Genomic DNA, 57671 nt, shown 5'->3' with positions numbered 1-57671 from the left:
TTTGTTTATTTGATTTCAGATTTTGTACCATTACCAGGAGCAAGTGGGGGTAGTGAAGGTTCGTTTTATATTTTACTTCGTTACTTTTTAAAAGGAGCTACATCAGCAACTTTACTTGTTTGGAGATTTGCTACTTATTATGCTGGTCTTATTCTTGGAGGTCTTACAATGTCATTTAGTAGAGAACTTAATTTTGCAACAAAAAATGATAAAAAAGAAATTACAGAAAATAATCAAACAATTGTTATAGAAGATATAGAAGAAATTGAATTTGATGATTTTAAAAAATAGGAGGTCTTTATGAAAATAGCACTTTTTTCAGATACATACATACCTGATATTAATGGTGTTGCTACATCAACGAATATTTTACGAAATAAACTTGTAAATTTAGGACATGATGTTTTAGTTGTAACAAGTGAACTTCCAAGTGATACAACTTATGATGAAAGCCTAGATGATCAAGTTTTAAGAGTGCCAGGATTAGAAATACAAGCTCTTTATGGCTACAGGGCATGTAATATTTTTTCTTTTAAGGGTATGAAAGAAATTAAAAGATTTAATCCAGAGGTCATTCATGTTCAAACAGAATTTGGTATTGGTATTTTTGGAAGAATTGCTGCAGAATATTTAGATATTCCTGTTGTTTATACGTATCATACTATGTGGACAGATTATTCACATTATATTAATCCAATCAATTCTGAAACAGTAGATACTGTCGTCAAAAAAGTAATTACAAAAATTAGTAAATTTTATGGAAATAGTTGTCAAGGATTAATTGTTCCTTCAAATAAAACAAAAGATGCTTTAATCCATTATGGTTTAAAACAAAAAAATATTTATACGATTCCTACGGGATTAGAACTTGAACGTTTTTCAGTTAATAATAAAAACAACGAATTATGTCAAAGTTTAATAGAAAAATATCATTTACAAAATCATTTTGTTCTTACATTTTTGGGAAGAATTGCTCCTGAAAAAAGCATTACGGTTATCATAGATGCTTTAAAAAAAGTTGTCGCTATTAATGATAATATTCGTTTTTTAATTGTTGGGGGTGGACCACAATTAGAAGAGTTAAAAGAATATGTAAAAAATGATCATATTGAATCATATGTTATTTTTACAGGGCCTCAAAGTGGTGAAATGGTTCCAGCACATTACCATATTTCTAATATGTTTATTTCAGCATCTTTATCTGAAACACAGGGATTGACTTATATTGAAGCAATGGCGTCTTCTATTCCTGTTATTGCTCGTTATGATGATCAACTTGAAGATGTTATTGATGATGGGAAAAATGGCTTTTTCTTTAAAAATGAAGATGAATTACCAAAACTTATATTAGATGCTATGGAAATGGATTTAGATGTTTTAAAAGAAAATGCATTAAAAAAAGCAAATGAGTATAGTGGAGAAACATTTGCTAAGAAAGTATTAGAAGTTTATAAGCAAGCCATTCTTATTAAAGAATATACTTATACAATTGTTTCGATATTTCCCATAAAGAATAATAAAAATGAGGTTTCATTTACTTATGATGAAAATGAAAGTGCTGTAACATTAGAATTATCAGATAAAGTAATAGATCAATATAAACTGTATCGAGGGAAAACAATTGATAGAAACCAGTTTAATACACTTAAAGATCACGAACAAATCAGTAGGGCATATAACAAAGCCTTGAAGTATTTATCTATTAAAGATTATACTGAACAACAAATGAGAAAGAAATTAATGGATTCTGGAGATTATGATGATGCTCAACTTGATACTACTATTCAACTTTTATCAGAAAAAAATTTAATTAATGATAAAATGTACGCAATGAATTATTTTAAAAGATGTACACGTTTGGGAATAGGACATAACAAAGCAATTTATAATTTAAGAAATTATGGTGTTGATACTGAGATAATAGATACATGTTTAGAAGAACTTGATGATGATGAAGAATATCAAGCAGCGATGCTTTTAATCAATAATTATTACCAAAGGAACAACACGATTTCTTATCGTAACATTCAAAGAAAAATTAAAGAAAAATTATTTTTAAAGGGATTTACGAATGATGTTATTGATAAAGCAATGGCAGAGTATGATTTTGAATATGATTTAGAGAAAGAAAAATTAGCTTTGGAAAAAGACTATTTAAAAGCATCTCATCGCTATGAAAAAAAATTAGAAGGAAAAGATTTAAGAAACAAAATAATTGATACATTGTTAAAAAAAGGATATAATTACGAAGATATTAAGAATATTCTAGAAGTTAAGGAGAATAATGATGAATAAAATAGCAAGTTTAAAACCTGGTGATGATGGTGTTTTAATTGAAGCATTAATTAATCATGTTGTATCAGGAAAAACCAATGGAGCACATCGCTCAACGTATTTATCTATGACATTACAAGATGATACAGGATCTATTGATGCTAAGTTATGGAATGCTAGTGAAGAACAAGTACAAACTTTAGTAAAAGGTTCAGTTGTTCAAATAAAAGGTGATGTTATAAAATATAATGAAGATAGACAGATGAAGATTGTAAAGATTCATTTAGCGTCACAAGATGATAAAGAACGTATTAAATTTTTAAAACAAGCACCATTGGATAGTCAATTTATGATCAATGAAATTAAAAAGTTTATTGATCAAATAGATAATTTAAAATTACATCAATTAGTAAAAACATTATTTGAAGATAATATTGAAAAATTATCTTATTATCCAGCAGCTAGCAAAAATCATCATGAATATGTTTCAGGATTGGCTTATCATACGTATGGAATGTTAAAAGTTGCAGAATCATTTTGCACTTTATATCCAACGCTTAATAAAGATCTATTATATTCTGGAATCACATTACATGATTTAGGAAAAACAATTGAATTAAGTGGTCCTGTTGTTCCAGAATATACGTTAGAAGGAAAACTATTAGGTCATATTTCTATTTCAAATGCAATGATTAAAGAAACTGCTGATAAACTTCATATTGAAGGAGAAGAAGTAACTTTATTACAACATATGATTTTAGCACATCATGGAAAAAATGAATATGGTTCACCTGTTCTTCCGCAAATCAAAGAAGCAGAGATTTTATATTTAATTGATAATATAGATGCTCGTATGGCGATGATGGATAAAGCTTTAGAAACCGTTGAATATGGAAAATTTACAAAACGTGTATTCTCATTAGAAAATAGAGCGTTATATAAACCAAAGATGTATGAAAAGTAGCAAATGCTACTTTTTACATTTTTTCAAAATTTGAAAAAAGAAATTTGTATTTTTATAGAAAAAAAATTAAAAAAGAATATAATTATGTCAGTAATTTATTATTAAAAAGTGAGGTAGTATAATATGTATAAGATTTTATTATGTTGTGTATCAGGGGTTACAACAAACAAATTAGTAAATGCAGTGAAAGAATCTGCTAAACAAAAAGATATTAAAGTAATGTGTTGGGCAGTTGGATCTAAATCTGTAGGTTTATCATGGGCAGATGCTGATTGTGTTTTATTAGCGCCACAATCTGCTTCAGAATTATCTAAAATTGAAGAAATGGTTCACGGGGTTATTCCATGCGCTTTAATTAATGATGGTGATTTTGCAAGTATGAACGGAGATGCTGTTTTAAATCAAGCATTAGATTTAATTAAAAAATAAACATCCTAAGCGATGTTTTTTTTTGCTATAATAAAATTTAGGAGGAATCGAAATGGCTGAAATTATGATCAAGGCAGCAGGTTTTGTTTTTGTAATTATAATAGCGTTTATTTTAAAACAAGTGCATGTTTTAGAAAAAAGAGATGGTTTAACAATTGCAACAATTATTATGAATGTGACATTACCTTGTGCTTTACTTACAAATGCAAGTGGCATAACAATTGATCAATCAATGATCATTTTATTATTAATAGGATTAGCATCAAATATTATCATGCTTTTCATTTCTTTTATACTTTCAAGAAAAGAGGAAAACATTTTAAAAGGATATTATATGATCAATTGTTCTGGATATAATATAGGAAACTTTGTTATGCCGTTTGTACAAAGCTTTTTCCCAGGCATGGGAGTTGCTTATTTATGCATGTTTGATGTAGGAAATTCAATTATGTGTTTAGGAGGAAGTTATGCGTTAGCAGGAAGCGTAGCAAGCAGTAATCAAAAATTGACTCCTAAAACAGTAATCAAAAAATTATTTTCATCAATTCCATTTGATGTATATCTTTTAATTTTTGTTTTAGCACTTTTTAAAATTTCAATACCTCAACCAATTTTATCAATGGCTTCTTTTATAGGAGCAGGAAATGGATTTTTAGCGATGTTTATGATTGGACTTTTATTAGAAGTTAAAATAAATCCTTCGGAAATGAAAATAGTTTTAAAAACACTTTTGATTCGTGTGCTTTTTGGTGCTATCTTAATGAGTATTGTTTATTTTATTGTTCCAATTCCAATGCTTGCTAAAAAAATTGTTGTTTTAGCAATGGCTGCGCCTATTACAACTGTTTCAGCTGTTTTTTCAAAAAATATTGGTTATCATCGTGATGCACCAGCTATTTCGAGCTCACTTTCAATTATTATCAGTATTGCTGTTTTGGTCGTTTTAATTATCATGTTTGCGTAGGTGAGTGTATGGAGTATGATTTAAAAGTTTTAAAAATAAATAAAAATAAAATAGAACAGTTAAATGAATTATCTATTTATACTGTAAAAGATTTAGTACAACATTATCCTTATCGCTTTGAAGAAATGTTAGAAACACCATTACATGATGAATCGAAGGTCATTATTGAAGCACAGCTTATTGATGAACCTAAAATCTTTTATAAAGGAAGATTTTCAAGATTGACTTTTCATGTTAATTATCATGAAGAACCATTAACAATTACGATTTTTAATCGTCATTTTTTGAAAAAGAATATGCAAGTAGGAATGATGCTTACTATTATTGGTAAATACAGTGCTTCTAAAAAAGCAATTACAGCTAGTGACTTAAAACTAAAGAACTTAAAAGAAATTTCTGGAATAACACCAGTATATTCTTTAAAAGAAGGACTCACTCAAAAAAGTTTTCAGGGTTATGTCAATAAAGCACTTAATTTTTATAAAGGACATATTGCTAATATTATTCCTTTATATTTATGTCAAAAATATCATTTGATAGATAAAGAAGATGCTTTGTTTAAAATACATCAACCGCAAACACGCAGTGATGTTATTAGTGCACTTAGATACTTAAAATATGAAGAATTTTTTAAATTTCAAATGACAATGCAATATATAAAACAAAATCGCACACAAAATATAGGTATCTCAAAATTAATAGACAAAGAAAAAGTGACTCACTTTATTGAAAAGCTCCCTTTTCAATTAACAGATGACCAAAAAAAAGTCATTGATGATATATTAATAGATTTAACAAGTCAAAAATTAATGTATCGCTTTGTTCAAGGTGATGTTGGTAGTGGAAAGACAGTTGTTGCAGCAATTAGTTTATATGCTAATTATTTAGCAGGTTATCAAGGAGCTATGATGGCACCAACAGAAATACTAGCGCTTCAGCATTATCAGTCTTTAAAAAAAATGTTTAAAAAATATAAAATAAATATCGCATTACTTACAGGTCATCTTTCACAAAAAGAAAAAAATGATATCTATCAGCAATTAGAAAATGGACAAATTGATATTATTATTGGAACACATGCTTTATTTCAAGAAAAAGTACAATATAATCAATTAGGTCTGGTTATTACTGATGAACAGCATCGCTTTGGTGTTGAACAAAGAAAAGCGTTAAAAGACAAAGGAAATAAAGTTGACTTTTTAGTAATGACAGCAACACCGATTCCTAGAACACTTGCTATTTCTTTATATGGAGATATGGATGTTTCAACGATTAAAACACTTCCTAACGGGAGAAAAAAAGTTATTACAAAGTTTATTAAAGGAACATCGATGAGGCCTATATTAAAAGATTTGAAAGATTATCTTTTAAAGGGAGGACAATGCTATGTTGTCTGCCCTCTTGTAAATGAAAGTGAAGCAATCACTGGAAGAAATGCAAGTGATATTTCAAAAGCAATGGCACAATATTTCAAAGGACAATACGAAGTTGGATTAGTTCATGGACAAATGAGTGATGAAGAAAAAAATAAAATCATGAATGCATTTAAAGAAAATAAAATACAGATTCTTGTTTCAACAACAGTAATCGAAGTGGGAGTTGATGTAAGTAATGCAAATATGATGGTTATTTATAATGCAGAAAGATTCGGTTTATCTCAACTTCATCAATTGAGAGGAAGAGTAGGAAGATCAAAGGAACAAGGATATTGTTATCTTTTATCAGAGGCAACACATTCTGAACAAAAGGAAAGATTAGAATTTTTAGAAAATCATCATGATGGATTTGAGGTCTCTGAATATGATTTAAAAATAAGAGGACCTGGAGATTTGTTGGGTCAAAAGCAAAGTGGTTTACCAACTTTTATGATAGGAGATATTTTTAAAGATTATCATATTTTAGAAATTACAAGAAAAGATGCTTTTGAAGCGATGAATCAACATCAAGATGATGAAAAAATTATAAAATTGTTATCAGAAATAAAAAACAATTTAATAAAGAATAATGAATATATTGATTAATGTGTTATAATGCTAAAAGAGGTGAGAACATGAAATTAGCGATAGACGCCATGAGTGGTGATTTAGGTAGCTCTATTGTTGTAGAAGCCTGCCAATCATTTTTAAATAAAAATAAAACAGATGAGCTTTATGTTGTAGGAAAAATTGAAGAATTAGAAGCATTGAAAGATCATCCTCAAGTAACTTTAATAGATGCTAGAGAAATCTTTGAAATGACAGAAAATATTTTAGCAATCCGTAGAAAAAAAGAATCGAGCTTAGTAAAAGCTATGATGTTAGCAAGAAATAACGAAGTTGATGCTGTATTATCTTGTGGAAATACAGGAGCCTATTATGCATGTGCAATGTTGTTTTTAAAACGTATTAAAGGAATTGAAAAATCATGTTTAATGGCAACAATTCCCACTTTAAATGATAAAGGTGTTTGCATGTTAGATGTAGGGGCAAATGCTGAAAATACAGTAGATCAACTCGTTCAGTTTGCAATTATGGGAAATGTTTATGCTAAAAATGTTAGACATATTCAAAAACCTAAAGTTGCCCTGTTAAATATTGGAAGTGAAGAACATAAAGGTGATGAGATCCATAAAGAAACATATCAATCTTTGAGTACACTTGAACAAATTGATTTTGTTGGAAACATTGAAGGAAAAGAAATCTTAAGAGGTGATGTGGATGTCATTGTAACGGATGGATTTACAGGAAATGTCACATTAAAAACAATTGAAGGTGTTGCATTATCTATGATGTCTGCATTAAAAGATGGTTTTATGGCATCAACACGTAATAAATTAGGGGCAGTTATTTCTAAACCAGTTTTAAAAGGATTAAAAACAAAATTTGATCCTGCAGGTGTAGGTGGTGCCCTGATGATGGGATTTGTAAAACCAGTTGTTAAAGCACATGGTGCAAGTGATGCGAAAGCTTTTGAAAGTGCAATGAATTTAGCTTTTGAAATGGTTGAAGTAAATGTAGTAGAAAAAATGAAAGTAGGTCTAGATGAAAGTGGAATTAGGTAAGTTTTTAGAAGTAATGGGCATTCCTTATAAAGATATTCATTTATTTAAAGAAGCTTTTACACATCCTTCTTATACAAATGAAAACAAAGGAAAAAATTACGAACGATTAGAATTTTTAGGTGATTCAGTTTTACAATATTATGTATCAAAGTTTATTTATGAAAAATATCCTGAAAAGCCAGAAGGAGAATTGACACTTTTACGTTCTAAACTAGTAAGAGAAGAATCACTTGCTCGTTTTTCTCGTGAATTAGGATTAGGTGCGCAAATTTTCTTAGGTGCAGGTGAAGAACATAATGGTGGTAGAGATCGTAATAGTGTTTTAGCTGATATTTTTGAAGCCTTTATTGGGGCAATAAGCGAAGATTGTGGTATCGAATATGTTTTAAAAATATTAGATATGACAATCTATAAACATGTTGAAGATGTCAACTATGATGATATCACAGATTTTAAAACAAAATTACAAGAATTGATTCAAGCGGATCAAAGAAAGACAGTCACATATTCATTACTTTCAACAACAGGTCCAGCGAATGCACCTGAATTTGAAGTGGCAGTCATGATGGATGATATGACCCTAGGAACTGGAAAAGGTTCTAGTAAAAAAAGAGCAGAACAAAAGGCTGCAAAGGATGCGTTGAAAAAATTAGCCAGATAGATAGCAAATGCTATCTATTTTTTTGCCTAAACATTTTTTATTTTAAAACATATTTTAAAATGAAGGAGGCAAAATATGTTTGATGAAGAATATGAAAGAGTCATTCATCCCCGTAGAGTAGGTGATATCTATCTCTATACAGTAAGACCGGGAGATAATGTTTATCGGATAGCAAGAAATTTTAATACTAAAATAGAATGGATCGCTTGTATGAATAAACTTGATCAACAAATGATGATTTACCCAGATCAACAATTATATATTCCTTTTATTCCTCAAGGACCAATGCCAATGGTACAATCAAGAGATTCTTATGAATTATATTTTTAATGGACTAGATTTTTCTTAAAAAAAAGCTTATTATATTCGTAAAAATAACAATGAAGGAGAATTTTATGAATAGACATGCAGGAAGTGAAAGAAATCTAACTCTTGTAATGGATTTATATGAGTTGACAATGGCATATAATTATTTTAAACAAGGAAATAAAGATCAACTTGTTTATTTTGATATGTTTTATAGAAAAAACCCAGATAATGGAGGGTTCGCGGTTTTTGCAGGATTACAACAATTAATTGAATGTATAAAGAATTTACATTTTAGTGAAGGAGATATTGAATATCTCCGTTCACTTCAAAAATTTGATGAAGATTTTTTAGATTATTTATCAGATTTTAAATTTACAGGTTCTATTTATGCAATGAAAGAAGGTACACCAGTCTTTCCTAATGAACCATTGATTACTGTAAAAGCTAAATTTATCGAAGCACAAATTATCGAAACGATGTTATTAGTAACAGTTAATCATCAATCTTTAATTGCTACTAAAGCACATCGTGTTGTTCAAGAAGCCAAAGGAAGACCTGTTATGGAATTTGGAGCAAGACGTGCTCAAGGATATGATAGTGCAACTTATGGAGCTCGTGCAGCTTATATTGGAGGGGTAGCAGGAACAGCTACAGTTTCAGCAGGTGAGATGTTTGATATTCCTGTAGTAGGAACAATGGCACATTCTTTTGTGCAATCATTTGATAGTGAATATGAAGCTTTTAAAGCTTATGCACTTACATATCCAGATGATTGTGTTTTATTGGTTGATACGTATGATACTTTAAAAAGTGGAGTACCTCATGCCATTGAAATAGCCAAAGAAGTTTTAGAACCAATGGGTAAAAAATTAAAAGGAATTCGTTTGGATAGTGGAGATATTTCATATTTATCAAAACGTGCAAGAGCAATGCTTGATGTTGCGGGTCTTACATATGTAAGTATTTCGGCTTCAAACTCCTTAGATGAATATTTGATTCGCTCTTTATTAAATCAAGGAGCGCAACTTGATTCATTTGGAGTTGGAGAAAATTTAATTGTATCAAAATCATCTCCAGTATTTGGAGGAGTTTATAAATTAGTAGCTATTGAAAAAAATGGACAAATTATTCCTAAAATTAAAATTTCAGAAAATACTGAAAAGATTACCAATCCAGGTTATAAACGTGTATATCGTTTGTTTGAAAATGAAACTGGAAAAGCAATGGCGGATTTAATTGCTTTTTATGATGAAGAAATTGATTGTACAAAAGATTTAACGATTTATCATCAATCTGATATTTGGAAATTTAAAACAATTGAAGCTAATACGTATACAGTAGAAGAATTACAAGTTCCTATATTTGAAGATGGAAAATTTGTTTATCAAGAATTGTCTGTAAAAGAAATTAGAGATTATTCAATGAAAGAAAAAGCACGCTTATGGGATGAAATATTTAGATTAGAGTTCCCACATAACTATTATGTAGATCTTACTAAGAGTTTATTAGATTTTAAAATTAAAATGTTAGAAGAAAAGAGAAAATAAAAGTGGCAAGATTTGATAGAAAAGTAGAAAGAACAAAGAAAAGTTTTGAATTTACACAAAAAGAGAAAATTGTTGAAACAAACAAAGATGTCTTTAAAAAGAATTTTACATTTAAATGGGTCCAATTAAATATTAAAACAGTATGTGTTTTTCTTGTTGATTTTTTACTTGTAACATTATTGATTATTCCATTTATGATGCAATATTTAAATGCAACTTTAGCGTTTGTTTTAGGGCATGGAATTATTACAAGTTTAGTGATTGTTTTTACAGGATTTTTAATTAATAAAGAAAAAATAAAAGCAGTTCCATTTATTTCTAGATTCTTATTTATGTTTATTCTATTAGGTGCATCTTCTGCACTTTCGATGGCAATTACATCATGGCTGAATTAGTTTGTTTAACTGCTTTAGGGGTTGTTTCATTATTTACAGGAATTGTATCATTAGGAAACAGTGATGCTTTTATGGGAATGTTTACCTTTATGATCTTACTTGTAAGTTATGCATTGATTATCCTTACTTTTAGAAAAAGAAGAATGCTTTTTAAAGCAAAAGAAGTTATTTATACAGGATATGAAATTTATTTGTATATATTATCATATGTTGTTTTAATGACTTCTTGTTTATTGATATATCTTCATGTTGTTCAAGTTGTTTCAATGACATCACCATTAATTATGGTGACATGGCTTGTACCACTTGTTGCTTATTTAACGTATGAATCGGTATTGATTTTTGAAAAAGATGAATTAAATATAAATGGGAAGAAAGTATTATATAGAAGTATCAAAAAAGTTCAAATTATAGAAAATAAAAATAAGTATCATTTAATAATTAGAGCGAAAGGAAATGAATATCTATACAAGACAAATCAAAAAAAAAGTCAACATGTTTTAGAATGTTTAAAAAAATATTGTCCGCGTATAGATAAAAATAGGGATTAAATATGATTATAACAGTTGTTGGTCTTGGTGTTGTTGGGGGAAGCTTTGTAAAAGCTTTAAAAGGTCAAGGACACGAAGTTTATGGTGTTGATGTAGATGAAGAAACACTTGCAAGAGCGAAAGCAGATGGATGTATAAAAGAAGGGTTTGTAGATGGCCGAGAAATTATCAAAAAATCGGATATGACGATTATCTGTTTATATCCATCATTAGTTTTAGATTATATAAAAAAACATGAATTTAAAAAGGGGAGTATCATTACGGATGCTGTAGGTGTTAAAACTCATTTTTTAAATGAAGCAATAGATCTTTTGAAAGGTAAAGATGTTGAATTTGTTTCAGGGCATCCTATGGCAGGAAGAGAAAATAAAGGCTATCTTTATGCAAGTAAAGAAGTTTTTCAAGGCGCTAATTATATTTTAATTCAACATGAAGAAAATAGTAAAAGTGCCATTGCTATGATGGAACAATTTGTTTCTAATTTAGGATTTCATTCCGTAAAAATCATGTCACCACAGGCTCATGATGAGATTATTTCATTTACCTCTCAATTGCCACATGTCATTGCTGTTTCATTGATTGATAGTGATAATCAAAAATATGATACAGGTAAATATATTGGAGATTCTTATCGTGATTTAACACGTATTGCTAATATTAATGAGGATTTATGGACTGAATTATTCTTTACTAATAAAAATAATCTTTTGAAAAGTATCCAAGGTTTTGAAGATCAATTGGATATTTTGAAAAAAGCTATTAAAGAAGAAGATGCAGATACTTTGAAAGCAATGTTTATTGAATCTTCTAAAAGAAGAAAAAATCTTGAGAAATAGCGTTAGGCTATTTCTTTTTTTGTATCGTGTTTAAAATATTAAACTTTTTGTTTAAAAAGGTATTGAACTTAACATAATTATTAGTATAATAGTCTTGTTTAATAAATAAAACAAAAAGTTTTTTTAAATAAACAGGAGGTTTTATGGATATTGGTGCAAAAATTAAAAGAATACGTTTATCAAATCAATTGACGTTAGAAGAACTTGCTAATCGTAGTGAATTGACAAAGGGTTTTTTATCACAGTTAGAAAGAGATTTAACGTCACCAAGTGTTGCCACATTAGAAAATATTTTAGAAGCATTAGGGACAAATTTAAAAGATTTTTTTTCAGAAGATGAAGATGAACAAATTGTTTTTAGTAAAGATGATTTTTTTGAAAATATACAAGATGATTATAAAATTTCTTATATTATTCCAAATGCTCAAAAAAATGAAATGGAACCTATTTTAATTGAACTTAAAAAAGGAAAGAAGTCAATGGAAATTGATCCACATGATGGTGAAGAATTTGGATATGTTATTCATGGAAAAATTACATTAATGAATGGTGATGAAGAATATGAGGTAAAAAAGGGAGAAACATTTTATTTAAAAGGAAATTTACCACATTACATAGTCAATAAACATGATACTCTAGCGAAAGTGATTTGGGTATCAACACCACCAATATTTTAAAAGGGGAGAAAAACGATGGAAGAAAAGGTACTCATTAAATTTAGAAACATTGTTAAAGAATTTGATGGAACAATTGTTTTAAAAGGAATTAACTTAGATATTTATGAAAATGAATTTGTTACACTGCTTGGACCAAGTGGCTGTGGAAAAACAACGTTACTTCGTATTTTAGGTGGCTTTTTAGAAGCAGATGAAGGGGTTGTTATCTTTGATGATGAAGATATAAAGGAATTACCACCCTATAAAAGAGAATTAAATACAGTCTTTCAAAAGTATGCGTTATTTCCACATATGAATGTTTACGATAACATTGCTTTTGGCTTAAAAATAAAAAAGATGTCAAAAGATGTTATTGATCAAAAAGTCATGAGAATGTTAAAACTTATTGGTTTAGAAGGTTTTGAAAATAAAAATGTAACAACATTGTCAGGTGGGCAACAACAACGTATTGCCATTGCTAGAGCTTTAGTAAATGAACCAAAAGTTTTATTATTAGATGAACCATTAGGTGCTTTAGATTTAAAACTTAGAAAAGAAATGCAATATGAATTAAAAAGAATTCAACAAGAAGTAGGAATTACTTTTATTTATGTAACACACGATCAAGAAGAAGCGTTAACAATGTCAGATAAGATTGTTATTATGAAAGGTGGAGAAATTCAACAAGTAGGGACTCCTCAAGAAATATACAATGAACCTGTTAATAAATATGTTGCAAATTTCATTGGTGAAAGTAATGTTATTTCAGGTGTAATGATTGAAGATTATAAAGTTAAATTTGATGATCAAATCTTTGATTGTGTTGATTTTGGTTTTAAACCAAATGAAAAAGTTGATGTTGTTTTAAGACCAGAAGATATTGATATAGTGCCTTTAGAACAAGGAAAAATTACAGGAGAAGTTTTAAGTGTTTTATTTAAAGGCGTTTGGAATGAAGCAATGGTAGAAACTGTTCCAGGGACAACTGTTAAAGTTAATATGAATGTCATTAAAAATCATGATGTAGAAAGTGAATATAGTGATGAGAGAATTTCAGCAAATGATTTTTATGTAGATATTGAAGAAGTTGCTTCTTTAGATGATAATGATTTGATTGCTAGAGCAGATGCACAAGCATGGAAAGAAAGTGATGATTCTTATATTTCAATTAGTAAAATTGAACATAATTTAAAAGAAGAATTAGGTGAGTACACTGTTACTTTCCAAACATCATCAGGATTATCTGTTTCTAGAAAAATTATTGTTGTTGATCAAAAATATGTAAAAAATGAAAAAGCAAATGAAGCAGTAAGTGCCTTTAACTTCTTTAAAACAGTTGATGAAATTAAAGAATCAGTGGCTTTAGATACAGATTTAAAAACATGGGCTAATGCTATTGGATGGAAATTATCAAATGAAGATGAAGCAGTGGATATTTATGTAGATTATGATTTTGATCCTGAAAACATAAAAGAAGGAATTTATCAAGTAACATTTTCAACAGAAGGTAGAGAACTAAAAGTACATACAACAGATTATGTAGAAGAAGGTCAAGAGGTCGGATTGACTTTTGAAGTAGAAGATATTCATGTTATGGAAAAGATGGGATTCTAGATGAAAAAATTTTCTCAACTAGCTTTACCTTATATTATTTGGAGTATTATTATTCTACTTTTGCCAGTATTACTTATTGCTTTTTATGCAGTAACTGATAGTGGAAATACTGTTGTTAATTTTAGTTTTACTTTACAAAATTTTGCTAAGTTTTTTACCGATCATGATTTCTTACTTATTTTATGGAGATCTCTTTCAATTGCATTTAAAACAACAATTATTTGTATTTTGTTAGGATATCCAATTGCTTATTTTATTTCTCAATGTAAAGATCGTACAAGAAATATTCTTGTATTATTAATTACACTTCCAATGTGGATCAATATGCTTGTAAGAACATACGCTTGGATTGGTATTTTATCTGATGGAGGTATTTTACAATCATTATTGAATTTATTAGGATTTAAATCAACACAACTTCTTTATACAGAAGGTGCTGTTTTACTTGGAATGGTTTATAACTTTATTCCTTTTATGATTTTACAAATCAATACATCTTTATCTAAAATGGATAAATCGTTATTGGAAGCAAGTTCTGATTTAGGCGCAAATCGCTATCAAACTTTTTGGAAAGTTACTTTTCCTCTTTCAATACCAGGAGTTATTAGTGGAATAGCACTTGTCTTTTTACCGGCAGTAAGTTCATTCTTCATTCCTAAATTATTGGGTGGAGGTCAATATTTCTTAATTGGTAATGTTATTGAAAATCAGTTTATTACTGTAGGAGAATGGAATTTTGGATCTGCTATTTCTGTTATTATGGCTTTTGTAATGATGGCTATCATGTATTTAGTAAGATATGTTGAAAAACGTAATTCAGGTAATAGAAAGGAGAAAAAAGCATGAAAAAAGAAAAACGTTCATTTTTAAAGATATTAATGGGATTAATGCTTTTATTTTTCTATTTACCAATTGGCTTTATGATTGTGTTTTCATTTAATTCAAGCAAGTCATTAACGCATTTTACAGGATTTTCAATGCAATGGTATACAAAAATGTTATCTGATGCATCAATGATGGAATCATTGTATATAACGATTTTAGTAGCTGTTATTGCAACAGTTATATCAACTGTGGTAGGAACGATTAGTGCGATAGGTTTATCAAAATCTAAAAAAGTCGTTCATGATTTGATTATGCAAATCAACGATTTTCCTTTGATGAATCCAGAAATCGTTACAGCGATTGGCTTAATGTTATTCTTTATTACCTTTAATATTGAAAAAGGTTTTACAACATTATTATTGGCACATATCGCATTTTGCATTCCTTATGTTATATTATCTGTTATGCCTAAAATTCGCTCTCTAGATCCAAATTTAGCGGATGCTGCAATGGATTTAGGGTGTACACCTTGGATGGCTTTAATTAAAGTTATCGTACCACAAATCATGCCTGGTATTGTTTCAGGGGCTTTGATTGCTTTTACAATGTCTTTTGATGATTTTATTATTTCTTATTTTGTTACAGGAAAAGGAATTAAAAACTTGAGTATTATGGTTTATACAATGTCAAAACGTGTAAATCCTAGTATTAATGCTATTTCAACTTTAATTGTAATTTTTATTACGATTGTTTTAATTCTTGTCAATGTTGTTCCGGTGATTAGAGAAAAAAGAAAAGTTCAAACGACAGAACTTAAAGAAAAAAATAAAGCACCAAGAATTATTGCTGGAATTGTTGCAGCATGCGTATGTATGGGACTAGTTTTTGTTCAAAAAACAACTTCTTCGACTAAAAAATATGCAGGACAAACTTTACATGTCTATAATGCCGGGGAGTATACGGGTGAAAATTTGCTTTCTAATTTTGAAAAACAAACGGGATGCAAAGTAGTTATGGATTTATTCGATTCGAATGAACAAATGTATATTAAAGTAGCTAATGGTGAAGCTTATGATGTTTTAATTCCAAGTGATTATATGATTGAAAGATTAAAACAAGAAAAGCTTATTCAACCATTAGATCAAGATAAAATCACTTGCTTGGAAGATATTAATGATTCTGTTAAAAATTTATCTTATGATCCGAATAATGAATATTCTGTTCCTTATTTTTGGGGAAGTGTAGGAATCGTTTATGATAAAACAAAAGTAAGTGAAAAAGATTTAAAAGAACAAGGTTTTAATATTTTCTTGAATCAAAAATATAAAGGAGACATTTATTTATACGATTCGGAACGAGATTCATTTATGATGGCTTTAAAAGCACTTGGCTATTCTATGAATACTGATAATGAAAAAGAGCTTGCAGAAGCTTATAATTGGCTTTTAGAGTGTGTTAATACGATGTCACCAGAAATTGTAACGGATGAAATTATTGATAATATGGCTCAAGCTAGAAAAGCTTTAGGATTAATATATTCAGGGGATGCGACATATGTCATGTCAGAAAATGAAAATATTGGTTATTACATGCCAAATAAAGGGACAAATATATGGTGTGATGCTATGGTTATTCCACAAAGTTCAAAACATGTAGATTTAGCACATGAATTCATTAATTATGTTTCAAGTTATGAAGCAGCTTATGGTAATTCATCTTATGTAGGGTATACTTCACCAAACACGGAAGTTATGAACGATTTAGCGCAAAATGACTTTAAAGGAATTAATGCTTATAATCCAATTAGAACAAATAAATATGATGAAGTCTTTAACTATAATGCTGAAACAAGAAAGATAATGGCTAATTATTGGGCTAAAGTAAAAATCGCAGCCTCTAATGCTAAAAGTGAATAATAAAAGTTCTATGAGAGTTTTCTCATAGAATTTTTATTTAAAAAATAAAATCAAAAAAACGATGAATATACGTATAAAATTTTAAATCCATAAAAAATAGATTGTAAAAAATTATAAAAAACTATTGCAAAAAAATTTTTTATAGCATATAATAATGGGGCAGCGTGATAAGAGACGCGAAGCAAAATAAAGAAGTGGTTCCTTGGCCAAGTTGGTAAGGCAACAGACTGCAACTCTGTCATCATCGGTTCGAGTCCGGTAGGAACCTCCATTAATGAATGCCCAGGTGGCGAAATTGGTAGACGCACAGGACTTAAAATCCTGCGGACCTTAAAATCCGTGCCGGTTCGACTCCGGCCCTGGGCACCATTGATATGCGCTAGTAGCTCAACTGGATAGAGTGCTTGACTACGGATCAAGAGGTTGTGGGTTCGATTCCTGCCTAGCGCGCCATTTTTTCGGGAAGTAGCACAGCTTGGTAGTGCACCTGGTTTGGGACCAGGGGGTCGCAGGTTCAAATCCTGTCTTCCCGACCATTTATAAAAATTGGGGCCATAGCTCAGCTGGGAGAGCACCTGCCTTGCACGCAGGGGGTCAGCGGTTCGATCCCGCTTGGCTCCACCAATTAATTTAATAAAAAATATTATGGCGGGATAGCTCAGCTGGCTAGAGCATTCGGTTCATACCCGGAGGGTCGAGGGTTCGAATCCCCCTCCCGCTACCATTTTTATTTAAGGTGCCTATAGGGCATATACTGCGGACCCTTAGCTCAGTTGGTTAGAGCTATCGGCTCATAACCGATCGGTCGTAGGTTCGAGTCCTACAGGGTCCACCATTACTATTGCGGAGATTTACCCAAGTCTGGCTGAAGGGACTGGTCTTGAAAACCAGCAGAGGATTAACGTCCTGCGGGGGTTCGAATCCCTCAATCTCCGCCATTTATTAAAAAAACTTAATATCGCGGGATGGAGCAGTCTGGTAGCTCGTCGGGCTCATAACCCGAAGGTCGTTGGTTCAAATCCTTCTCCCGCAACCAAAATGGTCTGGTAGTTCAGCTGGTTAGAATGCCGCCCTGTCACGGCGGAGGTCGCGGGTTCGAGTCCCGTCCAGACCGCCAAATGATGGTTCCGTAGCTCAGTCGGTAGAGCAGAGGACTGAAAATCCTCGTGTCGGTGGTTCGATTCCGCTCGGAACCACCATTTTTTTTATCTTTAAAGGAGAAAAGTTATGTTTAAATATAAAGATTTAAGAATGGTCGCTATTTCAATTATTTTGGTTATTTTATGTGTGTTTAGTGGAATTCATTTTCGTTATGATCGAATGAAATTAGTGGTTGTTTTATTACTAGCGTTAGGGGTACTTCCTACTTTATTAATACGTTTTAACGCTTCTGTTTTTGAAGATGGTTTATTAGTATATTTCTTTAAGGGGATCGGTTTTATGCCTCAAATGATTGAATTTAAGGATTTAACAGCATATTCACTTAATTCAAAACATCGAATTGAATTACAATTTAATAATCATACAAAAAATATTTATTTAGTAAACGCTACATCATTTTATGAAGAATTAGATAAAAAATTTAATCAATATAAAAATGGACAAGAGATTTAATCTCCTGTCCATTCTTTTTGTTTATTAATAGATTCCTTGAGAAATCATAGCTTCTACTACTTTTTCAAAACCAGCAATATTAGCACCTTTGATTAAGTCAAATCCTAATCCATATTTTTCAGCAGCAGCAACAGAGTTGTTGAAAATTGATTTCATGATATTATGCAATTTTTCATCAACTTCTTCACTTGTCCAGTTATATCTCATAGAGTTTTGAGACATTTCTAATGCTGAAACAGCAACACCACCAGCGTTAGCGGATTTTGCAGGTCCTAAAGTACCACCATTTGCTGTAAAGTAAGCAATTGCTTCAGGTGTACTTGGCATGTTAGCACCTTCGATGATGTATTTACATCCATTAGCGATCAATTGTTTAGCTTCTTCTTCACCAATTTCATTTTGAGTAGCACAAGGGAAAGCCATATCCACTTTTAATCCCCATGGTTTTTCACCAGGATGGAATTCACATCCGAATTTTTCAGCATAGTCTTTTAATTTAACATCATTTGATGAACGAATTTTTAATAAGAAATCAATTTTTTCATCAGTATTGATTCCATCAGGATCATAAACGTATCCATCTCTACCAGAAATAGAAACAACTTTTGCTCCATATTCTTTAGCTTTGATACATACACCCCAAGCAACGTTACCATATCCAGAAACAGCAATTGTTTTTCCTTCATAAGTATCGTTGAAATGAGCTAATACTTCTTTGCCATAGTATACAGCACCAAACCCAGTAGCTTCTGGTCTAATTAATGAACCACCATAAGTCATTCCTTTACCAGTTAAAACACCGTTTTCATAAGCATCTTTAATACGTTTGTATTGTCCAAATAAATATCCGATTTCTCTACCACCAACACCGATATCTCCAGCAGGTACGTCAACGCTAGGTCCAATGTGACGATATAATTCAGTCATGAATGATTGACAGAATCTCATAACTTCAGCATCTGATTTACCTTGTGGATCGAAATCAGAGCCACCTTTACCACCACCAATAGGAAGTGTTGTTAATGAGTTTTTGAAAATTTGTTCGAATCCTAAGAATTTAATAATTCCAAGGTTAACAGAAGGGTGGAATCTTAAACCACCTTTATAAGGTCCAATAGCACTAGAGAATTGAATACGATATCCTCTGTTTACTTGAACTTTACCTTGATCATCCATCCAAGGTACTTTAAACATTAAAGTTCTTTCTGGTTCAGTTAATCTTTCTAAAATAGCCATATCTTCATACTCAGGATGAGCTTTGATTACTGGTTCTAAGCTTTCTAATACTTCTTCAACAGCTTGGATAAATTCAGGTTGATCAGTATTTTTAGCTTTTAAGTTTGTTAATACTCTTTCAATATATTCCATTGTTATATCCTCCTAGGGCTATCATACATCTTTAATAATAATAAATGAATAAATTAAGAAAAAGTTATCATATAAATAAGTTATCGTGATAATAAAAATACTACACAACGTGTTTTATCACGATAAAAATTGTATACAATCAATTATCAAAAAATTAAAAATTACAACTTATGATTTGCATACAATAAAGTATTTAAAGTATAAAATATTTCATAAAAATACATAATCATCTTTTCTTTGTATACAATCTATGCTAGAATAAAGCACAACAAGAGGTGATTACTATGAAAATACTAAATAACACACAATTACATCACCATCATTGGAAAAAGTAGGGTTATATCATTTATGATACAGCCCATTTTGTCTATCACAATTAAGCTGTATCTAATGATGTTGAAACGAGTCATTAGATGACTCGTTTTTTTAATAAAGGGGGATTTTTATGGAAGAGTTTAAATATTTAATACCTGAAGAGAGTATAGATGCAATTATTACCAATGTTGAAAAATTAAGGGAAATTGAAAATCATTTACGACATGTTTTTTCAAATTATGGATACAATGAAGTATTAATGCCGTCATTTGAATATGTTGATTTATATACAAAACTAGATTGTGGTTTTACTGTTGATAAGATGTTTCAATATATCAATCACGAAGGTAAAAACGTTGCCATGCGTTTAGATTTCACAATACCACTAGCTAGATTATATGCCAATAGTGCCAATACAGGTGAAGCACGCTATAGTTATTTTGGAAAAGTTTATCGTAAAGAAACAATGCATAAAGGAAGAAGTAGTGAGTTTTTCCAAGGTGGTGTAGAGTTAATGAATAAACCTGGGCTTCAAGGAGATAAGGAAGTCATGACAATGATTCAAGAATCATTACCAGGAATTTCTTTAAAAAATATTCTTTTGGAATTAGGTTCTGCTAAATTCTATAATCGTTTATTAGAATTAGTTGGAAACCAAAGAAATGAACTTGAAGATATTTTAAGATTAAGAGATATGAGTGAAATGAAACGTTTTATTTCAAAAAATGATTTTGAAGAAAGCTTAAATCAATTGCTGTTATCTTTACCAACATGCTTTGGAAATATTGATTTACTTCATCAAATGATGGATAAATGTCAAGATTCTGTTTTGTTAGGGGCATTACAAGAATTAAAAGATCTTTATGAATCATTAGATAGTAAAGAAGGAATTATTTTTGATTTAGGAATGGTTCCAACCATGAAATATTATACAGGCTTTATGATTAAAGGATATAGTGATCAAAGTGCAAATCCAATTTTATCAGGAGGACGTTATGATGATTTGCTTCCTAGATTTAATGTTGATAAAACAGCTGTTGGGTTCTGCTTTCATATGAATCATATTTTAAAAGCCATTGAAAAAGAGGGAGAGTAACATGATTAAAATAGCTATTACTAAAGGAAGAATCGAAAAACAAGTATGTAAACTGCTTGCAGAAGCAGGTTTTGATATGGATCCTATTTTTAATAAAGATCGAGAATTATTAATTGAAACAAAAGATGGAATTTCAATGATTTTTGGTAAACCCAATGACGTTGTTACATTTTTGGAACATGGGATTGTTGATATTGGTTTTGTAGGAAAGGATACGTTGGATGATGTAGATTTTGAAGATTACTATGAACTTCTAGATTTGGAAATAGGAAAATGTTATTTCGCAGTAGCTGCTTATCCAGAATATCGAAATAAAGTATTTAATCGTCGTAAAAAGATTGCTAGCAAATATACAAATGTTGCGAAGAAATATTTTGCTTCTAAACAAGAAGATGTGGAAATTATTAAATTAGAAGGGTCAGTTGAACTTGGACCAGTGACAGGTATTTCTGATGCCATTGTTGATCTTGTGGAAACAGGTTCAACTCTTAAAGCAAATGGTCTAGAAGTAATTGAAAAAGTAAGCGATATTTCAACAAGAATGATTGTTAATAAGGTAGCTTTTAAATTTAAGAAGGATGAAATTATGAATATTGTAAATCAATTAGAAAAAGTAATAGGGGGAAATTAAGATGCTTAAAGTAATTGAGTATGATGGGAATTTAAAAGGGATTGCACAAAAATTAAATAATCGAAAAGAAGAAATTTCGATAGAAGTTAATAATGCTGTAAATGATATTATTAATGATATTAGAAAAAATGGAAACCAAGCCTTGATCAACTATTGTCGAAAATTTGATGGTTATCAAATTAAAGATGAAAATGATTTCGTTGTTTCAAATCAAGAAAAAGAAGAAGCTTTAAAACAAGTGGATCAAGATTACATAAGAATCCTTGAAAGAACAAAACAACAAATTACAGAATTCCATAAAAATCAAATTGATAAATCATGGTCATTATATAAAGATAACGGAGTGATCATGGGACAAATGGCAAGACCAATTGAAAGAGTTGCTTTATATGTTCCAGGTGGAACAGCTGCCTATCCTTCAACGGTTTTAATGAATGCCATTCCTGCAAAACTTTCTGGAGTTAAAGATTTAGTCATTATTACACCGGTTAAAGCAGATGGCAAAGTTAATCCTGTAATTATCGCAGCTGCTAAAGTATCAGGAGTAGATACTATTTATAAATTTGGGGGAGCACAAGGGGTTGCTGCGATTGCTAATGGAACGGAAACAATAGAAAAAGTTGATAAAATTGTAGGTCCAGGAAATATCTTTGTTGCTACTGCAAAGAAATTAAGTTATGGAGTTGTTGATATTGATATGGTAGCAGGACCAAGTGAAGTTTTAGTAATTGCTGATGAAAATGCAAATCCTAAATATATTGCTGCTGATTTAATGTCACAAGCAGAACATGATAAACTTGCTAGTGCAATGCTTGTAACAACAAGTAAAGAACTTGTTGAAAAAGTCAATGTTGAACTCAAAAGACAAATGGCTTATTTATCACGTAAAGAAATTATTGAAGAATCTCTTCAAAATTATGGAGGAGCAATTCTTGTAAAAGACTTAAAAGAAGCTTTTGAAGTATCTAATTATTTAGCGCCAGAACATTTAGAAGTTTTAGTTGAAAACCCAGTCAATACACTTCCTTATATTAAAAATGCAGGTTCTATTTTCCTTGGAGAATACTCACCAGAACCTCTAGGTGATTATATGTCAGGAACAAACCATGTTTTACCAACAGGAGGAACAGCTAAATTCTACTCAGCGCTAGGTGTTTATGATTTCGTTAAATATTCATCTTATAGTTATTATCCCAAAGGTGTTTTAGAAACATTTAAAGATGATGTTCAAACTTTCGCAAAAAGTGAAGGTTTAGATGCTCATGCAAATAGTATTGCTGTACGTTTTGAGGAGGAATAATCATGAGAGAAGCTAAACTAGAAAGAAATACAAATGAAACACAAATTAGTTTAGAAATTAATTTAGATGGTACAGGGAAAGCAGAGATTCAAACAGGGATTGGTTTTTTTGATCATATGTTGACTTTGCTAGCTTTCCATAGTGAAATGGATATCAAAATGATTTGTCATGGTGATTTAGAAGTAGATAGTCATCATAGCGTTGAAGATATGGGAATTGCTTTAGGTAAAACTATTTTAGAAGCTTTAGGTGATAAAAAGGGTATTACACGTTATGGGCATTTTACAATTCCTATGGATGAAGCACTAGTAACATGTAATTTAGATATTTCAGGAAGAAGTTTCCTTGTTTTTAATGTAGATATTCCTAAAGTTAATTTAGGAAATTATGAAAGTGAAATGACAGAAGAATTTTTTAGAGCGGTTGCTTACAATATGAATGCAACATTACATTTAAATGAGGCTTATGGAAATAATGTTCATCATGTAATCGAAGCATGTTTTAAAGCTTTTGGAAGAGCTTTAAAAGAGGCGGTACGCATTGATGAAAAAAATATAGATAAGATTGTTTCTTCAAAAGGAGTTTTATAAATGATTGTTATTATTGATTACAATGTAGGAAATTTAAAAAGTGTTGTCGGTGCTTTTAAAAGAATTGGACTTGAAGCTGTTGTTTCTAGAGATGAAAAAGTTATTAAAGAAGCTAAGGGAATTGTTTTACCTGGAGTAGGAACTTTTCCTACTGCGATGAAGAATTTAGAAAAGTATCATTTAGTTGATATTTTAACAGAGCGAAAAGAGGCAGGAATTCCTATTCTTGGGATTTGTTTAGGAATGCAAATTTTATTTGAAAAAGGGTATGAAGTAAAAGAAACAAAAGGACTAGGATTTATTCCAGGTTCAGTACGTTATATGGATATTGATGAAAAGATTCCTCATATGGGATGGAATCAATTACATATAACAAATCATCAACCAATTTTGAAATATGTACATGAAAATGATGATGCTTATTTTGTACATTCATATATGGCACATTGTAAAGATGAAAATCTTGTAGCGTATACAGATTATGGAACTACTAAAGTTACAGCTTTAGTGCAAAATAAAAATGTCATTGGGTGCCAATTTCATCCTGAAAAATCAGGAATGGTTGGGCATAAAATATTACTTGCGTTTAAGGAGATGGTCGAATGTTAGTTATTCCAGCAATAGATTTAAAAGATGGACAAGCAGTACGTTTATTTAAAGGAGATTATAATCAAAAAACGGTTTATAGTGATCATCCAGAAGAACTTGCTCAAACTTTTGAAAAAGCAGGAGCTATTTATTTACATGTTGTAGATTTAGATGGCGCTAAAGATGGTTTTGCTAAAAATTTAGAAACGATTAAAAAAATTAGAAATAGCACAAAAATGAAAATAGAACTTGGTGGAGGAATCCGTGATTTGAAAACAGTTCAACTCTATTTAGATAAAGTAGGAATTGATCGTGTTATTTTAGGAACTGCAGCTTTAAAAGACCCCGAATTTTTAAAAGAAGCATTAAGACAATATGGCAGTGAGAAAATAGTTGTCGGTGTAGATGTTAAAAATGGTTTTGTTTCTACAGCAGGATGGTTAGAAACAAGTCAAATGCCTTATATTGAATTTATTCAATATTTGGAATCTATTGGTGTTGGTTATATTGTAGCAACAGATATTTCTAAAGATGGAACTTTGACAGGACCTAATTTTGAAATGTATGATGAAATCGCTAAAAACAGTCAAATTCAATTTGTTGTTTCTGGAGGAATTAAAGATTTTGATAATATTCAAAAAGTTGCTCAAAAAGATTATTATGCATGTATCGTTGGAAAAGCTTATTATGAAAAGAAAATTGATTTAAAGGAGACAATCAAATGCTTACAAAACGTATAATTCCTTGTTTGGATATCAAAGATGGGAAAGTGGTTAAAGGAGTTAATTTTGTTGGGTTAAAAGATGTTGGAGACCCTATTGAACTTGCTAAAAAATATGACGTACAATGTGCAGATGAAGTTGTCTTTTTGGATATTACAGCTTCTTATGAAGATAGAGGCATTATGAAAGATATTATTGAACGCGGGGCTTCAGAACTAACAATTCCTCTAGCAGTAGGAGGTGGAATTAGAACATTAGATGATTTTAGAATGATTCTTGCCTCAGGTGCTGATAAAGTTTCTGTTAATTCTGCAGCAATTGTTAATCCTCAACTAATTAAAGAAGCAGCTGATGAATTTGGGGTTCAATGTGTAGTAATTGCTATTGATGCCAAAAAAAGAGAAGATCAAAGTGGATGGGATGTCTACGTTAAAGGTGGAAGAGAAAATACAGGTTTAGATTTAATTGAATGGGTAAAAAAATGCGAAAGTTTAGGTGCTGGAGAAGTATTGCTTACTTCGATGGATGCTGACGGAACTAAAGCGGGTTATGATATTGAAATGCTTAATGCTGTTTGTAAGGCTGTTGATATTCCAGTTATTGCTTCAGGAGGTTGTGGAAGCATTCAAGATATTATTGATGTTTTTGAAAAGACAAATGTAGATGCAGCTTTAGTAGCTTCACTTTTCCATTTTAATGAAGCAACTGTTGAAGATGTAAGAAATGAATGTAAAAAACATGGTATAAATGTAAGGAGAACAAGATAATGAGACCAGATTTTAATAAAATGGAATTAATTCCAGCAATTGTCCAAGATTATCAAACAAAAGAAGTATTAATGTTAGCTTATGTCAATGAAGAAGCTTATGATAAAATGTTAGAACTTAAACAAACTGTTTTTTATTCAAGAAGCAGACAAAAGTTATGGCATAAAGGAGAAGAATCAGGACATTTTCAAGATATTAAAGGAATGTATTTAGATTGTGATTTAGATACTTTATTGATTTATGTCAAACAAACAGGAGTGGCTTGTCATACTGGGGCTTATTCATGCTTCTTTAATGAAGTACAAGCTTATGATGCAAGAGATATTTTTAGAGAATTGGAAAAAACAATTGCTGATCGTAAAATTCATCCAGTTGAAAAATCTTATACAAATTACTTATTGAATGAAGGGGTTGATAAGATTTGTAAAAAAGTGGGTGAAGAGGCAAGCGAAACAATTATTGCAGCAAAAAATGATAATAAGGAAGAATTGGTTGGAGAAATATCTGATTTATTATTCCACACTTTTGTTTTAATGAATGATCGAGGTGTCAGTTTAGAAGATATTCAAAATAAACTTAAAGAAAGACATCAAGTAACTGGAAACAAAAAAGAATTTCATACAAGAGGAGATTATTAAATCTTCTCTTTTTATGTTTCATATTATGAAAAAATGTAAACGAATACATGAAAATGAATATAATAATAATCAATGATAAAGGAGGAATTCAAATGGGATTTAAAGAAGGATTTTTCTGGGGAGGAGCAACAGCTGCAAACCAATATGAAGGTGGATGGAATGAAGGCGGACGAGGTCCAGCTTTAACAGATTTTACAACAGGTGGAAGTGTCAAAGAACCAAGAAAAGTAACTTGGATCGATAAAGATGGGAACGCTCATGCAACACCACAAGTTCATTTTGATGATGCTTTACCAGAAGGCGGAGATCATTATGCATGTTTAGATGATTATCTATATCCAAATCATGAAGGTACAGATTTCTATCATCATTATAAAGAAGATATTAAATTATTTGCAGACATGGGATTCAAGATGTTTAGAATGTCTATTTCTTGGTCAAGAATTTATCCAAAAGGAATTGAAGAAACACCTAATCAAGAAGGTATTGAATTCTATAGAGATGTATTTAAAGAATTAAGAAAATATAACATTGAACCATTAGTCACAATTCATCACTTTGATACACCAATTTATTTAGTGGAAAAATATGGCGATTGGCAAGATCGTCAATACATTGAATTCTTTGTAAAATACTGTAAAACAGTCTTTACAGAATACAAAGGACTTGTTAAATATTGGTTAACATTTAACGAAATTAATAACACATTAAATGTTATTAATATGTTTGGTAATGGTACAACTAATGAAGATTATAAAAAACGTTTAACACATTTACATTATCAATTTGTTGCCAGCGCAAAAGCTGTTAAATTAGGACATGAAATTGATCCTGAAAATAAAATTGGTTGTATGTTAGGTGGAGCAATTACTTATCCTCATACATGTGATCCCAAAGATGTTTTATTAAATCAACAAACAATGGAAGAAAATTTCTGGTATTGTGGAGATGTTCAATGCTTTGGTGCTTATCCTCCATTTGCAAAGAGAATTTGGAAAGAACATAACATTATAGATTTAGATATCACTGAAGAAGATTTAAAAGTCTTAAAAGAAGGTGTTGTTGATATGTTTACATATAGTTACTATATGACAAACAATGTGACAACTCATGAAACAGAAGATACAGTACAAGGTAACTTTGCGGCAGGTATTCGTAACCCATATTTAACTTATTCAGATTGGGGATGGGCCTTAGATCCATTAGGACTTCAATATTCGTTAGAAAAAATCTATGACCGTTATAGAATTCCACTAATGGTCGTAGAAAATGGACTAGGTGCTTATGATACAGTAGAAGAAGATGGATCAATCCATGATGATTATCGTATTGATTACTATAGACCACATATTGAAGCAATGTCAGCTGCTTGTGATAATGGGGTTGATTTAATTGCTTATACAACATGGGGATGTATTGATTTAGTTTCTGCTGGAACTGGAGAAATGAGAAAACGTTATGGTTTCATTTATGTAGATAAACATGATGATGGAACTGGTGATTTATCAAGAAGACCAAAGGATTCATTCTATTGGTATAAAAAAGTAATAGAATCAAACGGAACTGATTTAAATTAATTTAACAGATAATTTATGAATAAGAGAAAATAGAAATATTTTCTCTTATTTGTTATAATAATAAAAAATGGAGGATATTTATGAGAACAATAGATTATCATATGCATACATATTTCTCTGGAGATAGTGAAGCAAACCCAAGAGAACATGTTTTAAAAGCAATTGAAATGAATTTAGATGAAATCTGTTTTACAGATCATCGTGATTTTGATTATCCAATAGATTCTTTTGAATTAGATGTTGAAAACTATTATCAAGAGATTCAAAGTTTAAAAGAGGAATTCAAAGATCAAATAAAAATTAAATGGGGTATTGAAATGGGATTGGATTTAGATCATCAAGAAGAAATTGAAAATTTAATTCAACAATATCCTTTTGATTTTGTTATTGGATCTATTCATGTGATTCATCATACAGAATTTTATTATGGTGAATTTTTTAAAGGAAAAACCAAGGAACAAGCACATCGTGAATTTTTTGAAGAAACATTAAAATGTGTAAAAGCTTTCGATTGTTTTAATGTTTTAGGCCATTTAGATTATATTGTAAGATATGGACCTTATGAGGATAAAACTGTTGATCATCAAAAATATCAAGATATTATAGATGAAATCTTTAAAACGCTTATTCAAAAAGGAAAAGGTATTGAAGTCAATACATCGGGATATCGAGATTTAAAAACATGTGGATTTCCTAATTTCGAACAGGTACAACGTTACTATGATTTAGGAGGACGTATTATTACCATTGGTACTGATAGTCATACAAGTGATCGTGTTGGTGAAAATTGTTTAAATGTAGCAAAAAAATATCAGGAAATTGGTTTTGACGATGTCAGTACATTTACGCAAAGAAAAAGAGATTAACACAATGTTCTTTTTTTCTAGATATGGTATAATATAGAAACAAAAGGAGTGAAGAAGTATGGAATTATATACTAAAGAAAGTTTAAAAGAAGTTATTGAAAAATCAAAGGATGAATTTTATATGCCAAAGGCATTATTTGATCATTATAAAAGTTTAAGATTAGAAACAAAACTTGCTTATGTTTCAATTCTAGAAACAATGAAAAATAAAGCGGGTTATACAACTGAAAATACAGCTTATATTAAAGTGGATAATCCCCAAATTCAAGTAAATCTTGCAAAACTTGCTAATAAAGAAGTTGATCAAGAAAAAGTAAATAAATATTTAAAAGAATTAGAAGAAGTTGAATTAATAAAGGTAGATAAACAAAATATTTTTGTTTATGATGTTTTATCATGATTCATTTTTTAACACAAAGATTTATTGAAAATTATGGTGATTATAAAAATCAAAAAGTAAGACAAGCTTATGGAACGTTATGTTCCATTTTGTCCATTATATGCAATATTGTTTTAGTTATTTTTAAAATAACAATTGGTTTAATTGTTCATTCGGTAGCTATCCAAGCAGATGGTTTAAATAACTTATCGGATGTAGGAAGTAATTTAGCTTCTTTATTTGGCTTTAAACTTGCTAATAAACATCCTGATAAAGATCATCCCTATGGTCATGGACGTTATGAATATATTGCAGGAATGGTGATTGCTTTTTTAATTTTAGTAGTAGGTATTCAATCTTTAAAAGAATCAGTTGTTAAGATTTTTAATCCTGAAAAAGTTATGTTTTCATTTGTTGCAGTAGTGATTTTAATATTTTCTATTTTAGTGAAGCTATGGATGTATTATTTTAATAATCAAATTGGCAAAAAAATTGATTCATCATCTTTAAAAGCTGCAGGACAAGATAGTTTAAATGATGTTGTGACAACATTTGCAACACTTGTTTCTTTAATACTTACATTGATAACTGATTTACCAGTTGATGGAATTATTGGGACAATTGTTTCTTTAATTGTTATTTTTGCAGGAATTAATGTATTTAAAGATACAATCAATCCTTTATTAGGATTGGCACCTGATAAAGCCTTGATAGATGACATTGAAAATTTTATTATGTCATATGATAAACCTTTAGGTATTCATGATTTAATGATGCATGATTATGGACCAGGAAGAATGTTTATGACACTTCATGTGGAAGTAGATTGTCAAGAAGATGTTATGAAAATTCATGAAGAAATCGATGATATTGAAAGAGCAATTCAAGAAAAATATCATATTCATACGACCATTCATTATGATCCAGTGGATGTGCATAATCCAAGGTTATTAGCTTTAAAACAACAAGTTTTAGAAATTGTAAAAGGAATAGATGAACATTATTCGATTCATGATTTTAGAATGGTTCCAGGAAAGAATCATACAAATTTAATATTTGATGTTTTAATACCAGCTAATGATCAAATTAGTCATCAAATTTTAAAGAATAAAATAAGTGCTGAAGTCAAACAAATCAGTGACGAATATCATTGCGTCATTGAAATTGATCATGCTTTTGTTTAAAGAGGAGAAATCCTCTTTTTATTTATTGTGATACTTGTATATACATAATAAAATAATGTTTATGAGGAGGATGTTTATGAAAAAAGTAATGTTAGGTGTTTCTTTATATCCAGAACAAGAAACATTAGAAGAAATTGAGGCCTATTTAAAAAAGCATCGACTTATGGTTTTAAAAAAATATTTACAAGCATGTTTTCAGTACCAGGGACAAAAGAAGAAATTATTGTTTATTTTAAAGATTTTACAAAAATCGTTCATAAATATGGCATGATTGTTTCTGGTGACTGTAATAGTGAATTATTTCATAGATTAGAAGCAACAGAAACAGACTTTCGGTTTTTAAAGATATTGGGGTAGATATTTTAAGAATGGATTTTAGTTTTAACGATGAAAGGGATGCCACTCTTATTAATAATAAAGAAGGTATTAAAATTGAAATGTCTACAAGTTTTATTGATGTCATTGAAACAGCTATTAAAAATGGAGTTAAACCAGAAAATATTTCTACATGTCATAATTTCTATCCAGAAAGATATACGGCTCCAAGTTTAGAAGCTATTAATGATATTAATAATTATTGGAAAGCTAAAAATATTCCAGTAGCTATCTTTATTTCAAGTTTAGTTAAAGGAAGTCATGGACCATGGCCAGTGAGTGATGGTCTTCCAACCATTGAAGAACATCGAGATATGCCGATAGAAATTCAATTAAAACACTGTTTAGCTTTAGACAATATAGATGAAATAATCATTGGAAATGCCTATGCTAGTGATGAAGAATTTAAAGCAATCGATCAAGTAATGAAACAAGTGTATGTTGATATTCCTAAAAATGAATCTTTAGGGTTTTTAGCAGATTTTGTGCCCCATGGTTTAACTAAAAGAATACCTTTTAAGATTCATTTAGATAAGGGTATTACTGCTTTGGAAAAAGAAATTTTATTTAATTATCCAAGTCATAGTGATTTAGGTGATTGTATGAATTATATGTTACGTTCACGTTGGACAAGAATGATTTATAAAGGAAAAGAAATTCCGTGTCGTCCTTGTGATAAAGCGTACTATACAAGGGTGATGTTGTAATTGTCAATGACAATCTTGTACATTATCGAGGAGAAATTCAAATCGTTTTAAAAGAAATGAAGGTAGATGGTCAAAGAAATTTACTAGGACATATTGATGAAAATGAAATCTTTATTTTAGAACATATTAAAGCAAAAGATGTTTTTACCTTTGTTGAATAAAGTAGATAGAAATCTACTTTTTCTTTTGTTTTTATAGCTAAAAAGAAGAAAATATGACATAATGGTTGAGGTGATATTATGGAAAATACAAAAAAAGAAAAGAAAGAATATACAAAAGATTCATTAGATGATGGAGTCATTACAACAGGTTTTTTAGAAGTATTACCTGATGGATTTGGTTTTATTAGAAATGCAAATTATTTATCAGATCCTCATGATGTCTATGTCTCTCAATCACAAATTTATAAATTTAAATTAAAAACAGGTGATTTTATTACAGGTGTTGTTAGGGAACCAAAAGCATCTGAAAAGTTTAGATCTCTTTTACATATTCAAAAAATCAATCATTATGATTTAGAAACAGCAATGAAAAGAAAATCCTTTGAAAGCTTAACACCAATTTTTCCAAATGAAAAAATTAGTGTTGGCAAAAGTGGAAAAATAGCGATGAGAATGATAGATTTACTTGCTCCTATTGGTAAAGGTCAAAGAGGAATTATTGTTTCTCCTCCAAAAGCAGGGAAAACAACCCTTTTAAAAGATATAGCTTTAGCTGTTAAAGAAAATAATAAAGATATACATATTTTAATTTTATTAATTGATGAAAGACCAGAAGAAGTAACGGATATTAAAGAAGCTGTTGAAGGAGATAATGTGGAAGTTCTTTATTCAACATTTGATGAAACACCAGATCGACATAAAAAAGTATCAGAAATGGTCATTGAAAGAGCAAAACGTCTTGTTGAACATGGTCAAGATGTAATGATTTTATTAGATAGTATAACACGTTTAACACGTTCTTATAATTTGATTTGTTCGCCATCAGGAAGAACACTTTCAGGAGGATTAGATCCAAACTGTCTTTATATGCCAAAGAGATTTTTTGGTGCGGCTAGAAATATGAGAGAAGGGGGAAGTTTGACGATTCTTGCAACTGCTCTTGTAGATACAGGAAGTCGTATGGATGATGTTATTTATGAAGAGTTTAAAGGAACAGGAAACATGGAACTTGTATTATCTCGTACAATGCAAGAAAAACGCATTTTTCCAGCAATCGACATAGCTAAATCTGGAACAAGAAGAGAAGATTTATTATTAAGTGAAAAAGAACTACAAGTGAACCATATGATTCATTATTCATTAAATGGGACACGTGCGAGTCAAAATTTAGATGATGCGCTTTTATTATTTAGAAATACTAAAAATAATGATGAACTTATTGAAACAATGTTAAAAAGAAAAGTAGGATAGAATTTCTATCCTTTTTAAATAGGTGTTATATGATAGAAATAAGACATGAAAAACTTAATATAGAAAAACCTTATAGATGTATTGTTGTTTCTGATATTCATAGTCATTTAGATCGTTTCAAACAGCTTTTAAAAGAAGCACGATATACTACACAAGACTATTTGATTATTGATGGAGATTTTGTAGAAAAGGGAACACAAGCCATAGAAACAGTACACTATCTTCAATATTTACAACAAAAAAGCCAAAGGGTATATGTTTTACTAGGTAATTGTGAATATGCTTTAGATGCATTGATTAATGATGATGATCTTTGTCAAGAAATGTTACATTACTTACGTAAAATTGGTAAAAGTGGAATGATTGATCAAATTGTTTCTCGAAAACATTTAGATTTGAAGAAAGAAAAACCACAAATTTTACAAAAAATTGTAAGAGAATCTTTACAAGAAGAACTTAATTATATAGCGAGTTTGCCTACTTCAATAGAAACCGATGATTTTTTATGTATTCATGCTGGGATTGAAAACAAAAATGATTGGCAAAATGCACCGCTTTCTTCATTTATCGAAAAAAGAGATTTTCAAAAAATAGGTCATTGTTTAAAAAAATATGTCATAGTAGGTCATTTGCCAACGTCAAATTTTTATCAAAGTCAAATTAAAAATGATGTTTTGATGGATTTTGATAAAAAAATAATTAGTATTGATGGCGGAACAGGGGTTAAATTTATCAGTCAATTGAATGCACTTATTATTGAAAATGATGGTAAGAATTTAACTTTTAAGAATCATTTTGTACAACCTTTACCAATCTATAGAATAAAACAAGACAAATTTGTAGAAAATAAGGAAAATCATAAGGTTTCCTGGCCAAATTTTGAAATAGAAATTTTAGAAAAAAGAGAAGAATTTTCATTTTGTAAAGTTATTCATACAAACCAAATGTTATGGATCAAAAATGAATTTATTTATTTGAAAAATAAACACTTTTATTGTTTAGATGATTATATTGATCATTTTATAACGGTTCATGAAAATGAAGATGTTAAAGTAATAGGATTATATGGGAAATTTGCCTATATTATCAAAAATAAAGAAATAGGCTGGATAGAAAGCGGATATTTAGAAAAAATATAATTATTTAGAAATCTTTAGAATAATTTAGATTTTTTTTAAGAAATATGGGTTAAAATAAAAAGGAAGGTAAAAATCATGGAACTTAGAATACTTCAGTATTTTTTAATGGTTGCGCGTGAGAAAAATATTACGCGTGCAGCTAAGCAACTACATATGACACAACCTACATTATCAAGACAATTAATGCAGTTGGAAGATGAATTAGGAAAGCCTTTATTTATTCGAGGAAAAAGAAAAATAGAACTCACAGATGAGGGTGTTTTACTTAGAAGAAGAGCAGAAGAAATTTTATCACTTGTTAATAAAACAGAACAAGAGATTACTCAAAGTGAAGAAGAAATGGTTGGTCAAATTATGATAGGAACGGGTATTTTTTCATCTTCACAAACGGTTCTTTCGCAAGTGATTGAAGAGTTTCATGATGAATACCCTCTTGTAAAATTTGATATCTATGTAGGAAATGCGGATTTGATTAAAGAAAGAGTTGATCAAGGATTAGTAGATATTGGGATTTTGTTAGAACCAGTAGATATTTCAAAATATAATCATTTACGTATACCGCTTCAAGAAAAATGGGGAATCATTGTTTCAAAAACTAATTCTTTGGCTCATAAGCCCTATGTTAAAAAAGAGGATTTAAAAGAATTACCATTGTTTTTAACAAATAGAGAAATTGTTCAAAGTGAAATTTCTAATTGGTTAAAAGGGGATGTTTCGTTGCACAGCATGTTTTCTTATAATTTTGCTTCAGCAATTCTTCCTTTTATTCAAGATGATCAAGGAGCAGCGATTACAGTAGAAGGAGCCTATCAGGTGTTAAATCAAAAGAATATTTGTTTCATTCCTTTTTATCCAGAACTATCAACAAATACCGTTTTTATATGGAAGAAATATACACGTCTTTCACCAGTTATTGATAGGTTTATTAAAAAAGTACAAGAATATTTAGAAAAGAGTAGGAGTCTATATGAAAAATAGAAAAAAATTAGTGATTACTTTGATTGGAGTAATCGTCTTAGGAATAGGTTTATTTGTTTATCAAACATTTATAAAAAAACAACTGCATTTTAAAGAAAATATGACAGTAGAAATTAATGGAAAATTTAATCCCAATAGCTATATTAGTGAAGTTGAACATGGAAGTGTTAAAGATGTAGCATGTCAAAGCAAAAATTTAAATATTAAAAAGCTAGGAAAATATGAAGTGACATATACATATAAAAATAGAGAATATACAACAACGATTCAAGTTGTAGATACACAAAAACCTGTATTTAAGGGATTGGATGATTTGACGGTTTCTTTAAATACAACACCGGATTTAAAAGCTGGTGTGGAAGTAAGCGATAATAGTTTAGAAGAAATTAAATACAAAATAGATGATAAAAATTTAGATACTTCTAAAGAAGGAACGTATGAAGTTACTTATGTGGCAAAAGATAGTTCAGGTAACAAAACAATAGCCAAAAGAAAAATAGAAGTTATTAAAAAAATCGGAAGTGATAAACAATCTAATGAAAAAGTGGTTTATTTAACATTTGATGATGGTCCATCAGAAAATACTAAAAAAATCATGGATATACTTGCAAAATATGATGCTAAAGCAACATTTTTTGTAACAGGAAGAAATCAAGATTATAATTATTTGATTAAAGATGCTTATAATGCAGGACATACGATTGCTCTTCATACGTATAGTCATGAATATTCAACTGTCTATGCTTCAGTTGATGCTTATTTTGATGATTTAAATAAAGTAGGTCAAATGGTAAAAAAAGAAATCGGTTTTGTACCACATTATATTCGTTTCCCAGGTGGAAGTTCAAATACAGTATCAAGAAGATATTGTCAAGGAATTATGTCAACTCTTACAAAAGAAGTTGTTGAAAAAGGATATCAATATTATGATTGGAATGGAGATTCAACAGATGCTTCAGGAAATCATGTAGCTGTAGATAAGTTGATTAGAAACGGGACATCATGTCATGATAATAATGTCATGATTTTATGCCACGATACACAAGCTAAGGATACCACTGTTCAAGCCTTACCTGCTATTATTGAACACTATAAAAATTTAGGCTATACTTTTAAAGGAATTGATGATGCGACATATGCCCCACATCAAAGTGTTAATAATTAATAAAAGTAATGTTCATTTTTGGACATTACTTTTCATTTTATTAATTTCTTCTTTTATTTTTTCAATACTTTTTTCTAATAAATCATAATCATTTTGATTTTGTTTAGAAAGGGAATTTTGATCTTGTAAATAAGAGATATAAGCACTGTTTAAAGAGAGCATATCTCCTAGAGTTGTTAAAAAAGCGCCAATAATGGCCTGTTCATCATTTGAAAAACATTCATTAAATGATTGTGAAATGATGACAATCATCTGATTAAGTAAAACAGTATTCATGTAAGGTAGAGACATATAATCACCAATATATTATATGTATCAAAAGATGAGTTGACTGAACGAAATAAATATTTATTGATAAAAAATATAGTTATTAAAATAAAAAACTATTGACAAACAAAAAAAGAGGTATAATATATAGGCATACATATAAATGAGCGATGAACAAGATACGATTTTACATCCGCTTCCTATAGAGAACATTCGGTTGGTGGAAAGAATGTAGGTAATGATATAAGACCATCACTTGTGAGCTATTTTCTTGAAATAAAAGTAGGGGAATCGTAATTTCTGCGTTAAAGGAATAGCATTATAAAAAGATGTGAAGGGGCGATTAAATATCGCAATCTAAGTGGTACCGCGGAACAAGGTTTTCGTCTTAGCGTAAAGTTAAGCGAAAACCTTTTTATATGTGATGATTGATTTAAAAGAGGGGGATTCATTTATGAATGGTTTACTATTACTTGGATTAAGTGCTTTAATTTTAGTAGTGGCTTATTTATTCTATGGTCGTTACTTAGTTAAAACATGGGGAATTGATCCAAAAGCAACAACACCTGCTGTTGCAAAAGAAGATGGGACAGACTTTGTACCTACAAACAAATGGTCAGTCTTTGCTCATCAATTCTCATCAATTGCAGGAGCTGGACCTGTTACTGGACCAGTTATGGCAATGATGTTTGGTTGGCTACCAGCTTTTTTATGGGTTATCGTTGGTGGTGTATTCTTTGGTGCTGTACAAGATTTTGGCGCACTTTATGCTTCTGTTAAAACAGAAGGGAAATCAATGGGACAAATCATTGAAAAATATATTGGACGTAAAGGTAAAAAATTATTTTTCTTATTTTGTTGGATTTTCACATTAATTGTTATTGCAGCTTTCGCTGATATGGTTGCAGGAACATTTAATGGAATTAGTGCTGATGGGGCTAAACTTGCTCCAAATGCAAGTGCTGCTTCAATTTCAATTTTATATGTCTTTGTAGCAATGGCCTTTGGTTTATTCTTGAAAAAAGTTAAACTAGAAGGTTTACCAAAAGTGATTCTTGGTATTGCTTTAATTATTGCTATGTTAGCACTTGGAATTATGTTTCCAGTATATGCTACTAAAACAACTTGGATTTATGTTGTCTTTGTATATATTTTCTTTGCTTCAGTTACACCTATGTGGTTACTTAAAACACCACGTGATTATTTAACAACATTCTTATTTATCGGAATGATCGTTGCTGCTGTAATTGGTGTGTTTGTAAGCAATCCAACAATTACAACACCTGCTTTTGTAGGATTTAAATCTGCTTCAGGAAGTTATATCTTCCCAACATTATTTGTTACAATTGCTTGTGGTGCTGTTTCTGGTTTCCATTCACTTGTCTCATCTGAAACAAGTTCAAAATTAGTAGAAAACGAAAAAGATATGTTACAAGTTGGTTATGGTTCTATGTTACTTGAATCATTACTTGCTATCTTAGTTATCGTTATTGTTGGTGCTTTACCAAACTTAAAAGCATCGGGTGTCTTAGATAGTACACTTGCTAATATGGCTTTAGCTGATACAGCAACACCATTTACTAAATTCTCAGCTGGTGTTACTGGTTTAGTTGCTCAACTTGGTTTACCTCAATCTTGGGGATTATGTATTATGACAATGTTTGTTTCAGCTCTTGCTTTAACTTCATTAGATGCTGTTGCAAGAATTTCAAGAATGTCTTTCCAAGAATTCTTTGAAGTAGAAGAAGGACAAGAACCAAGTGGTTTAGTTAAAGTTTTAACTAATAAATACGTTTCAACAATTATTTCTTTAGTTTGTGGATATTTATTAAGTTTAGGTGGATATGTTAATATTTGGCCATTATTTGGATCAGCTAACCAATTATTAGCTGCAATGGTTTTAATTTCATTAGCTGTTTTCTTAAAAGTTACTGGAAGAAAAGGATTTATGTTATATATCCCAATGGTATTAATGTTTATCGTTACAATGACAGCGTTAGTACAAGCTATCTATGGAATCGTTATGAAATTATTTGTAACTGGTGGATTTGTCTTAATGGTTGATGGTTTACAATTAGTAGTCGCAATCTTACTTGTTGCATTAGGATTAATGATTGGTTTCAACTCAGGAAGTAAACTTGTAAAAGAAAAATAAAGATAATAAAAAAGCTTCATGATGAAGCTTTTTTTGTGTTTTAGTTCATATAAGAACCACCATTTATATCTATACCTTGACCAGTAATATATTTAGAGGCATCACTTGCTAGAAAGGCAATAACTTCTGCAACATCATCTGTTTCACCTAAACGTCCAAGTGGAATACCAGTAGCACTGTAATTTGTATTAGCTGTCATATTTGTGTTGATGACACTAGGACAAACAGCGTTAACATTAATATTATAAGTTCCTAAAACTTTTGCATAACTTTTTGTAGCAGATAAAAGACCACCTTTACTTGCAGCATAACTTACAGAAGAAGCGATACCTCCAATTCTTGCAGCCACAGAAGAAATGTTTATGATCTTTCCATATTTTTGTTTTTTCATTATTTTAATAACTTCTCTTACACATAAATGAGCACCTCTTAAATTAATATTCATACACCAATCCCATTTATCAGCATCCAAATCTTCAATAGGGGTTGTTGGACAAACACCAGCTCCATTAATCAAAATATGAACAGTGTGCATTTTTTCTAATGCAAATTCAAATAGATGTTCAATATCTTCAGGATTAGAAACATCTACTTTGCATGGATAACAGTGACATCCTGTTTCTTCTTTTAGTTTTTTAGCGCTTTTTGTTGCTTGCTCAATATTTAAATCAGCTAAAACAACACCAGCCAATCCTTTTTTTGCAAGTGTTTTTGCAGCTTCGTAACTGATTCCGCCAGCTCCTCCAGTAACAACAGCATATTTTCCTTCAAATTCTTTATTCATAAATATAATCCTCCTTATCTTTATTATAAAAACAAAAAATAGATATTAAGAAGAGAATTTATAGATATATTTTATAGAAATTAGGTATTTTTATTTAAGGTGTTTTGTTGTGTATTTGACGATAATTAGTATATAATAGTTATCAAAAAGGAAGTGTCAAAATGGAAAAAGAAAATATATACGCTAAAAGAATAGATCAAGTACAAATGTCATCTATTCGTGTTGTTATGGAAAAGGTTGAAAAATTAAAAAGTCAAGGGAAAAGTGTTGTATCTTTATGTGCAGGAGAACCTGATTTTAATACACCAGAGGGAATTAAGAAAGCAACGATAGAAGCTTTAAATAATAATCAAACGCATTATAGTTCTAATAGAGGATATTTAGGTTTAAGACAAAAAGTAGCTCAATTGTTAAAGGAACAAACAACAGTTGATTATGATAGTGATCAAGAAATCATTATGACTTGTGGTTGTAGTGAAGCAATCAATAATGCATGTCTTGCTTTTATTGAACCAGGAGATGAAGTTATTATATTTACACCAGCCTTCGTTTCTTATCAAAATACAGTTTTACTATGTGAGGGAATTCCTGTAGAAATTCCATTAAAAGCAAGTAATGAATTTCAAATTGATATTGAAGAATTGAAATCAAAAATTACAAATAAAACAAAAATGATGATTATCAATAACCCTAGTAATCCAACAGGAGCTGTTTATCAAAAGGAAACATTAGAAAAGGTATGCCAACTAGCTCGAGAAAACAATATTTTAATATTAGCTGATGAAATTTATAATCAACTCGATTATGAAAAGCAATATGTTTCTATTGCCTCATTTGAAAACATGAAAGATTATACAATTATTGTTAATGGTTTTTCAAAAGCATATGCGATGACTGGTTGGCGAATGGGATATATTGCTGCAAGTAAAAAACATATTGATCATATTTTAAAAGTACATCAATATACAACAACTTCACAAATGACATTTGCGCAAATAGGAATGGCTAAAGCAATTGATCAAGAAGATGTAAAAAAAGAAGTTCAACATATGATCCAAACATTTCATGAAAGAAGAACATTCATTATGGAACAATTGGATCAATGTGAAAATCTTTCATACATTAAACCTCATGGGGCTTTCTATATTATGGTTGATGTTTCTAAGACGGGATTTAATGGACAAGAGTTTGCGGATAAGTTACTTGATTATGGTGTAGCGGTTGTACCAGCAAGTGGTTTTGGAAAAGGTTTAAATAATTTTATTAGAATTTCTTTTGCTTCATCAAAAGAAAATATTGAAGAAGCTTTCAGTAGAATTAAAAACTTATTATCAGAGTTAAAAGAAAAATAGAATAAAAATTTATATAAGCTTTAATGATAAATATTCATTAAGGCTTTTTTATTGACATACATTAAATAACATTGTTATAATAACAGTGTTATTTAATGATGGAGGCAATTATGAGGCAAGAAACCGTAGGTGTTACAGAAAACCTATTAAAAAGTGCAACAGAAGAATTTTTAGAAAAAGGATTTATGAAAGCAAGTCTAAGAAATATATCTGCCAAAAGCGGGGTCAGTACGAATTCTATTTATACTCGTTTTAAAGATAAAGAAGGATTGTTTTCAACAATCGTCAAAGAAACAGCGGATGAGTTGATGAATATTTATCTTGAGAGTATTCAAAAAGCAATCTATAGTCCTGATCTTAATCAAGCTAATTATGAAGGAGAGGAAGGAACAGATTTTGTTTTAGATTATATTTATCAACATTTTACAGAGTTTAAATTGATTTTTTGTTGCTCTACCGGTTCTCAATATGAACATTTTTTAGATGAACTTGGAAAAATCGAAGAATCTTATTACCAAGAGCTTGTTGATAAATATGGTAAAGAAGATTTTACAGTAGATCCATTCTTTATTCATGTATTTTGCCGGGCAGGATGGCAAACGATGTATGAACTTGTTGCACATGATTGTTCTTATAAAGAAGCTCAATCATTTATGAATAGCACAAAGTTATTTAATGTTGCTGGCTGGAAAGCAGTTATGGGGATTGATGAGTAAATAGACAGGGAAACCTGTCTAAAGTTAACATCAATAGTTAGCAAAAACTAACTGATAGGAGAGATTTTATGAAAGAAAAGAAAAAAAGTACATTATTGAAGTTGATACACTTTGCGGGGAATCATAAGTATTATGTTTATGCTTCATGTATTTTAGCTGCTATGAGTGCTTTTATTGCTTTAGTTCCTTTTTACGATATGTGGCGTATCCTCAAAGAGGTATTAGAAGTAAGACCAAACTTCAATGAAGCAATCCATATTAAAAGCTATGGATGGCATGCTGTTATATTTGCTTTGCTTGCAATGTTTTTTTATATTGCAGCTTTAATGTGTTCCCATAAAGCAGCGTTTAGAGTACAAGCAAATATGCGAACAAAAATGATGGAACACATTATGAAGCTTCCTTTAGGATATGTTGAAAGCCAAGGAAGTGGAAAAATCAGAAAAATTGTGATGGAATCAAGTGCTGCAACAGAAACATTTTTAGCACATAATGTTCCAGATAAAGTTGTTTCTAAAGCAACACCAATTGGTTTACTTATAATGATGGTAATCTTTGATTGGCGTTTAGGTTTAATGAGTCTTATTCCCGCAATTATTGCTTTTGTTTTAATGATTACAGCAATGATGGGACCAAAGATGGCAGAAGATATGAAACAATATCAAAACGCTTTGGAAACTATGGCATCAGAAGCAGTTGAATATGTAAGAGGGGTACCTGTTGTTAAAACCTTTGGACAAACAATATTTTCTTTTAAAAGATTTAAAGAAGCTATTGATGAATATGAAAAATGGACTTTAGATTATACAAAAAGTATGATGAAACCAATGGTTTGTTTTACAACTTTTGCGAATGCTATTTTTGCTGCACTTATTATTGCTGCTTATCTATTTGTAGGGAATCAAATTACTGATCAATTTATTTTAAACTTATTTTTCTATATTTTAATTACATCTATTTTAACAACTACTTTAATGAAAATCGCTTATGCAGGTGAATAACAAATGATGGTAGAAGATGCTTTAAATCGAATGGATCTCATTATGAATGTACAACCCTTACCAGAAAGTAAAGAAGTAAAAGTACCAAGTGATGCCTCAATTGATATAGAAAATATTAGTTTTTCATATCAAAATACTTCAACTAAAGCAATTGACCATTTAAATATGCATATTCAAGCAGGTCAACATATTGCTTTAGTTGGACCAAGTGGAGGAGGTAAAACAACTGTAGCTTCTTTAATTTGTCGTTTCTTCGATGTAAATGAAGGGAGCATTAAAATTGGTCATGTAAATGTTAAAGACATTGAACAAAAAGAATTAATGAATCAAGTGTCTTATGTTTTTCAAGATAGCCGATTACTAAAGATGAGTATTTTAGAAAATATTCGTATGTCTAGGCCTGAAGCTAGTGATGAAGAGGTAATACAAGCTTTAAAAGATGCACAGTGTCAAGATATTATTGATAAGTTTCCTGAGGGTATTCATACGATTATTGGTTCAAAGGGTGTTTATGTTTCAGGTGGAGAGAGTCAAAGATTATCTATTGCTAGAGCATTTTTAAAGAATGCACCTATTCTTATTTTAGATGAAGCAACTGCTTTTGCTGATCCAGATAATGAAGTATTGGTTCAAAAGGCTTTTGAGAAACTTTCAAAAAATAAAACGGTCATTATGATTGCCCATCGTTTATCAACGATTACTCATGCAGATTGTATTTATGTATTAGAAAATGGACAGATTGTAGAAAGTGGTAAACATGAAGAATTATTGAAAATAAAAGGTGTTTATGAACATATGTGGCATCAATATAATCAATCTGTTAAATGGAAAGTACAAAAGGAGGATGAAGAATAATGATTGAAAAATTAAAACATAAATACGCTTTATCTTCTAAAGGGGCTAAAGATATGGTAAGAGCTTTTATAGCAGTAACACTTTCTAATCTTGTTTTAATGTTACCAGTAGGGTTACTTTATTTATTAGCATCTTATTTATTAGATAATCAATTACTGCAAGAAAAATTTGTTTTCTTTTTGATAGCTATTGTGGTTATTTTAATATGTATTGCTTTAACAACCGTTTTTCAATATCGTGCTACTTTTTTATCAACTTATGTTGAAAGTGGTGTAAGACGTCGTACACTAGCTGAAAAACTTAGAAAATTACCATTATCATATTTTGGTAAAAAAGATTTAGCTGATCTTACAAATACGATTATGTCTGATTGTGCTCTTTTAGAAACAGCAAGTTCACATTGGATTCCTGAATTAATAGGAGCTATGATTTCAACAACTATTATTGTTATTAGTTTATTATTTTTTGATTTTCGTATGGCGCTTGCAGCAATTTGGGTGATGCCAATTGCTTTTGCAATTGTTCTCTATTCAAGAAAAGCGATGCGTCACACGCATGAAAAAACAAATGTATATCGTATTGATTGTTTAGATGGTATTCAAGAAGGATTAGAAACATTAAGAGATTTAAGAGCCAATAATATGTGTGATCAATATATGGAATCACTTAATGAAAAAATCAAAGCTGTTGAAAAACATGCTATTTTTGCGGAATTTACAAATGCAGCATTTGTTTGTAGTGCACAAATGATTTTAAAACTTGGTATAGGAACTGTTGCTGTTGTAGGAAGTTATTTACTTGTAAAAGGTGAGATTACAGTTTTAACATTCTTTATGTTTTTACTTGTTGTAACACGCATGTATGAGCCGTTACAAATATCTTTACAAAATCTATCAGCAATGATTAGTTTAGATACAAATTGTAAACGTATGGATGAAATTTTATCTCATGATGAACAAACAGGAAATAATACTCTTACAAATGAGGGCTATGATATTGTTTTTGATCATGTGGCTTTTGCTTATAATCAAAAAGAACAAGTATTATCTGATGTCTCATTTACTGCTAAACAAGGTGAAGTAACAGCTTTAATTGGACCAAGTGGTGGTGGTAAAACAACGATTTCTCGTTTAGCTGCACGTTTTTATGATATTGATAGTGGAAAGATTACAGTTGGTGGTATGGATATTTCAAAGATTGATCCGGAAAAATTATTAGAGCTTTATTCAATTGTTTTTCAAGATGTAACACTTTTTAATAATACAATTATGGAAAATATTCGTATTGGTAAAAAAGATGCAACAGACCAAGAAGTGATGGCAGCAGCAAAACTTGCTCATTGTGATGAGTTTGTTGAAAATATGCCAGATCAATGGAATACAATGATTGGTGAAAATGGTTCTGAATTATCAGGAGGACAAAGACAAAGAATTTCAATTGCGAGAGCATTTTTAAAAGATGCTCCAATTATCTTAATGGATGAAGCGACTGCTTCTTTAGATGTAGATAATGAATCAATGATTCAAGAGTCTATTTCTAAGTTAATAGAAAATAAAACAGTATTAATTATTGCACATCGTATGAGAACAGTTGATGGTGTTGACCAAATTGTTGTTTTAAAAGATGGAGTAGTCTTTGAACAAGGTAAACCACAAGATTTAAAACAACAAAATGGTATTTATAAACATATGGTAGAGATGCAAATGCAATCTCATAATTGGAAATATGAATAATTGATTACCAAGATATTTTAAAGTTTTCAGGAAACATTTGATATAAAAGATGACCTGCTTGTTTAGGTGATAAATCATATTTACCTAGAATATAGTGTTGATACATGATTGAAGCACCACCACAAAAGACATCCAATAAAAGAAGATCTTTATCTTCAAAGTGGATGTTTTTTGTTTTACACATCTCAATAACGGTATTATAAGAATATTGATAAATAAAATCACCTAAAGAATTAATTCCTGTATAATCAAAGGCATTTTTTAAATAATGAAGTTCTTTACTCATCGTGAATAAATTAATAAAAACATCTTCATAATTATGATTTTGTTTACTATTAATATATTGATCTAAAATCCTCTTATAATTATCATTCATAACATCATATTTATCTTTATAATGACGATAAAATGAAGATGTTGAAACATTCGCTTTTTGACATATTTCTAAAACAGTAATATCATCAAAAGATTTTGTTTGAATAAGTTTATTAAAAGCATTAAATATTTTGTTATATGTTTTCATTTGGATCACCTTTTTTATTTTATCTATTTTGGGACATATTTTCAATATTGTCCCACTTTTTTTTAGATAACACATGATAAAATAAAAAAGGAGGGAATGCAAATGGCTAAAAAGTTAACTGAGGGAGAAAAACGATGTTTAGAGGATTATAATGCTTATAAAAAAGAAAATCCTAAACCTAGAAAAAATTTAATAAAACTTGTAAAACATATGAATATGTTAAATCCTACAGCAAATGAAAATTCATGGGAATACATATTCTTTGATCGACAATTAACAAATGAACAAATTGATTTATTGTTAAAAATGAAATTAAGAAAACCTTATTATGTTAAAAATCTTACAAAATTAACAGGTAAAGATTTAGTAGCAACAGCTAAATTAGTTGATGATATTTGTCATGTTGGTATTTTAGAATATTGTAGTGCTCCTGATGGAGAGGATATGGTACAACTACCTGTATTCGCTCCTGGAGCAATGGAAACAACTGTTATGACAAAAGAGAGATCAGATGCTTTTCCAGAAATGGCACCGGCATTTTTAAATTATGTTTTAGATTTGCAAAAGAAGATATCTAGTGTAGTTCCAATGGGAAATGCTTTAACGAGAGCAATTCCTGTTGAAAAAGCAATAGAACATGAAACAAGAAAAGTAAAATATGAAGAAATATCTTACTGGTTAGATAAAGCAGGTAAGAGTATTGCAGTTGCACCTTGTGAATGTCGTAAATTAAGAGTTATGGTTGATGAAGGGACAGGAGATCTTGAAGGAGATTATTGTATCAATTTAGGGCATTATGCTGAAAGCTGTATTCGTATGGGGAAGGCAAGACGTATTACAAGAGAAGAAGCTGAAGAAATTATTAAAACAGCTGAAAAACGTGGAGCTGTTCATCAACTTTCTAATATTGATGGAAAAGATTTTTCATTATTTATTTGTAATTGTAAATGGGACACATGTATGGCTTTAAAGACATCTTGGTATACACAATCACCTAATCTTTCATCTTCAAATTATGTAGCACATGTTAATAAAGAAAAATGTGTAGCGTGTGGTGGCTGTGTAGAAGTTTGTCCACAAAATGCAGTTAAATTAGGACAAAAGTTAGGTGAAAGGAATGTAACAAAAATACATAATAAAGAAATTCCTAATAATCATTTAGTATTTGGACCAAAACATTGGCAAAAAGATTTTCTAACAAATCGTGATAATGTTGTAAATGAAACAGGAACTTCACCATGTAAAACAAATTGTCCTGCCCATGTGAGTGTTCAAGGTTATTTGAAAAAAGCCGCTCAAGGAAAATACGATGAAGCACTAGCAATTATTAAGAAAGAAAATCCATTTCCAGCAATTTGTGGACGTGTTTGTTCTAGATATTGTGAAGATGTTTGTACTAGAGGAGATATTGATTCACCAGTAGCAATTGATGAAGTGAAACGTTTTATTGCTGAAAGAGAATTAAATAAGGAAAATCGCTATATTCCTGAATTCTATTATGAAAAAGGGAGTGGTCAAAAGATTGCGGTTATTGGTGGGGGGCCAGCAGGTTTATCATGTGCTTATTATCTTGCAGTTTATGGTCATCAAGTAACTGTTTTTGATAAAAATCCTCTTCCTGGAGGAATGATGCAATATGGTATTCCATCATTTAGACTTGAAAAAGAAATTGTTCAAGCTGAAATAGATGTTTTAGAACAAATGGGTGTAGAATTTAAATGTAATGTTAATGTAGGTAAAGATGTTACTTTAGATCGATTAAGAGATCAAGGATATAAAGGATTTTATGTAGCTATTGGAGCTCAAGGTTCTAGAAAGCTTCAAGTTGAAGGAGAAGATGCTAAGGGTGTTTATGCAGGTGTTGATTTCTTAAATAAACAACCAAAAGATTTAGGAAGAGTTGTTGTCATTGGTGGAGGAAATGTAGCAGTAGACTGTGCTAGAGTTGCTATTAGAAATGCAGCAAGTACAACAATGATTTCTCTTGAAAAAAGAAATGAACTTCCTGCTAGTGAAGAAGAAGTGGAAGAAGCACTTCATGATGGTGTTACAACAAATTGTGGTTGGGGTCCAAAAGAAATCTTAACGCAAGATGGTAAAGTAACGGGTATTGTTTTAAAGAAATGTTTACAAGTAAAAAATAAAGTTGGTAAGATTAATCCTATCTATGATGAAGAAAAAACAATAATAATTGAATGTGATACAATTGTTACAGCTATTGGACAATGTATTGAATGGGGAGATTTATTAAAAGGCTCTCATGTAGAAGTCTTACCTAATGGTACAGCAAAAGCCGATCATTGGACTTATCAAACAAATCAAGATGATATCTTTGTTGGTGGGGATGTCTATACAGGACCACGTTTTGCTATTGATGCAATTGCTGCAGGTAAAGAAGGAGCAGAAAGTTTGCATCGTTTTGTAAATAAGGGACATTCTTTAACATTAGGTAGAGTAAAAAGAGATAATTTTAAATATTTAGATAAAGATAATATTGCTTTTGGAGAATATGATCATCATCCTCGTCAACGTGTTAAAATAGACGAAACAAAATACAAAACAGACAAAGATGAAAGAGGTATTCTAACTGAAGAACAAGTTAAAATAGAAACATCAAGATGCTTAGGATGTGGAGCAGCTAGAGTAGATGAAAATATTTGTATAGGTTGTGGTCTATGTACAACAAGATGTCACTTTGGTGCTATTTCATTAAGTAGAGATCATGATGCCTTTGGAGCAACTTATGAACAACTTGTTCCTGCTGTTTTAAAAGAAGTAGGACGTAAAACAGGTAAATCTCTTATTTCTAAATTAAAGAAGGATTAATTATGCATGAAATAGGAGCTTTAAAAAAAGCAGTTGATTTATGTAATCAAATTGCTTTAGATAATAAAATAGAATCAATTAAAACAATTACTTTAGAAGTAGGAGAACTTACAGGATATTTACCAATCTTCTTTGAAAAATATTATCCTGTTGTTAAAGAAGATTATCCTATTTTAAAAGAGAGTACGCTTAAATGTATTGTTGTTAAAGGACAAGCTACATGTAATGATTGTGATGCTTTCTATAATGTTATGAAATGTCAAGGTATCTGTCCAAAATGTGGAAGTCGAAATAAAACGATTATTTCAGGACAACAATTTCTTGTAAAAAATATAGAATATTAAAATATAAAAAATCTTATTCTAATTTTTATAGAAGTAAAAAGGAAAAAGAAAGACCACTTTTTTCATAAATAAACTTAGTAAAATGAAAATACTAAATTTTCAATATATGAGAGAAATAGTCATTTATTAAACGAAAAAAGAAAAAAACATTAATAATCTTAGAAAAAGATATCAAAAAGCAAAGAAGCCAAAGGCGGTGTTAAAATCAACAACAAAGAACAACGTATCATGAAAGATACAGATCATAAGCTAAGTCGTGAAATTGTAAATACAGCAAAAGCACATGATATCTCAGTAATCAAGTTAGAGCGACTACAAAACATCCGCTCAACGACAAGAACAAGTCGAAAAAACAATCATAGCCTGCATACATGGTCGTTCTATAGACTAGCTACATTTATAGAATACAAAGCAAAACTGGCAGGTATAGAAGTTGAGTATGTAGATCCAGCATATACAAGTCAGATCTGTCCGATATGTGGAAGTATCCAACATGCAAAAGATAGAAATTATATATGCAGATGTGAGTATCATACACACAGGGATCTGCTAGGTGCAATAAATATAAGCCACTCAACTGAGTATATTGGTAATAGATATACTGCCTAGAGAACTATAAGTTCTGCTCTATGAAGGGTAATGGCATACCCCTAACTTGCACTGCGACCTATCAGAAATGAACTGGTCATCCAACAATGTTGGCAGGTAGCAAGAATCCCCTGTCTTTAGACATGGGGAGTGTCAAGTGTTGTTCCTTATGAAGATGATCATGTACATATTATGGAAGTATTTCAATCTATTGGAACAAAGTTTGATTTTTTAATTGGTTCATTTAATTCAAAACAAATAGATATTTTTACAAGTTATAAGATACTAGGATTTTATAATCTTTGTGTAGCAGTGCCTAAAACACATTCCTTAGCTAAAAAGAAAAGGTTAGAAATAACAGATTTATATCATGAAAGACTTTTATGTGTAAGTGGTGGAGACTGTTTAAATATTGATGATTTTAGAAAAGATGTTCAAACACTTTATCCACAAATTATATTAGAGGATGTAGGTTATTTTTATGATCTTGATACTTTTAATCGTTGTGAAGAACAAGGTTGTTTATTATTAACATTAGATGTTTGGAATCATATTCATCCATCTTTAATTACATTACCTGTTTCGTGGCATTATCAAATGCCTTATGGTTTGCTTTATCAAAAGAATCCTTCTAAACAAGTAAAAGCTTGTCTTAAAGAGATAGAAAAGTACTATAAAGATAGGTGAGAATATTAAGTTATAATTTAATTAAATCACTAGCAAAATTAAAGGAGGTGTTGGCAAATGTGCTATCTAATTGCGAAAAGATTTAAAAAATCAGGATGCATTGCACTAAAAGCAAAGCGTGGAAAAGAGTTGGCTGATTTTACAACAAATTTACAAAAGAAGCTAGGATACGATATTCAAATTGTAGCAATCACTAGACCTACTGCTTATGGAGAATATGAACCTTATCATTTTGTTAATAGTTTTGAAGAATTTAGTAAAGAAGAAAGTTTATTATAGTATTACAAGCAATCTACGGATTGCTTTTTTTAGTGTAAGTCATAAAAAAATATAGTATGATTAATGAGAACATCTTGAAAAGGGATAGGTGAAAATATGACAAATAGAACTAAATTGCAATTAGAAGATGCTTTTAAAAAGCTTTTATTAGAAAAACCATTTCATAAAATAACGATTAAAGATTTAACAGATTCTTGTTATTTAAGTAGGATGTCTTTTTATTATCATTTTCAAGATTTATATGATTTAACAGAATGGATTTTAATTGAAGATGCTAAAAAAGCACTTAATGAAAAGAAAGATTATGCTCATTGGAAATAAGGATTAGAAAATATCTTTGAAGCTGTTTATAAAAATAAACCTTTTATTTTAAATGTTTATCATGATATTTCTAAAGATCAGATAGAAAAAGTATTATTTAAACTTGTTCATGGATTGATTGAATCAATTGTTGAAGAAAGAAGTATTGAAACAAATTTAAATGAACAACAAAAGAATTTTATTGCTTATTTTTATAAATATGGTTTTGTAGGGATTATGCTTGATTGGATAGAAAAAGGAATGGATGAAAATTATAATGAAATTGTTGATGATTTAGAAAAGACAGTTCATGGAACAATAGATTTATCAATTAAAAACTTTACAGATAATAAGAAATGATAAAAATTAAATCATTTCTTTTTTATTGTAAATTTTAATTCAAGAGGGGAATGATAAAATTAAGGTATCAAAGAAAGGTGGAACCTATATGAAAAGAAGTATCAAAATAGCAGCAACAACAGCTGCAGCTGTTTCATCAGCTATGCTTGTTAAAAAAGCAAAAGAAAATAAAGTAGAAGAAAAAGAAAATACGTATCGTAATACTGAACTTGGTAAACATGATAAAAACTCTAAAGGAATTTATTATACAAATGGAAATTACGAAGCGTTTGCTAGACCTAAAAAACCTGAAGGTGTAGAAAATAAACAAGCTTATTTGGTAGGTAGTGGACTTGCTTCATTAGCTGCAGCATGTTTTTTAGTAAGAGATGGACAAATGCCAGGAAAGAATATTCATATTTTAGAAGCAATGGATATTGCTGGTGGGGCATGTGATGGTATTTTTGATCCTTCAAGAGGATATATCATGCGTGGTGGTAGAGAAATGGAAAACCACTTTGAATGTTTATGGGATTTATTTAGAAGTATTCCTTCTTTAGAAATTAAAGATGCCAGTGTTTTAGATGAATTTTATTGGTTAAATAAAGAAGATCCTAACTACTCATTATGTAGAGCAACAGTGAATCGTGGACAAGATGCTAAGACTAATAATCAATTTGGTTTAAGTCAAAAAGGGTGTATGGAAATTATGAAACTCTTTATGACTAAAGATGAAGATCTTTATGATAAAACAATTGAAGATGTCTTTGATGAAGAAGTCTTTAATTCAACATTTTGGATGTATTGGCGTACGATGTTTGCTTTTGAAAACTGGCATAGTGCCTTAGAAATGAAACTTTATTTCCAAAGATTTATACACCATATTTCTGGTTTACCAGATTTTAGTGCTTTAAAATTTACAAGATATAATCAATATGAATCCTTAATCTTACCAATGCAAAAATACTTAGAAAAACATGGTGTTGATTTTCAATTTAACAGCGAAGTAACAAATATTATATTTGATACAACACCTGATAAAAAAGTAGCTAAAGTTATTGAATGTAAAGTAAATGGTAAAGATAAAAATATTCAATTAACTGAAAATGATTTAGTCTTTATTACAAATGGTAGTTGTGTAGAAGGAACAATCTATGGAGATCAAGATCATGCTCCTCAAGGAGATGCTAAAGTAGCAAAAAGTGGTTGTTGGGATTTATGGAAAAATATTGCTAAACAAGATGCTTCATTTGGACATCCTGAAAAATTCTGTAGTGATATTGAAAAAACAAATTGGGAATCAGCTACAATTACAACATTAGATGATAAAATTATTCCTTATATTACAAATATCTGTAAAAGAGATCCTCGTACTGGACATGTTGTAACAGGAGGAATTGTTAGTTGTAAAGATTCATCATGGCTTTTAAGTTGGACAATTAATCGCCAAGGACAATTTAAACAACAAGATAAAGAAAAAGTATGTGTTTGGGTCTATGGTTTATTTACAGATGTTCTTGGAGATTATGTAAAAAAACCAATGAAAGAATGTACAGGAAAAGAAATTACAATGGAATGGCTCTATCATCTTGGTGTACCAGAAAAATACATTGAAGACTATGCGACAAACAGTGCTATCTGTATACCAACAATGATGCCATATATCACTGCTTTCTTTATGCCAAGAAGAAAAGAAGATCGACCAGATGTTATTGTTGATGGCGCAGTTAACTTTGCTTTCTTAGGACAATTTGCTCATACACCTAGAGATACTGTCTTTACTACAGAATATTCTGTAAGAACAGCAATGGAAGCTGTTTATGGTTTATTAGGTGTAGATCGTGGTGTTCCTGAGGTATGGGGAAGTGTTTATGATATTAGAGAATTATTGGATAGTTCTGTTAAATTGATGGATGGTAAATCTCCTTTTGAAATAAACTTAGGTCCTTTAAATATATTTAAAAAGCCTCTTATTAAAGCAGTTAAAGGAACAGTTATAGAGAAATTATTAAGAAATCATGAAGTATTAAAAGATAATATGTAATAATAAAGAGGCTGTAACCTTTCGAAAGTAGTTAAAAATCTACCTACTCGTTACAGCCCCCTTATTTTTTAAATTATTGTTGATAGAAAGGGATAAAAGGGAAAATAAAAAAAGCCTTGAAAAATCAAGACTTTTTAATGAATTATTTACAAGCTTCTTCGATAGCAACAGCAACTGCAACAGTAGCTCCAACCATTGGGTTGTTACCCATACCGATTAATCCCATCATTTCTACGTGAGCAGGAACTGATGAAGAACCAGCGAATTGAGCATCACTATGCATACGTCCCATAGTATCAGTCATACCATATGAAGCAGGACCAGCAGCCATGTTATCAGGATGTAAAGTACGTCCAGTTCCACCACCAGATGCAACTGAGAAGTATTTTTTACCTTGTTCGATACATTCTTTTTTATATGTTCCAGCAACTGGATGTTGGAAACGAGTAGGGTTAGTAGAGTTACCAGTGATTGATACATCTACACCTTCTTTATGCATGATAGCAACACCTTCACGTACGTCATCTGCACCATAGCAGTTAACTTTAGCACGTGGACCATCACTATAAGCAGTTCTAGATACTTCTTTAACTTCTCCAGTGAAATAATCGAATTGAGTTTCTACATAAGTGAAACCATTGATTCTTGAGATGATTTTAGCAGCATCTTTTCCTAAACCATTTAAGATAACTCTTAATGGATTTTTTCTAACTTTGTTAGCTTTTTCAGCAATTTTGATTGCACCTTCAGCAGCAGCGAAAGATTCATGTCCAGCTAAGAATGCGAAACATTGAGTATTTTCGTTTAATAACATTGCTCCTAAGTTACCATGACCTAAACCTACTTTACGATCATCAGCAACAGATCCTGGAATACAGAATGATTGTAATCCAACACCGATTGTTTTAGCAGCATCTTCTGCTTTAGTATCACCATTTTTAATTGCCATAGCAGCACCAACTGTATATGCCCAACAAGCATTTTCGAAACAAATTGGTTGTGTAGATTTTACGATATCATAAACGTTGATACCTTTTTCATCACAAATAGCTTTTGCTTCTCCGATTGATTTGATATCATATTTAGCTAATGCAGCGTTAATTTGATCAATTCTTCTTTCATAACTTTCAAATAATGCCATTTTTTCGTATCCTCCTATTATTCTTTTCTTGGATCGATGTATTTAGCAGCATCGTTGAATCTACCGTAGTTACCTTTAGCAGCTTCTAAAGCTTCATTAGCATCTTTTCCATCTTTAATCATTTCCATCATTCTACCTAAGTTAACGAATTCGTAACCGATAATTTCATCATTTGTATCTAAAGCGATACGAGTAATGTAACCTTCAGTTAATTCTAAGTAACGAGGTCCTTTTAATTTAGTAGAGTATGATGTACCTACCATTGATCTTAAACCTTTACCTAAGTCTTCAAGACCAGCACCTACAGGTAATCCACCTTCAGAGAATGCTGATTGAGTACGTCCATAAACGATTTGTAAGAATAATTCTCTCATAGCTGTGTTAATAGCGTCACAAACTAAGTCAGTATTTAAACCTTCTAATAAAGTTTTACCAACTAATGCTTCACTAGCCATAGCAGCAGAGTGAGTCATACCTGAGCATCCAACAGTTTCAATTAATGCTTCTTCAATGATACCTTCTTTAACATTTAAAGTAAGTTTACATGCACCTTGTTGTGGAGCACACCAACCAATACCATGTGTTAAACCAGAAATATCTTTGATTTCTCTTGAATATACCCATTTTCCTTCTTCAGGAATAGGAGCACATCCGTGTGATGCACCACGATTTACAGTGCACATTTCTTCAACTTCATGTGAATAAATCATTTTTTATTTTCTCCTTTCATCACATTAATGATCACAAACATTAAAAAAGAAATAACGTAAAACTACATAAATTTCTTCCTTCAGGTGAAGGAATTCACCTGAACAAATTATAAAGTGTCGATTAAAGAAAGTCAATGAAACAAGAAAGATAAATAAATGAAAAAAGGAATTTTTTTGTATCTATCAAAGAATATTTTATAAAAAAAGGAACAAAATAGTATTTGAAGTTGAAAAAAAGTAGTCAAAAAGGGTTGACACACAAGGTTAGTATATGCTAACTTATAGACAGTTAGTTACAGCTAACCTCGTGTTAATAAATCATTTTTTATTGATACCAGATCACAAACAAAAATCACAAACACAAACAAAACAAAAATGAAAGAAGGAAGTATTAAAATGGATTTAATTCAAAGTATTAAAGCACGCGAAGTATTAGACTCTCGTGGAAATCCAACTGTTGAAGTTGAAGTTAGAAGTGAATGTGGAGCTTTTGGTAGAGCAATCGTACCAAGTGGAGCTTCTACAGGAATTTATGAAGCAGTAGAATTAAGAGATGGAGACAAATCACGTTATTTAGGTAAAGGTGTTTTACAAGCTGTTAAAAATGTAAACGAAGTGATTGCTCCTGAATTATTAGGGTATGATGTTTTTGCTCAAAGAGAAATCGATCAAGCAATGATTGATTTAGATGGTACTGATAATAAAGGTAAACTTGGAGCAAATGCTATCTTAGGTGTTTCTCTTGCGGTTGCTAAATGTGCCGCTGATTCATTAGGTATGCCATTATATCGTTATATTGGTGGAGCAAATGCTCATATTATTCCTACACCCATGATGAATATTATCAATGGTGGGGCACATGCTGATAACAATATTGATTTCCAAGAATTTATGATTATGCCAGTTTCAGCTCCTACATTCAAAGAAGCAATTCGTATGGGTGCTGAAGTATTCCATAATTTAAAAGCTGTATTACATGATAAAGGATTAAATACGGCTGTAGGTGACGAAGGTGGATTTGCGCCTAACTTAAAATCAAATGAAGAAGCTATTCAAACAGTTATTGAAGCTATTGAAAAAGCAGGTTATAAACCAGGTGTAGATGTTAAACTTGCAATGGACGTTGCCAGTTCAGAATTCTATAAAGATGGTAAATATGTTTTACCAGGTGAAGGAAATAGAACATTTACTTCAAAAGAGTTAGTTGACTTCTACGGTGAACTTGTTGAAAAATATCCAATTATTTCTATCGAAGATGGTCTTGATCAAGATGACTGGGAAGGATGGAAATATTTAACTGAAAAATTAGGTAAAAAAGTACAATTAGTAGGGGATGACTTCTTTGTAACAAATACAAAACGTTTACAAGAAGGTATTGCTAAGAAAACAGCAAACTCTATCTTAATTAAAGTTAACCAAATTGGTACTTTAACTGAAACATTAGAAGCTATTCAAATGGCTCAAAAAGCAAACTATACTGCTGTTGTTTCTCATAGATCTGGTGAAACAGAAGATACAACAATTGCTGATATTGCTGTAGCTACAAATGCTGGACAAATTAAAACTGGTTCTGCATCAAGAACAGACCGTATTGCTAAATACAATCAATTATTAAGAATTGAAGATGAATTAGGAAAACAAAGCTTATATGGTGGCGTTGATTCATTCTATCAATTAGATAAATAATTTTGCTATTAAAAGATAATATTGTTATATCCCTTTAACGATTAAATCGTAACTTCCCAATTTTAGACTAAATCATATAATGAAATATTATCTTTTAATAATATAGATAAAAAAAGGTGATGCAAGTCATCTTTTTTTGTAAATAACCTAACTAAAGATAAATGTTGGTGATAACACTTAATAATGTCAGTCTAACTTTTGTAATAGAAAGCTTACCATTTTGATTTGTTCTATCATATAGTCAAGAGGTTGAAAGCTATGGAAAAAAATGTTTAATGATATTATTGATTCAATTATTAATAATGCAAGTGATGATGAAATTGAAATTATTAGAGAAAAACTTAATAATCACTTGATCAATCACATCTACGATTCAAATATTCATAAAGAACTATCAAACAACTATGATAGTTCTTTTTGTCCTCATTGCCAAAGTAAACATATCATTAAATATGGCAAGGATAATAAAGGCAATCAAAGATATTTGTGTAAAGAATGTTCAAAAACATTTTCTTCTATTACTGGTTCATTGCTTTCATACACTAAAAAGCAACCTTATCAATGGTTTGAATATATTCAATCTTTATTTAATGGTGATACTCTTGCTCGTTCTGCTGATATCGCTGGAATAAGTGAACCAACCTCTCTTTTATGGAGACATAAAATACTAAGTGTTCTTGCTGATTTGACTCATGATAACCCTGTTTTAAGTGATACGGTTTATTTGGATGAAAAACTAAATGTCGTTACACATTCAGGCAAACATATGGAAAACAAAGAAAAACAAAAAAGAGGGATGAGCAGTCAAAAAAGAAATATCGTATGTGCCATAGATCAACATAACAATAAAGTAATCCAAGTATCTGAAACAGGAAGGATTCATTCCAAAGAGCTCTATAAAATATATAAAGATAAGATTCCAAGTACATGTCAAGTTGTAAGTGACAGC

59 protein-coding genes, 11 tRNA genes, 1 pseudogene and 1 other annotated feature (1 of these 72 running past the window's edge) are annotated in these 57671 nt (G+C 30.3%); of the genes and pseudogenes, 65 read left to right on the top strand and 6 right to left on the bottom strand.

What is annotated here, in order from left to right; all coding sequences use genetic code 11:
• The 29 genes from C7U54_RS10690 to C7U54_RS10550 form a co-directional block, all read left to right on the top strand.
• Positions 1-291, top strand: the 3' end of a protein-coding gene (locus C7U54_RS10690; RefSeq protein ID WP_107030292.1) for a lysylphosphatidylglycerol synthase transmembrane domain-containing protein. Its footprint begins 822 nt before the window's first position; only the last 291 of its 1113 coding nucleotides appear in the window; the start codon falls outside the window, past its left edge; it ends in the stop codon at positions 289-291.
• A 9-nt stretch (positions 292-300) separates the two neighbouring features.
• Complete coding sequence (locus C7U54_RS10685) at positions 301-2295, top strand: glycosyltransferase (protein ID WP_107030291.1); 1995 nt, start codon at positions 301-303, stop codon at positions 2293-2295.
• Entirely contained in the window at positions 2288-3238 is a 951-nt protein-coding gene (locus tag C7U54_RS10680; protein ID WP_107030290.1) for a 3'-5' exoribonuclease YhaM family protein, read from the top strand. The genes C7U54_RS10685 and C7U54_RS10680 overlap by 8 nt, the downstream gene beginning before the upstream one ends.
• A gap of 123 nt (positions 3239-3361) precedes the next feature.
• Complete coding sequence (locus C7U54_RS10675; RefSeq protein ID WP_022002012.1) at positions 3362-3667, top strand: PTS sugar transporter subunit IIB; 306 nt, start codon at positions 3362-3364, stop codon at positions 3665-3667.
• A 52-nt stretch (positions 3668-3719) separates the two neighbouring features.
• Positions 3720-4631 carry an AEC family transporter gene (locus tag C7U54_RS10670; protein ID WP_107030289.1) on the top strand — a complete coding sequence of 304 codons (912 nt, stop codon included), beginning with the start codon at positions 3720-3722 and terminating at the stop codon, positions 4629-4631.
• Between the two features lie 8 nt (positions 4632-4639).
• On the top strand, positions 4640-6652 hold the full coding sequence (gene recG, locus C7U54_RS10665; RefSeq protein ID WP_107030288.1) for an ATP-dependent DNA helicase RecG: 2013 nt from the start codon (positions 4640-4642) through the stop codon (positions 6650-6652).
• Between the two features lie 29 nt (positions 6653-6681).
• Positions 6682-7671, top strand: coding sequence for a phosphate acyltransferase PlsX (plsX, locus tag C7U54_RS10660; protein ID WP_032090209.1), 990 nt, complete (start codon positions 6682-6684; stop codon positions 7669-7671).
• Positions 7658-8332, top strand: a complete 675-nt coding sequence (gene rnc, locus C7U54_RS10655; RefSeq protein ID WP_032090281.1) for a ribonuclease III — start codon at positions 7658-7660, stop codon at positions 8330-8332. The genes plsX and rnc overlap by 14 nt, the downstream gene beginning before the upstream one ends.
• A 75-nt stretch (positions 8333-8407) precedes the next feature.
• Positions 8408-8662: a LysM peptidoglycan-binding domain-containing protein gene (locus tag C7U54_RS10650; protein WP_022002017.1), complete on the top strand. Its 255-nt coding sequence runs from the start codon at positions 8408-8410 to the stop codon at positions 8660-8662.
• Positions 8663-8727: 65 nt separating this feature from the next.
• Positions 8728-10188: a nicotinate phosphoribosyltransferase gene (locus tag C7U54_RS10645; protein WP_107030287.1), complete on the top strand. Its 1461-nt coding sequence runs from the start codon at positions 8728-8730 to the stop codon at positions 10186-10188.
• A gap of 2 nt (positions 10189-10190) precedes the next feature.
• Entirely contained in the window at positions 10191-10583 is a 393-nt protein-coding gene (locus C7U54_RS10640; RefSeq protein ID WP_022002019.1) for a hypothetical protein, read from the top strand.
• A complete protein-coding gene (locus C7U54_RS10635) occupies positions 10571-11134 on the top strand; it encodes a hypothetical protein (protein WP_107030286.1) in 564 nt (187 codons plus the stop codon). Before C7U54_RS10640 ends, C7U54_RS10635 begins: the two co-directional genes overlap by 13 nt.
• A 2-nt stretch (positions 11135-11136) precedes the next feature.
• A complete protein-coding gene (locus C7U54_RS10630) occupies positions 11137-11970 on the top strand; it encodes a prephenate dehydrogenase (protein ID WP_107030285.1) in 834 nt (277 codons plus the stop codon).
• Between the two features lie 143 nt (positions 11971-12113).
• Positions 12114-12647 (top strand): helix-turn-helix domain-containing protein, encoded by a 534-nt coding sequence (locus C7U54_RS10625; protein WP_022002022.1) that lies wholly within the window; start codon positions 12114-12116, stop codon positions 12645-12647.
• A 15-nt stretch (positions 12648-12662) separates the two neighbouring features.
• On the top strand, positions 12663-14240 hold the full coding sequence (locus C7U54_RS10620; RefSeq protein WP_107030284.1) for an ABC transporter ATP-binding protein: 1578 nt from the start codon (positions 12663-12665) through the stop codon (positions 14238-14240).
• The gene (locus C7U54_RS10615) at positions 14241-15086 is read left to right on the top strand and encodes an ABC transporter permease (RefSeq protein WP_107030283.1); all 846 of its coding nucleotides are present in this window, start codon (positions 14241-14243) and stop codon (positions 15084-15086) included.
• Entirely contained in the window at positions 15083-16981 is a 1899-nt protein-coding gene (locus tag C7U54_RS10610) for an extracellular solute-binding protein (protein WP_107030282.1), read from the top strand. The genes C7U54_RS10615 and C7U54_RS10610 overlap by 4 nt, the downstream gene beginning before the upstream one ends.
• Before the next feature lie 196 nt (positions 16982-17177).
• A tRNA-Cys gene (locus C7U54_RS10605) sits at positions 17178-17252 on the top strand.
• A 9-nt stretch (positions 17253-17261) separates the two neighbouring features.
• Positions 17262-17350, top strand: a tRNA-Leu gene (locus C7U54_RS10600).
• Between the two features lie 7 nt (positions 17351-17357).
• Positions 17358-17434 (top strand) — tRNA-Arg (locus tag C7U54_RS10595).
• 6 nt (positions 17435-17440) lie between these two features.
• Positions 17441-17517 (top strand) — tRNA-Pro (locus C7U54_RS10590).
• Positions 17518-17529: 12 nt separating this feature from the next.
• Positions 17530-17605, top strand: a tRNA-Ala gene (locus C7U54_RS10585).
• 23 nt (positions 17606-17628) lie between these two features.
• Positions 17629-17705: transfer RNA gene (locus C7U54_RS10580), tRNA-Met, on the top strand.
• A gap of 34 nt (positions 17706-17739) precedes the next feature.
• Positions 17740-17816 (top strand) — tRNA-Ile (locus tag C7U54_RS10575).
• Between the two features lie 10 nt (positions 17817-17826).
• Positions 17827-17919 (top strand) — tRNA-Ser (locus C7U54_RS10570).
• A gap of 21 nt (positions 17920-17940) precedes the next feature.
• Positions 17941-18017: transfer RNA gene (locus C7U54_RS10565), tRNA-Met, on the top strand.
• A 4-nt stretch (positions 18018-18021) separates the two neighbouring features.
• Positions 18022-18098: transfer RNA gene (locus tag C7U54_RS10560), tRNA-Asp, on the top strand.
• A 6-nt stretch (positions 18099-18104) separates the two neighbouring features.
• A tRNA-Phe gene (locus tag C7U54_RS10555) sits at positions 18105-18180 on the top strand.
• 28 nt (positions 18181-18208) lie between these two features.
• Entirely contained in the window at positions 18209-18595 is a 387-nt protein-coding gene (locus C7U54_RS10550; protein WP_107030281.1) for a hypothetical protein, read from the top strand.
• 24 nt (positions 18596-18619) lie between these two features.
• Here C7U54_RS10550 and gdhA read toward each other — a convergent pair whose 3' ends face one another.
• On the bottom strand, positions 18620-19963 hold the full coding sequence (gdhA, locus tag C7U54_RS10545; RefSeq protein ID WP_107030280.1) for an NADP-specific glutamate dehydrogenase: 1344 nt from the start codon (positions 19961-19963) through the stop codon (positions 18620-18622).
• 445 nt (positions 19964-20408) lie between these two features.
• Here gdhA and C7U54_RS10540 point away from each other — a divergent pair, with 445 nt between their 5' ends.
• The 20 genes and pseudogenes from C7U54_RS10540 to C7U54_RS10450 all read left to right on the top strand — a co-directional run bounded on the left by C7U54_RS10540 (position 20409) and on the right by C7U54_RS10450 (position 36392).
• A complete protein-coding gene (locus C7U54_RS10540; protein WP_107030279.1) occupies positions 20409-21374 on the top strand; it encodes an ATP phosphoribosyltransferase regulatory subunit in 966 nt (321 codons plus the stop codon).
• A gap of 1 nt (position 21375) precedes the next feature.
• The gene (hisG, locus tag C7U54_RS10535) at positions 21376-22005 is read left to right on the top strand and encodes an ATP phosphoribosyltransferase (RefSeq protein ID WP_022001730.1); all 630 of its coding nucleotides are present in this window, start codon (positions 21376-21378) and stop codon (positions 22003-22005) included.
• Position 22006: 1 nt separating this feature from the next.
• The gene (gene hisD / locus C7U54_RS10530; protein ID WP_107030278.1) at positions 22007-23305 is read left to right on the top strand and encodes a histidinol dehydrogenase; all 1299 of its coding nucleotides are present in this window, start codon (positions 22007-22009) and stop codon (positions 23303-23305) included.
• A 2-nt stretch (positions 23306-23307) separates the two neighbouring features.
• Positions 23308-23895, top strand: a complete 588-nt coding sequence (gene hisB / locus C7U54_RS10525) for an imidazoleglycerol-phosphate dehydratase HisB (RefSeq protein ID WP_022001728.1) — start codon at positions 23308-23310, stop codon at positions 23893-23895.
• Positions 23896-24504 (top strand): imidazole glycerol phosphate synthase subunit HisH, encoded by a 609-nt coding sequence (gene hisH, locus C7U54_RS10520; protein ID WP_107030277.1) that lies wholly within the window; start codon positions 23896-23898, stop codon positions 24502-24504.
• A complete protein-coding gene (hisA, locus tag C7U54_RS10515) occupies positions 24498-25223 on the top strand; it encodes a 1-(5-phosphoribosyl)-5-[(5-phosphoribosylamino)methylideneamino]imidazole-4-carboxamide isomerase (RefSeq protein ID WP_022001726.1) in 726 nt (241 codons plus the stop codon). Before hisH ends, hisA begins: the two co-directional genes overlap by 7 nt.
• Positions 25205-25972, top strand: a complete 768-nt coding sequence (hisF, locus tag C7U54_RS10510; RefSeq protein WP_107030276.1) for an imidazole glycerol phosphate synthase subunit HisF — start codon at positions 25205-25207, stop codon at positions 25970-25972. The genes hisA and hisF overlap by 19 nt, the downstream gene beginning before the upstream one ends.
• Entirely contained in the window at positions 25972-26610 is a 639-nt protein-coding gene (gene hisIE, locus C7U54_RS10505) for a bifunctional phosphoribosyl-AMP cyclohydrolase/phosphoribosyl-ATP diphosphatase HisIE (protein ID WP_107030275.1), read from the top strand. Before hisF ends, hisIE begins: the two co-directional genes overlap by 1 nt.
• A 92-nt stretch (positions 26611-26702) precedes the next feature.
• A complete protein-coding gene (locus tag C7U54_RS10500; RefSeq protein ID WP_107030274.1) occupies positions 26703-28187 on the top strand; it encodes a family 1 glycosylhydrolase in 1485 nt (494 codons plus the stop codon).
• An 80-nt stretch (positions 28188-28267) separates the two neighbouring features.
• Positions 28268-29053 (top strand): histidinol-phosphatase HisJ family protein, encoded by a 786-nt coding sequence (locus C7U54_RS10495; protein WP_107030273.1) that lies wholly within the window; start codon positions 28268-28270, stop codon positions 29051-29053.
• A gap of 58 nt (positions 29054-29111) precedes the next feature.
• Complete coding sequence (locus C7U54_RS10490; protein ID WP_107030272.1) at positions 29112-29453, top strand: hypothetical protein; 342 nt, start codon at positions 29112-29114, stop codon at positions 29451-29453.
• Positions 29450-30616, top strand: coding sequence for a cation diffusion facilitator family transporter (locus tag C7U54_RS10485; protein ID WP_022001720.1), 1167 nt, complete (start codon positions 29450-29452; stop codon positions 30614-30616). Before C7U54_RS10490 ends, C7U54_RS10485 begins: the two co-directional genes overlap by 4 nt.
• Before the next feature lie 76 nt (positions 30617-30692).
• Positions 30693-30887: a DUF871 domain-containing protein gene (locus C7U54_RS14470; RefSeq protein WP_146137630.1), complete on the top strand. Its 195-nt coding sequence runs from the start codon at positions 30693-30695 to the stop codon at positions 30885-30887.
• Positions 30806-31350 (top strand): annotated as a pseudogene (locus C7U54_RS15585) (MupG family TIM beta-alpha barrel fold protein); the annotation flags it as partial. The gene C7U54_RS14470 and the pseudogene C7U54_RS15585, both read left to right, overlap by 82 nt.
• 66 nt (positions 31351-31416) lie before the next feature.
• Positions 31417-31698, top strand: a complete 282-nt coding sequence (locus C7U54_RS15580; RefSeq protein ID WP_329990319.1) for a phospho-sugar glycosidase domain-containing protein — start codon at positions 31417-31419, stop codon at positions 31696-31698.
• Positions 31698-31859, top strand: a complete 162-nt coding sequence (locus tag C7U54_RS15575) for a phospho-sugar glycosidase domain-containing protein (RefSeq protein ID WP_107030270.1) — start codon at positions 31698-31700, stop codon at positions 31857-31859. The genes C7U54_RS15580 and C7U54_RS15575 overlap by 1 nt, the downstream gene beginning before the upstream one ends.
• Before the next feature lie 78 nt (positions 31860-31937).
• The gene (gene rho / locus C7U54_RS10465) at positions 31938-33110 is read left to right on the top strand and encodes a transcription termination factor Rho (protein WP_107030269.1); all 1173 of its coding nucleotides are present in this window, start codon (positions 31938-31940) and stop codon (positions 33108-33110) included.
• Between the two features lie 29 nt (positions 33111-33139).
• Positions 33140-34249 carry a metallophosphoesterase gene (locus C7U54_RS10460; RefSeq protein ID WP_107030268.1) on the top strand — a complete coding sequence of 370 codons (1110 nt, stop codon included), beginning with the start codon at positions 33140-33142 and terminating at the stop codon, positions 34247-34249.
• Between the two features lie 75 nt (positions 34250-34324).
• Positions 34325-35227, top strand: coding sequence for a LysR family transcriptional regulator (locus tag C7U54_RS10455; protein WP_107030267.1), 903 nt, complete (start codon positions 34325-34327; stop codon positions 35225-35227).
• Positions 35217-36392, top strand: coding sequence for a polysaccharide deacetylase (locus C7U54_RS10450; RefSeq protein ID WP_107030266.1), 1176 nt, complete (start codon positions 35217-35219; stop codon positions 36390-36392). The genes C7U54_RS10455 and C7U54_RS10450 overlap by 11 nt, the downstream gene beginning before the upstream one ends.
• 12 nt (positions 36393-36404) lie before the next feature.
• Here C7U54_RS10450 and C7U54_RS10445 read toward each other — a convergent pair whose 3' ends face one another.
• The gene (locus C7U54_RS10445) at positions 36405-36683 is read right to left on the bottom strand and encodes a hypothetical protein (protein ID WP_107030265.1); all 279 of its coding nucleotides are present in this window, start codon (positions 36681-36683) and stop codon (positions 36405-36407) included.
• A 137-nt stretch (positions 36684-36820) separates the two neighbouring features.
• Positions 36821-37053 (top strand) — a binding site (T-box leader).
• 60 nt (positions 37054-37113) lie between these two features.
• Here C7U54_RS10445 and C7U54_RS10440 point away from each other — a divergent pair.
• Entirely contained in the window at positions 37114-38814 is a 1701-nt protein-coding gene (locus C7U54_RS10440; protein ID WP_048923931.1) for a carbon starvation CstA family protein, read from the top strand.
• Between the two features lie 40 nt (positions 38815-38854).
• On the opposite strand, the gene C7U54_RS10435 is transcribed toward C7U54_RS10440, so the two are convergent.
• Positions 38855-39598: an SDR family NAD(P)-dependent oxidoreductase gene (locus C7U54_RS10435; RefSeq protein ID WP_107030264.1), complete on the bottom strand. Its 744-nt coding sequence runs from the start codon at positions 39596-39598 to the stop codon at positions 38855-38857.
• Positions 39599-39759: 161 nt separating this feature from the next.
• Between C7U54_RS10435 and C7U54_RS10430 the strand changes: the two genes are divergently transcribed.
• The 5 genes from C7U54_RS10430 (at position 39760) to C7U54_RS10415 (ending at position 45255) form a co-directional block, all read left to right on the top strand.
• A complete protein-coding gene (locus C7U54_RS10430) occupies positions 39760-40950 on the top strand; it encodes a pyridoxal phosphate-dependent aminotransferase (RefSeq protein ID WP_107030263.1) in 1191 nt (396 codons plus the stop codon).
• 110 nt (positions 40951-41060) lie between these two features.
• Complete coding sequence (locus C7U54_RS10425; protein ID WP_107030262.1) at positions 41061-41666, top strand: TetR/AcrR family transcriptional regulator; 606 nt, start codon at positions 41061-41063, stop codon at positions 41664-41666.
• Between the two features lie 68 nt (positions 41667-41734).
• Positions 41735-42667: an ABC transporter transmembrane domain-containing protein gene (locus tag C7U54_RS15280; RefSeq protein ID WP_241522609.1), complete on the top strand. Its 933-nt coding sequence runs from the start codon at positions 41735-41737 to the stop codon at positions 42665-42667.
• A gap of 3 nt (positions 42668-42670) precedes the next feature.
• Positions 42671-43522, top strand: a complete 852-nt coding sequence (locus tag C7U54_RS15275; protein WP_241522608.1) for an ABC transporter ATP-binding protein — start codon at positions 42671-42673, stop codon at positions 43520-43522.
• Entirely contained in the window at positions 43522-45255 is a 1734-nt protein-coding gene (locus C7U54_RS10415; protein WP_107030261.1) for an ABC transporter ATP-binding protein, read from the top strand. Before C7U54_RS15275 ends, C7U54_RS10415 begins: the two co-directional genes overlap by 1 nt.
• Positions 45256-45259: 4 nt before the next feature.
• Here C7U54_RS10415 and C7U54_RS10410 read toward each other — a convergent pair whose 3' ends face one another.
• Positions 45260-45778, bottom strand: a complete 519-nt coding sequence (locus tag C7U54_RS10410) for a TetR/AcrR family transcriptional regulator (RefSeq protein ID WP_118661507.1) — start codon at positions 45776-45778, stop codon at positions 45260-45262.
• A gap of 102 nt (positions 45779-45880) precedes the next feature.
• On the opposite strand from C7U54_RS10410, the gene C7U54_RS10405 reads away from it, so the two are divergent.
• The 8 genes from C7U54_RS10405 (at position 45881) to C7U54_RS10375 (ending at position 53185) form a co-directional block, all read left to right on the top strand.
• Positions 45881-48604, top strand: a complete 2724-nt coding sequence (locus tag C7U54_RS10405; RefSeq protein ID WP_206603614.1) for an FAD-dependent oxidoreductase — start codon at positions 45881-45883, stop codon at positions 48602-48604.
• Positions 48605-48606: 2 nt separating this feature from the next.
• On the top strand, positions 48607-48948 hold the full coding sequence (locus C7U54_RS10400) for a hydrogenase maturation nickel metallochaperone HypA/HybF (RefSeq protein ID WP_107030259.1): 342 nt from the start codon (positions 48607-48609) through the stop codon (positions 48946-48948).
• 168 nt (positions 48949-49116) lie between these two features.
• Positions 49117-49557, top strand: a complete 441-nt coding sequence (locus C7U54_RS10395) for a transposase (RefSeq protein WP_318025950.1) — start codon at positions 49117-49119, stop codon at positions 49555-49557.
• Positions 49558-49686: 129 nt separating this feature from the next.
• Positions 49687-50223, top strand: coding sequence for a type 2 periplasmic-binding domain-containing protein (locus C7U54_RS15270; RefSeq protein WP_107030257.1), 537 nt, complete (start codon positions 49687-49689; stop codon positions 50221-50223).
• A gap of 57 nt (positions 50224-50280) precedes the next feature.
• Complete coding sequence (locus tag C7U54_RS10385; RefSeq protein WP_107030256.1) at positions 50281-50502, top strand: DUF6718 family protein; 222 nt, start codon at positions 50281-50283, stop codon at positions 50500-50502.
• A gap of 96 nt (positions 50503-50598) precedes the next feature.
• Positions 50599-50823 carry a TetR family transcriptional regulator gene (locus C7U54_RS14985; protein ID WP_206603613.1) on the top strand — a complete coding sequence of 75 codons (225 nt, stop codon included), beginning with the start codon at positions 50599-50601 and terminating at the stop codon, positions 50821-50823.
• Between the two features lie 12 nt (positions 50824-50835).
• Positions 50836-51162: a TetR-like C-terminal domain-containing protein gene (locus C7U54_RS14980; RefSeq protein WP_206603616.1), complete on the top strand. Its 327-nt coding sequence runs from the start codon at positions 50836-50838 to the stop codon at positions 51160-51162.
• 88 nt (positions 51163-51250) lie between these two features.
• Entirely contained in the window at positions 51251-53185 is a 1935-nt protein-coding gene (locus C7U54_RS10375) for an oleate hydratase (RefSeq protein ID WP_107030255.1), read from the top strand.
• 142 nt (positions 53186-53327) lie between these two features.
• Here C7U54_RS10375 and C7U54_RS10370 read toward each other — a convergent pair whose 3' ends face one another.
• Positions 53328-54326, bottom strand: coding sequence for a GGGtGRT protein (locus C7U54_RS10370; protein ID WP_107030254.1), 999 nt, complete (start codon positions 54324-54326; stop codon positions 53328-53330).
• Positions 54327-54343: 17 nt separating this feature from the next.
• A complete protein-coding gene (locus C7U54_RS10365) occupies positions 54344-55036 on the bottom strand; it encodes an iron-sulfur cluster assembly scaffold protein (RefSeq protein WP_022001699.1) in 693 nt (230 codons plus the stop codon).
• A gap of 396 nt (positions 55037-55432) precedes the next feature.
• Between C7U54_RS10365 and eno the strand changes: the two genes are divergently transcribed.
• Entirely contained in the window at positions 55433-56722 is a 1290-nt protein-coding gene (eno, locus tag C7U54_RS10360; protein ID WP_022001698.1) for a phosphopyruvate hydratase, read from the top strand.
• 268 nt (positions 56723-56990) lie between these two features.
• Positions 56991-57671, top strand: a 681-nt coding sequence (locus tag C7U54_RS10355; protein WP_146137629.1) for an IS1 family transposase, incomplete at its 3' end; no start/stop codon positions are given.

This window comes from Faecalibacillus intestinalis, assembly GCF_003024685.1.
GTDB lineage: Bacteria > Bacillota_I > Bacilli_A > Erysipelotrichales > Coprobacillaceae > Faecalibacillus > Faecalibacillus intestinalis.
This window is presented reverse-complemented; position numbering and strand designations above follow the sequence as displayed.

Excerpts from the sequence above, each read along its gene's own strand:
- hisB (WP_022001728.1), top strand. The coding sequence starts at position 23,308 with ATGAGAGAAGCTAAACTAGAAAGAAATACAAATGAAACACAAATTAGT.
- C7U54_RS10550 (WP_107030281.1), top strand. The coding sequence starts at position 18,209 with ATGTTTAAATATAAAGATTTAAGAATGGTCGCTATTTCAATTATTTTG.
- C7U54_RS15275 (WP_241522608.1), top strand. The coding sequence starts at position 42,671 with ATGATGGTAGAAGATGCTTTAAATCGAATGGATCTCATTATGAATGTA.
- C7U54_RS14470 (WP_146137630.1), top strand. The coding sequence starts at position 30,693 with ATGAAAAAAGTAATGTTAGGTGTTTCTTTATATCCAGAACAAGAAACA.
- C7U54_RS10685 (WP_107030291.1), top strand. The coding sequence starts at position 301 with ATGAAAATAGCACTTTTTTCAGATACATACATACCTGATATTAATGGT.
- eno (WP_022001698.1), top strand. The coding sequence starts at position 55,433 with ATGGATTTAATTCAAAGTATTAAAGCACGCGAAGTATTAGACTCTCGT.
- C7U54_RS10485 (WP_022001720.1), top strand. The coding sequence starts at position 29,450 with ATGATTCATTTTTTAACACAAAGATTTATTGAAAATTATGGTGATTAT.
- hisG (WP_022001730.1), top strand. The coding sequence starts at position 21,376 with ATGATTAAAATAGCTATTACTAAAGGAAGAATCGAAAAACAAGTATGT.
- C7U54_RS10425 (WP_107030262.1), top strand. The coding sequence starts at position 41,061 with ATGAGGCAAGAAACCGTAGGTGTTACAGAAAACCTATTAAAAAGTGCA.
- C7U54_RS10630 (WP_107030285.1), top strand. The coding sequence starts at position 11,137 with ATGATTATAACAGTTGTTGGTCTTGGTGTTGTTGGGGGAAGCTTTGTA.
- C7U54_RS10430 (WP_107030263.1), top strand. The coding sequence starts at position 39,760 with ATGGAAAAAGAAAATATATACGCTAAAAGAATAGATCAAGTACAAATG.
- hisIE (WP_107030275.1), top strand. The coding sequence starts at position 25,972 with ATGAGACCAGATTTTAATAAAATGGAATTAATTCCAGCAATTGTCCAA.
- C7U54_RS10490 (WP_107030272.1), top strand. The coding sequence starts at position 29,112 with ATGGAATTATATACTAAAGAAAGTTTAAAAGAAGTTATTGAAAAATCA.
- C7U54_RS10645 (WP_107030287.1), top strand. The coding sequence starts at position 8,728 with ATGAATAGACATGCAGGAAGTGAAAGAAATCTAACTCTTGTAATGGAT.
- C7U54_RS10375 (WP_107030255.1), top strand. The coding sequence starts at position 51,251 with ATGAAAAGAAGTATCAAAATAGCAGCAACAACAGCTGCAGCTGTTTCA.
- C7U54_RS10460 (WP_107030268.1), top strand. The coding sequence starts at position 33,140 with ATGATAGAAATAAGACATGAAAAACTTAATATAGAAAAACCTTATAGA.
- C7U54_RS10650 (WP_022002017.1), top strand. The coding sequence starts at position 8,408 with ATGTTTGATGAAGAATATGAAAGAGTCATTCATCCCCGTAGAGTAGGT.
- C7U54_RS10625 (WP_022002022.1), top strand. The coding sequence starts at position 12,114 with ATGGATATTGGTGCAAAAATTAAAAGAATACGTTTATCAAATCAATTG.
- plsX (WP_032090209.1), top strand. The coding sequence starts at position 6,682 with ATGAAATTAGCGATAGACGCCATGAGTGGTGATTTAGGTAGCTCTATT.
- C7U54_RS10620 (WP_107030284.1), top strand. The coding sequence starts at position 12,663 with ATGGAAGAAAAGGTACTCATTAAATTTAGAAACATTGTTAAAGAATTT.
- hisF (WP_107030276.1), top strand. The coding sequence starts at position 25,205 with ATGCTTACAAAACGTATAATTCCTTGTTTGGATATCAAAGATGGGAAA.
- hisD (WP_107030278.1), top strand. The coding sequence starts at position 22,007 with ATGCTTAAAGTAATTGAGTATGATGGGAATTTAAAAGGGATTGCACAA.
- C7U54_RS15580 (WP_329990319.1), top strand. The coding sequence starts at position 31,417 with ATGAAACAAGTGTATGTTGATATTCCTAAAAATGAATCTTTAGGGTTT.
- C7U54_RS10440 (WP_048923931.1), top strand. The coding sequence starts at position 37,114 with ATGAATGGTTTACTATTACTTGGATTAAGTGCTTTAATTTTAGTAGTG.
- C7U54_RS10455 (WP_107030267.1), top strand. The coding sequence starts at position 34,325 with ATGGAACTTAGAATACTTCAGTATTTTTTAATGGTTGCGCGTGAGAAA.
- C7U54_RS10635 (WP_107030286.1), top strand. The coding sequence starts at position 10,571 with ATGGCTGAATTAGTTTGTTTAACTGCTTTAGGGGTTGTTTCATTATTT.
- C7U54_RS10615 (WP_107030283.1), top strand. The coding sequence starts at position 14,241 with ATGAAAAAATTTTCTCAACTAGCTTTACCTTATATTATTTGGAGTATT.
- C7U54_RS10670 (WP_107030289.1), top strand. The coding sequence starts at position 3,720 with ATGGCTGAAATTATGATCAAGGCAGCAGGTTTTGTTTTTGTAATTATA.
- C7U54_RS10400 (WP_107030259.1), top strand. The coding sequence starts at position 48,607 with ATGCATGAAATAGGAGCTTTAAAAAAAGCAGTTGATTTATGTAATCAA.
- hisH (WP_107030277.1), top strand. The coding sequence starts at position 23,896 with ATGATTGTTATTATTGATTACAATGTAGGAAATTTAAAAAGTGTTGTC.
- C7U54_RS10610 (WP_107030282.1), top strand. The coding sequence starts at position 15,083 with ATGAAAAAAGAAAAACGTTCATTTTTAAAGATATTAATGGGATTAATG.
- C7U54_RS10495 (WP_107030273.1), top strand. The coding sequence starts at position 28,268 with ATGAGAACAATAGATTATCATATGCATACATATTTCTCTGGAGATAGT.
- C7U54_RS10405 (WP_206603614.1), top strand. The coding sequence starts at position 45,881 with ATGGCTAAAAAGTTAACTGAGGGAGAAAAACGATGTTTAGAGGATTAT.
- C7U54_RS10445 (WP_107030265.1), bottom strand. The coding sequence starts at position 36,683 with ATGTCTCTACCTTACATGAATACTGTTTTACTTAATCAGATGATTGTC.
- C7U54_RS10410 (WP_118661507.1), bottom strand. The coding sequence starts at position 45,778 with ATGAAAACATATAACAAAATATTTAATGCTTTTAATAAACTTATTCAA.
- gdhA (WP_107030280.1), bottom strand. The coding sequence starts at position 19,963 with ATGGAATATATTGAAAGAGTATTAACAAACTTAAAAGCTAAAAATACT.
- C7U54_RS10365 (WP_022001699.1), bottom strand. The coding sequence starts at position 55,036 with ATGATTTATTCACATGAAGTTGAAGAAATGTGCACTGTAAATCGTGGT.
- C7U54_RS10415 (WP_107030261.1), top strand. The coding sequence starts at position 43,522 with ATGATTGAAAAATTAAAACATAAATACGCTTTATCTTCTAAAGGGGCT.
- rho (WP_107030269.1), top strand. The coding sequence starts at position 31,938 with ATGGAAAATACAAAAAAAGAAAAGAAAGAATATACAAAAGATTCATTA.
- C7U54_RS14985 (WP_206603613.1), top strand. The coding sequence starts at position 50,599 with ATGACAAATAGAACTAAATTGCAATTAGAAGATGCTTTTAAAAAGCTT.
- C7U54_RS10675 (WP_022002012.1), top strand. The coding sequence starts at position 3,362 with ATGTATAAGATTTTATTATGTTGTGTATCAGGGGTTACAACAAACAAA.
- C7U54_RS10435 (WP_107030264.1), bottom strand. The coding sequence starts at position 39,598 with ATGAATAAAGAATTTGAAGGAAAATATGCTGTTGTTACTGGAGGAGCT.
- C7U54_RS10500 (WP_107030274.1), top strand. The coding sequence starts at position 26,703 with ATGGGATTTAAAGAAGGATTTTTCTGGGGAGGAGCAACAGCTGCAAAC.
- C7U54_RS10385 (WP_107030256.1), top strand. The coding sequence starts at position 50,281 with ATGTGCTATCTAATTGCGAAAAGATTTAAAAAATCAGGATGCATTGCA.
- C7U54_RS15280 (WP_241522609.1), top strand. The coding sequence starts at position 41,735 with ATGAAAGAAAAGAAAAAAAGTACATTATTGAAGTTGATACACTTTGCG.
- C7U54_RS10450 (WP_107030266.1), top strand. The coding sequence starts at position 35,217 with ATGAAAAATAGAAAAAAATTAGTGATTACTTTGATTGGAGTAATCGTC.
- C7U54_RS10370 (WP_107030254.1), bottom strand. The coding sequence starts at position 54,326 with ATGGCATTATTTGAAAGTTATGAAAGAAGAATTGATCAAATTAACGCT.
- C7U54_RS10680 (WP_107030290.1), top strand. The coding sequence starts at position 2,288 with ATGAATAAAATAGCAAGTTTAAAACCTGGTGATGATGGTGTTTTAATT.
- recG (WP_107030288.1), top strand. The coding sequence starts at position 4,640 with ATGGAGTATGATTTAAAAGTTTTAAAAATAAATAAAAATAAAATAGAA.
- hisA (WP_022001726.1), top strand. The coding sequence starts at position 24,498 with ATGTTAGTTATTCCAGCAATAGATTTAAAAGATGGACAAGCAGTACGT.
- C7U54_RS10540 (WP_107030279.1), top strand. The coding sequence starts at position 20,409 with ATGGAAGAGTTTAAATATTTAATACCTGAAGAGAGTATAGATGCAATT.